Below are 55,956 nucleotides of genomic sequence, written 5' to 3'. Positions count from 1 at the left end.
CCGGGCTGTACCGTCGCATACGCCACCCGAGCTACCTGGGCGCGCTGCTGGGCTTCCTGGGCTTCGCGCTGGCGCTGGGCAACTGGTGGAGCGTGGTCGTGATGATGGGCATCACCACGTTCATCTACCTCTATCGCATCCGCGAGGAGGATGCGGCGCTGGCGGCGGCCTTTGGCGAGTCCTATCGGCAGTACGCCGCGCGCACCAAGCGGCTGATCCCGTGGGTGTACTGAACGGGCCCGCCGCCCCGGGGGCATTGCAAGCGCGGCCGCGGCCAGATGAAATGGGCCCGTCCTGCCCTGTGGCCAACTCCATGACTTCCCGCCGCCGCCGATGAATTCCGCGATGATCACGACGTCCCAACTCAACGCGCCGGCGCTCAGTTTCGTGGGCACGCTGGCGGCCTCGATGACCAGCGCGCGCACGCTGGAAGAGCTGGTGCGGCCATTGCTCGAATTGCTGCAGACCGTCACCGGGCTCGAATCGACCTACCTGACCACCATCGATCAGGCGGCGGGCTTCCAGTACATCCTGTTTGCGCGCAACACGCGCCGCCTGCAGATTCCCGAGGGCCTGTCGGTGCCGTGGGAAGGCACGCTGTGCAAACGCGCGCTGGAGGAAGGCCTGCCCTATACCGATGACGTCGCCCACTGCTGGGCCGACTCGGCGCCGGCTCGCGCACTGGGCATCGCCACCTATGCCAGCACCGCCGTGCGCACCGACGATGGCACGCTCTACGGCACCCTGTGCGCGGCCAGCGACGAACGCCGGCCGCTGGCCGATGGCGCCGAGCAGGTGTTGCAGATGTTTTCGCGCCTGATCGCGCAGCAGGTCGAGCGCGAGCGGCTGGTGCAGGCCTTGCGCCATGCCAACGACACGCTCGCCGTGAGTGCGCTGACCGATGCCACCACGCAACTGCCCAACCGGCGCGCGCTGATGGACGAAATGCACCGGCGCCTGGCCTCGCTGGGGGCCGGTCAGCAGGCGCTGCTGGTGGCGTTCGTCGACCTGGACCAGTTCAAGGCCATCAACGACCAGTACGGGCACGATGCCGGCGACCGTTTCCTGGTCGCCATCGGCAGCCGGCTGCAGGGCGCGCTGCGCGCGGGCGACTTTGCCGCCCGGCTGGGTGGCGACGAGTTCGTGGTGCTGGCCAGCCCGCCGCGTGCCGATGCCGGGGCCACGCTCGCGGCACTGCAGTCCCGCCTGTAGCACGCCACCACCGGCCGCTTCAACCTGGACGGCCAGGTCATCGACTACGCCGGCCCCAGCATTGGCGTGATCACCGCCGCCTACGACGCCCGCGACCCGGAAAGCCTGCTGGCCCAGGCCGATGCCGCGATGTACGCCACCAAGCGTGCGCGCAAGAGCGCTTCTTCACGTCACTGAGCTGGGCTTCCCTGCCACCTACGTGCCAGATCCGGCCCGGCCATGCCGGGTGCATCGCCACGTGGCGCTTTGCAACCGGCGCAGGGAGCGCGATCATGCAGCTTCGCCTTTCCGCCAAGCACCCATGAACTCCTCCGACGACGATTTCGACACCGAGCGCCACTTCGACGAGCACGACGAAGACGATGACTCGCTGGACGCGCATGTCTGGCAGCTGTTGCTGCTGATCAATCCGGGCGACGACGATACGGCGTTCCAGCAGTTCACGGCCTACCGCGAGGCAGTGGGCGATGCCGACGAGGAGGAGATCGAGCCGGTGCGCGTGATCGGGCAGGTCATCGACTGGCGCTCGGGCTTCCAGGTGGAGGCGGACGACACGCGGGCGCTGGTGCAGGCCATCGACGAGCTGGTGTCGCGCTGGAACCTGTCGATCGACTGGGATGGCGATCCGGAAGATGACGAGTTCCATGTCGACGTGGACGCCGCATCACTGTTCGCCACCGCCTACGACAGCCTCGCGCCGCATGGTTATACCTTGTGGGCGCGGGAAACCGACGATGGCAGTTATGCGGGCTGGATTACGCTGACGCGCGACGCCGAGCCGATGCGTGAGCTGGCCACCTTGCTGGGCATCAATCTGCGCCTGGGCAGCGACGTCACCTGAGTGCGCCCGGTTCTGTTGGCCTGAGGAAAGCGAGATGACTGCATTCGTTGCCTTGTTGCGCGCCGTCAATGTCGGTGGCACCGGCAAGCTGCCGATGAGCGAGCTGAAGGCCATGTGCGAGGACGCCGGCTTCGACGACGTGCGCACCTACATTGCCAGCGGCAATGTGGTCTTCAGCAGCAAGAAGTCCGAAGCGCAGGTGCGGGCCGCGATCGAAAAGCGGCTGCATGCCCATGCCGGAAAGCCCGTGGCCGTGCACGTGCGCACCGCGGCCGAGATGTCCGCCGTCGCTGCCGCCAATCCGTTTCCGAAGGCGGCGCCCAATCGCGTCATCGCCATTTTCATCGAAGCCGCGCCGCCGGCGGATGCGCTCGCCAGCATCACCGGGTGCACGGACGAAATCGTCAAGCTCGGCCGGCGCGAAATCTATGTCTGCTACGGTGAAGGCATGGCCCATTCCAAGCTGAAGATCCCTGCCGCCAGCGCGGGAACGGCGCGCAATATGAACACGGTGGCGAAGCTGGCCGAGATGGCTGCCGGTTGAACGGCCCAGGTGCTCCCATGACATCGCCCATGCGTTTTCCCCAGCAGGACTTGCTCGCGTCGCTGGAGCGTCTTGGCGCGTCGGCAGCCACGGAGGCGGATGCGAGTGTGCCTGCGGCACTGGCTCAAGCTGGAGTACCGACAGCAGCGGTGGCTGCATTGGTCGCGCTGCTGACGGCGCGCAAGGCGACGCTGCAGGCGGCGTTCGACACCGCGCTGGCGGCAGACGAACTGCGTCGCTATCAGAAGTTCGCCAAGCCCGGGAGACCGTCGGCCCACATCGTCCAGCTACGCCAGAAGCAGGCGGCGGCACGCCAGGCCACGAGCCTGTCGCGGCAGTCGCTGATCAAGGCGGCTGCCGCCTTCGTTCGCGATGCCGGCATCGAGGTGCCCGAGCGAGTGGCGCTGAATGCCTTCATCATCGAATGGATCGGTGCCAAGCTGCCCGGGGACGATGGCCGGGCCGCGTGACCGCTTGCCACGCGCCGATCAGTGCGACGCTGGCTTCCATGACAGGTCCGCCACCACCGGGAAGTGGTCCGACGGATAGCGTCCGTTCTCTTGCGTGGTGATGGTGGCGAAGCGCGTGGCACGAAAGCCGCGGCTCAGGATGAAGTCGATGCGCTGGTCGGCGTGGCCGGTGAAGTCGTGGAAGGTTTCTGCCGGGCCCTCGACTTGCGGTGCGCTGGCACGCGCGTCCTGCAGGGCGCCGGCGAGCAGTGCATAGGTGGGGCTGCTGGCGTCGGTATTGAGGTCGCCGGTGAGCACGATGGGGACGTCCGGCGGAAGCTGGACCAGGCGCGCGAGGATTTCCTGCGCACCCTTGATCCGCGCCGGTTCGTCTTCGGGCCGGTAGGGCAGGTGGGTGTTGAGGTAGTAGAACGTGCGTCCCGTCGCCTTCACCTCGAACAGCGCCCAGGTGACCATGCGCGGATAGGGATGGCCCCAGGTGATGCTGCCGGGCTGGTCGGGCGTGTCGGACAACCAGTAATTGCCGGAATCCTTCAGGCGCAGAACGTCCTTGCGGTAGAACACGCCCATGTGTTCGTCGGCGTGGCCGCCGAAGCGGTCGATGCCGAACCAGGTGTACTCGGGCAGTTTGCCCACGATGTAGTCGCCCTGTTCCTGGTGCAGTTCCTGCGTGCCCAGCACATCGGGGTGCTGCTCGCGGATGGTGCGTACCATCAGGTCGCGTCGCGCCTCCCAGCGGTTCGGGCCATCGGAGACCACCGGCACGCGCACGTTGAAACTCATCACGCGCAAGTTCGGCGCGGCCGGTGGCGTGCCTGCGAAGGCGGACAGTGCAAGCACGGCGGCAAGCAGCGGCAGGAAGAATCGGGACACTGGCTGGCTCCATGGTCGTGCGGCAGGCGCCCAGACCGTAGCACGCGAGGCCGGCGGCCCGACTGTCCCTTCATGGGCCCCGGCCTTGGCGGGTATCCTGTCCCTGCACCCAGGGGCCGGGAAACTGCCATGACGACGCCACTCACCATTCGCGACATCCGGCACGACGAACACGGCCCGCTCGGGCAGCTGATGGTCGAGGTCTATTCGCAGCTGGAAGGCTTCCCTTCGCCGGTCGAGCAGCCGCGCTATTACGAGATGCTGGCCAACATCGGCGACTTCGCGACCAAGGTCGACACGCGGGTGCTGGTGGCCATGACCGGCGACGGCCTGCTGGTGGGCGGCGTGGTGTATTTCGGTGACATGGCCGCCTATGGGTCTGGCGGCACCGCGACCGCGGTGACCCGTGCCTCGGGCATCCGCCTGCTAGGCGTCAGCCCGCTCGCGCGGGGCATGGGCGTGGGCCGGGCCCTGACCGAGGCCTGCATCCGCCTCGCCCGGGACAAGCGCCACGCCCGCGTGGTGCTGCACACGACCGAGGCGATGCGGGTGGCGTGGAGCATGTACGAGCGGCTCGGCTTCGAGCGCACGCTGGATCTCGACTTCATGCAGGGCGCCTTGCCGGTGTTCGGCTTCAGCCTGTGGCTGGACGGGGCCGGCGCGGGCCTGCACGAAGCTGACGGCGACGGCTGAGGCCACCCGCGGCGCAAACCGTTACGCTTCGCCGCGAAGGCAGACCTTCCACCGGCATCAACGGGCTACCGCATGACCCAGCGCCTTGCCTCCTGCAGTTGTGGGCAGCTTACCGTCGAGACCACCGGCGAGCCGCTGCGCGTCTCCATCTGCCATTGCCATGCCTGCCAGCGACGAACCGGCAGCGTGTTCGGCGTGCAGGCCCGCTTCGCGGCCGAGAACGTCACGCCGCGCGGTCGCTCGTCGCGCTACATGCGCGTGGGCGAATCCGGCGGCAAGGCCCGCTTCTATTTTTGCCCCGCGTGCGGCGCGACCGTGCATTACCAGCTGGACGGGCTCGATCATCTGGTCGGCATTCCGGTGGGCGCGTTTGCTGATGCCTCGTTTCCCCGGCCCAACGTATCGGTGTTCGAAGACTGCATGCATGGCTGGGTCGTCCTGCCCGAGGACATCGAGCACGAGCGCTAGCGCGACTTCACGTGGCGTTTCCCGACGACGGCGCACGCTGCGCGAAGGGCGCGGCGTGGTTCATCCAGGCGGCGATGGTTTTCTGTATGCGCGCTGCACGGCGCCTAAAGACGCGTCGTGCCGAACACGTCAAATTGGCGCGAACTTGACATACCGAGTGGATACTTCCGTGTCGCGACCATCTTGCGACGCCATCGCTGCCGGCGTGCGCGCAAGCGTGGCGCGCATGAGAGGAGATGGGTCATGGCAAGCGTGGGCGGTAGGATCGGTTATGGAATCGTCGGTGTCTTCGTCGTAGCGCTTGGTGGTTGCACGGGCTACGTCAAGCAGACCGATTTCGACAGCGCCATTGCCGAGCTGCGTGGCAACGATCAGAAGCAGCAGCAGGAGATCGATGCCATCAAGCAGGAGATGGAGCAGAAGTTCGCCAAGTACGACACGCAGATCGCCGAGATGGCGGGACGCATCCGTGTCGACACGGTCGCGCATTTCGATACCAACAAGTCCGACGTGCGCGAGGAAGACAAGCCGCTGCTCGACGATTATGCGAAGGTGTTGCGCGAGCATCATTCCCAGGCGGTGGTCACCGCCGAAGGCTTCGCCGATCCATCGGGTTCGCCGGGCTACAACAAGCGCCTTGCGCTCAAGCGCGCCGAAGCGGTGCGCGACTACCTGATCAACACCGGCGGACTGAGCGCCAGCCAGGTGCGCGCGGTGAGCTATGGCGAGGTCAAGAATCGCCAGGTCGTCCCGGGTGAGTCGGGCGAAAAGGGCATGGCCAATCGCCGCGTCTCGCTGGTGACCGACTTCGGGGGCAACGGCTGAGCGGTCGCGCGCCCTGCGCGCATGAACGACAGAGGCCGCAGCAAGGCGGCCTCTGTCGGCTGACGGCAGCTGCGGGCGGCTACTTGCCCGAGGCCTTGTAGCTCAGTTCGGCGTTGTAGCTGTCGACGTGCGAAGCCTGGCTCTGCACGGCGTCGTTGAGCGACTTGCGCATCGCCTGCGCCTCTTCCTTGCCGTAGGCATTCTCGACCATCGTCCACAGCGGCGGGTTGTCGTCCATGCCCAGGTCGGCCCAGCTCTTGGACGGCAGCACGACGACATAGTCCGGTGCGTCGCCACCGCCGCCGCGGACCGATGCGGTCGCGAAGTAGTACGGCCATTTGGACTTCTCGGCGGCCGCGGCGATCTTCTTCACCACGGTGGTGAAGGCTTCGCGGTTTTCGTGGCCGAACTTCAGCTTGAAGTAGATCACCTCGATGTACGGGGCCGAGATGCCCATGCCCTTGGCCATGTGGCTCATGTCGGGCTGGGTCTCCATGAACGCGCTGAATTCGCTCTTGAGGTGCGGATTCACCTCCGAACGGAGCGCGCCGTCGCAGGCCTTGCCCGCGGCCTGCATGGCGTCGAAGCCGCTCCACGGCAGCGGGTCGGTGGTGTAGGAATAGGTGTAGGTATCGCCGGTCTCGTGGGTCCACGCGGTCCAGGTGTATTTGAAACCGTGCTGGCTCAGGCACTCGTTGAAACGCTTGATGCCCGCCTCGTAGGCCAGCTGGTCGGCCGGCGCCACGGTGTCGGTGTAATCGCGGATCACGGTGGCCTTGGCCGCCTCGGCCGCGTGGGTGCCCGCGGCGCAGGCCGTTGCCAGGGCAAGGACAAGCCAGGGTGTCATGCTCTTCATGGAAACCTCCCTCGGGCCATGGGCCCGCATTCGCTGGATGGTGGATTCCTTCGCGGCGCGCGAAGGTGCTTGGTCACGACTGACATTCACCGCATGGAGAGATAAGCGTGCGGAGCCCGGCGCGCGCGTGCGACGAGCAAAGACACAGGCGGGGTGCGCGCAGGCAAGAGGCGACGAGCAAGGGCGAGTGGCGCATGAGGCTTCCCGTTCCGGTCCGCAATGAAGCAGGGGCGATGCGCGACGCCGGGCGTCGTGGCGTACCTGCTTGGAGCAAAGCCGGGCGGCAGCGCCCATTAGGTCGTCGGCCGGAACGGCCGGAAATAGGCCATACAGCCTAGGCCTGGCGCCCCGCGTCGCCGGGGCGGGGGCGGAAAAGCAAAGGCCGCCTTGCGGCGGCCCTTGTCCCGACGTGGCGCTGACGAATCAGCGCTTCATCGAATTGAAGAACTCGTCGTTGGACTTGGTGTTCTTCATCTTGTCGAGCATGAACTCCATCGCGGCCAGCTCGTCCATCGGATGCAGCAACTTGCGCAGGATCCAGATCTTCGAAAGCATGTCCGGCTCGATCAGCAGGTCCTCGCGGCGGGTGCCGGAGCGGTTGATGTCGATGGCCGGGTACACGCGCTTCTCGGAGATGCGGCGGCTCAGGTGCACTTCCATGTTGCCGGTGCCCTTGAACTCTTCGTAGATCACCTCGTCCATCTTGCTGCCGGTGTCGGTCAGCGCGGTGGCGATGATGGTCAGGCTGCCGCCTTCTTCCACGTTGCGCGCGGCACCGAAGAAGCGCTTCGGGCGCTGCAGCGCGTTGGCGTCCACGCCACCGGTGAGCACCTTGCCGGAGCTCGGCACCACGGTGTTGTAGGCGCGGGCCAGGCGGGTGATCGAGTCGAGCAGGATCACCACGTCCTTCTTGTGCTCGACCAGGCGCTTGGCGCGCTCGATCACCATTTCGGCGACCTGCACGTGGCGCACGGCCGGCTCGTCGAAGGTTGAGGAGATCACTTCGGCGCGAACGGTGCGGGCGATTTCCGTCACTTCTTCCGGACGCTCATCGATCAGCAACATGATCAGATGGACGTCGGGATGGTTGTACTGGATGGCCTGGGCGATGTTCTGCAGCATCATGGTCTTGCCGGACTTCGGCTGCGACACGATGAGGCCACGCTGGCCGCGACCGATCGGCGCCACCAGGTCCAGGATGCGGCCGGTGATGTCTTCGGTGGAACCGTTGCCACGCTCGAGCTTGAACGCCTTGCGCGGGAACAGCGGCGTCAGGTTCTCGAACAGCATCTTGTTCTTCGACGCCTCCGGCGGATCGCCGTTGATGTCGTCGACCTTGAGCATCGCGAAGTAACGCTCGCCTTCCTTCGGATGGCGCACGCGTCCGGTGATGTAGTCGCCGGTACGCAGGTTGAAGCGGCGGATCTGGCTGGGCGAGACGTAGATGTCGTCCGGACCGGCCAGGTAGGACTCGTCGGCCGAGCGCAGGAAGCCGAAGCCGTCCTGCAGGATCTCCAGCACGCCCTCGGCCCAGATGCCACCGCCGGAGCGGGCATGCGCCTTGAGGATGTTGAAGACCACGTCCTGCTTGCGGGCACGCGCCACGCCTTCCTGCACGCCCAGCGATTCGGCGAATTCCAGCAACTGGATCGCGTTCTTGCGCTTGAGTTCGGTCAGGTTGATCAGGCGGTCGTTGCTGCCGGCGTCGGCGTAGTCGTCATCGACCGGCAGGCCGTTGCTGCTGCGCTGCTGGCCGCCCTGACCACCACCGCCACCGCCGCCGCCCGGGCCGCGCTGCTGGTTGTTGCGCTCGTGCCGGCGACGACGACCGCGACCATCACGGTCATTGCGGTTGTTGAAGCCCTGGCCCTGGTTGCCGCCACCTTGCTGCTGGCCGCCCTCGCGGGCTTCCTGCGACTGGCGCTGGCCGCCATCGCCCTGGGCAGCAGGCTCGCCGCCACCCTGGTTCGACGGAGCCGGGGTCTGGACGGGTGCCGGAGCCGCAGCGGGCGGCGCGGAGCGCTCGACCGGTGGAGGCGGCGGCATGTCCAGCTGGGCCTGCTTCTCGGCCCTGGCCTCGGCAGCCGCGGCAGCCGCAGCAGCGGTCTTGCGCGGTGCACGGGTGCGGGGCTCGGCCACAGGCTTCGGCTCGGCGCTCTTGGCGTCGTTGGATTCTTTGCTTTCTATATCGGACACGGGCAAACCTCTGCGGGGTGCCGTTGATTACAGGAGGGAGGGTGGACGTTGCGCGGATGGCGCGGGGGACAGAACTGTCCCGGCTGACGGTTTGAATCTAGCACCCGACGCGCGGCGCCGTAAAGCGCCGCGGCAGGAATAATTCAGAAACTTAGATGGCCTTGTCGATCATCTGGGCCAGCTGGCCCTTGCTGACGGCACCGATCTGGGTGGCTTCGACCTTGCCGTTCTTGAACACCATCAGGGTCGGAATGCCGCGGACGCCGTAGTTACGGGGCGTCTTCTGGTTGTGATCGATGTTGATCTTGGCGATGCGCAGCTTGCCCTGGTACTGCTGGGCCAGCTCGTCGAGGATCGGGGCAATGGCCTTGCACGGGCCGCACCACTCGGCCCAGAAGTCCAGCAGCACCGGGGTATCGGACTGGAGCACTTCCTGCTCGAAGGCGTCATCACTTACATGGGTAATCAGGTCGCTCACCGGGTTCTCCGTAGGTAGCGGGAAAGGGTTTGACAACCTCGCGCCCAGCATCGGCTACACTGGGCTGCCCATGAAGCGCGGGGTCGTTCCGTAGAAGAAGGCTGATGCCGTTGCGGCAGGTCTCCATTCCAGCGTAACTCGGGGCGCGATTCAAGCGATTCAAGGGCGGCCACGGACGGTTCCGTTGACATAGGTGAAAGGGTTTCCCTTGGAAACCAGACTCTTGGGATGCAGTCCTTTGACCTATGCCAGCGGAGCTGCCGGTATTTGCCGCCTCCCTCCGGCGCCAGCCACGGAAACGTGTTGCCGGCACGTGCGATCTTCGGATTCCGCCTGCCGCCACGCCCCCGGTCCCGCCGACCTTCCACCCGTTCCCGCGAGCGTCTCACTGCCAGGGAGCCGGGCGCGCCGTCGTGCGACGCCCGCATCAATGTATCCATCATCTAATGTCACAAACCGTACTCACTGATACTTTTTTCACCAACTTCGATCTTCATCCGCTGCTGCAGAAGGGCCTCGACGAGGCCGGCTTCACGCGCTGCACGCCGATCCAGGCGCTGACCCTGCCGGTGGCCCTCACCGGTCGCGACGTCGCCGGGCAGGCCCAGACCGGCACGGGCAAGACCTGCGCCTTCCTGGTCGCGATGATGAATCGCCTGCTGACCACCCCGGCCGTCGCCGAGCGCAAGGACAGCGATCCGCGCGCCCTGGTGATCGCGCCCACCCGCGAGCTGGCGATCCAGATCGAGAAGGACGCCAAGGCCATCGGCCGCCATACCGGCCTGCGCAGCGCGCTCATCTACGGCGGCGTCGATTACGACAAGCAGCGCCAGCAGCTCAAGGACGGCTGCGACATCATCATCGCCACCCCCGGCCGCATGCTCGACTACTACAAGCAGCACGTGTTCAGCCTGGACAGCGTCGAAGTGATGGTGATCGACGAGGCCGACCGCATGTTCGACCTTGGCTTCATCAAGGACGTGCGCTTCATCTTCCGCCGCCTGCCGGCGCGCGAGCAGCGCCAGGTGCTGCTGTTCTCCGCCACGCTGAGCCACCGCGTGCTGGAGCTGGCCTACGAGCACATGCACAACGCCGAGAAGCTCGAGGTGGAGACCGAGAACGTCACCGCCGACCGCGTGCGCCAGCTGGTCTACTTCCCCGCCAAGGAAGAGAAGATGCCGCTGCTGCTGAACCTGCTCGAGCGCACCAGCGCCGAGCGCAGCATCATCTTCGTCAACACCAAGGCCGCCGCCGAGCGCATCACCGATCGCGTCAAGCGCCAGGGCTACCGCGTGGGCGCGCTGTCCGGCGACGTGCCGCAGCTCAAGCGCCAGAAGCTGCTGCAGCGCTTCCAGGAAGGTCAGCTGGACATGCTGGTGTGTACCGACGTGGCCGCGCGCGGCCTGCATATCCCGGCGGTCAGCCACGTGTTCAACTACGACCTGCCGCAGGACGCCGAGGACTACGTGCATCGCATCGGCCGTACCGCCCGCCTGGGCGCCGAGGGCGACGCGATCAGCTTTGCCTGCGACCTGTACGCGATGAGCCTGCCGGACATCGAAACCTATATCGGGCAGCGCATCCCGGTGGCCAGCATCGAGCCGGACCTGCTGGTGATGCCCAAGCCGCGTGAGCAGGACGCCCAGTTCATCGCCGATGCCGCCGCTGACAGCGAAGCGTTCGGCGACAAGGTGGAAGTGCGCGCCAAGGATGGTTCGCCGCACAAGGGCCCGCGCAGCAGCAGCAACGGCCGTGGCCGCGATGGCGCGCGTCCGCCGCGCAGCGACAAGCCGCGTGAACCACGCAAGCCGCGCGTCGAGGAACTGCCGGAAGGCAGCGCTGCCATGGTGGCGATCCCGGCCGAAGCCGTGCCCGCCGCCGCCCCCGCGGGCGAGTCGGCCGAGGCGGCCGAGCGCAAGCGCCGTCGTCGTCGCGGTGGCCGCAACCGTCGTCGTGACGGCGAGGCACCGGTGGCCGCCGAGGCCGGCGCAAGCCGCCACGCCGCCGAAGGTGGCCGTGCGCCGCGCGGCGAGCGTCGTCCTTCGCGCGAGCGTGACGGTGCCGAGACCGGCCACGCGCGTCCTTCGCGCCAGGTGGCGATCACCGCCGGCACCCCGGGCGAAGACAAGGCCAGCAAGAAGGTGGGCTTCTTCCGCCGCCTGAGCCGCCTGTTCACCGGCCGCTGAGTGATATCCGCCCGTCGTTCCGGCTTGCGCCGGAATGACGGGCATGGCGATGTCCGCATCCGCCGCTGCCGCGTGCTGAACCCGCGGCAGCCAACTTGCACAAAGCGACTGACCTTCGCGCGCGCTTCCCTTATCCTTCCGATATCCGGCATCGGGGGCACGCGGTGATCCGCTTCGATCAAGTCAGCAAGCGCTACGAAGGCGGCCATGAGGCCCTGTCGCAGCTTTCCTTTGAGGTGGCGGCCGGCGAGATGGCCTTTGTCACCGGGCACTCCGGCGCGGGCAAGAGCACGCTGCTGAAACTGCTGGGCCTGATCGAACGTCCCTCGCATGGGGTGATCACGCTCGACGGCCAGAACATGGCCAAGATCGGCCGCACCGGCATTCCCAAACTGCGGCGTCGCCTGGGCATGGTGTTCCAGGATCATCGCCTGCTGATGGACCGCACCGTCTTCGCCAACGTCGAACTGCCGCTGATGATCGGCGGCATGGCGCCGAACGAACGCAGCAAGCGCGTGCGCGCCGCCCTGGAGAAAGTGGGCCTGCTGGCTTACGAACGCCAGTTGCCGGCCACGCTTTCCGCCGGCGAGCAGCAGCGCGTGGGCATCGCCCGCGCCATCGTGGCCAAGCCGATGCTGCTGATTGCCGACGAGCCCACCGGCAACCTCGATCCCACCCTCGCCGTGGAAATCATGGGCCTGTTCGCCGAATTCCAGCAGGTGGGCACGACCGTGCTCATCGCCAGCCACGACCTGCCGCTGATCAAGCGCATGCGCAAGCGCGTGGTCGTGCTCGACCACGGTCGTCTGGTCGCCGACGTGGCTGCACAGGAGGTGCTGTGAGCACGCAACCCGAAGTTCCGCTCAACGAGAGCCCGCTGCTGGCCGAAACGCACGCCCGCGGCAGTCGCCATCGCGTGCGCCCGGTGGCGAGCTGGCGCGAGCACCACGGCTGGAGCGCGGCGGCGAGCCTGCGCCGCCTGACCTCGCGCCCGGTCGGCACCTTGCTGACGGTGGCGGTGATGGCCATCGCGCTGGCGCTGCCGCTGACCTTCTACCTGCTGCTGGGCAACCTGCAGAAGATGGGCGAGGCGCTGGGCCAGAACCAGACCATCAGCGCGTTCCTGCAGGTCGGCCAGAGCGGCACCGCGGCCGACCTGATGGCGAAGAAGCTGCGCGATCACGCCGAAGTCGCCAGCGTGACGGTGAAGACGCCGCAGCAGGGCATGGACGAACTGGCCAGGATGCAGGGTTTTTCCGGCGCGCTGCACACGCTGGACGACAACCCGCTGCCCTATGTGCTCGAAGTGCTGCCCAGGCCGGACGCCAGCGCCGACCGCGTCGACCGCCTGGTGGCCGAGCTGCGCGACATGCATGGCGTGGACCAGGTGCAGGACAGCGGCACCTGGCGGCAGCGCCTCGAAGCCCTGCTGGGCGTGGGGCAGCGCGTGGTGATGGTCCTGGCCGGCCTGCTCGCCGTGGCGGTCCTGCTGGTGGTCGGCAATACCGTGCGCGTGGACATCGCCAGCCGCAGCGAGGAGATCGGCGTACTGATGCTGGTGGGCGCCAGCCGCGCCTTCATCCGTCGCCCCTATCTCTACGCCGGCATCTGGTACGGCGTGTTCGCCGGCCTGCTGGCGGTGGGCTTCGCGGTGGTGGTCGAGCTGGCGCTGGCCGAACCGGTCGAGCGCCTGGGCCATGCCTATGCGGGCAAGCTGCACATCGACGTGCTGCCGCTGTGGCTGCTGGCCGCGGTGCCGGTGGCCGCGGCCGTGCTGGGCTGGCTGGGCGCGCGGCTGGTCAGTGCCTGGCAGCTGCGCAAGGCGGCCTGAACCGTGCGCGGGCTCACGGCCGTGCCGGAGGTGGCATGCGAGGGTTGCGTAGCCGGTGCAGGCGGCCGGGCTTGGGAGTGACGGTGCACGGAGGGCGCATCGATCTGACGCCGGCAGGGAAGGCCGGCCAATACGTGGGTGACAGGGGATGAGTGCGAGTTTCAGCAGTCGTGTGGTGGGCACAGCGCCGCGGGTGCTGGTGGTCGACGGCTCCAAGGTCGTGCGCCAGCTGATCGCCCGTGTTCTGAAGGCCGAGCTGCCCGAATCGGAAGTGATCGGCTGCGGCACCGGTGCCGAGGCGCAGGAGTTGCTCGAAGGCGGTGCGTTCGATTTCATCACCATCGCGCTGCGCCTGCCCGACATGGATGGCCTTGAGCTGGCGCGCCACGTGCGCGAATCGGCGGCGCAGGCCTATGTGCCCATCGTGGTGGTCTCGGGCGACGTCGATGGCCGCCTGCACAGCCGCACGCTGGGCGAGCACGTCACCGATTATTTCGACAAGTCGCTGGGCTTCCAGGCGCTGGGTGAATTCATCCGCGGCTACGTGCGCCCGCAGGACTCGGCCCAGGGCGAAGTACTGTACGTGGAAGACAGCCGAGTGGTCGCGCTCGCCACCCGCCGCATCCTGGAGAAGCACGGCCTGACCGTGCATCACGTGATCAGCGCCGAAGACGCGCTGGCGCTGCTGGAAACGGCGCGCGCGCAGGGTGGGGTGGGCGCCGACATCGTGCTCACCGATGTCAGCCTCAAGGGCGAACTCACCGGCGGCGACCTGCTCGAGCGCATTCGCCGCGAATACCACTACAGCAAGGGCCGCTTGCCCGTGCTGGTGATGACCGGCGACGAGAACCCGGCCAACCAGGCGGCGCTGCTGCGCGCCGGCGCCAACGACCTGGTCGAAAAGCCGATCGAGGAAAAGCTGTTGATGACCAAGCTGCTGTTCCAGTTGCGCGTGTCGCAGCACCTGCGCGAACACGACGAGGCGGCGTGAACGAGCATCGCATCCGGCTGGAGCCTTCGTGGAAGGCTCGCATCGGCGACTACCTGGCACGACCGGACATGCAGGCACTGGGCGATTTCCTGCGTGCCCAGAAGCAGGCCGACAAGGTGATTTTCCCGCCGGGCCCGGAGATCTTCGCCGCCTTCGAGCACACCCCGTTCGAGGCCGTGCGCGTGGTGATCCTGGGCCAGGACCCGTACCACGGTCCGGGGCAGGCGCACGGCCTGTGCTTCTCGGTACGCCCTGGCGTGCCGGCCCCGCCGTCGCTGCAGAACATCTTCAAGGAGATCCGGCGCGACCTTGAGCTGCCGGCGCCGGACCACGGCTGCCTCACGCCCTGGGCCGACCGTGGCGTGCTGCTGCTCAACAGCGTGCTCACGGTCGAGCAGGGCCTGGCCGCCTCGCACCAGGGCAAGGGCTGGGAAGGGTTCACAGATGCCGCCATCGATGCCCTCAACCGGGAGCGGGAAGGGCTGGTTTTCATGCTGTGGGGCTCGTATGCCCAGAAAAAGGGCCAGCTGATCGACGCCCGCCGCCATTGCGTTTTGAAGTCGGTGCACCCATCTCCTTTGTCAGCGCACCGCGGTTTCATCGGCTGCGGGCACTTCTCGGCGGCGAACCGGTATCTGGAAAGCCGCGGGGCAGGCGCCATCGACTGGTCCCTGCCGGCACGCGCCGCATTCGGCTGAACTGCCGTTTCACATGCCCTGAACCGGGGGACGGGCAAAGTGCGACCTCCCCGGCTCGTCCTGCTGGACGAGCGCCCCAAGTTCCTGTACTATCCAGTTCAACAAAAGGCCCCTGAACTTGCGGGGCCTTTAGCACTCTCACTACCCGAGTGCTAAGCTGATTCCCTCACAGGAGGTTCCATCCATGTCTCAAGCTTTGGTGACCGCCACCCTTCCGGTGCCGAGTGTCGTCGGCAGCCTGGATGCTTATATTTCGGCGGTCCATCGGATTCCGGTGCTCAGCCAGGACGAGGAGCAGGCGCTGTCGCGCCGCTACAACGATGAAAACGACCTGGAGTCCGCCCGCCAGTTGGTGATGTCGCACCTGCGCTTCGTGGTCCACGTGGCCCGCGGCTACAACGGCTACGGCCTGCAGCTGTCGGACCTGATCCAGGAAGGCAACATCGGCCTGATGAAGGCGGTGAAGCGCTTCAACCCCGACCAGGGCGTGCGCCTGGTCAGTTTTGCCGTGCACTGGATTCGTGCCGAAATGCACGAGTTCATCCTGCGCAACTGGCGCATCGTGAAGGTCGCCACCACCAAGGCGCAGCGCAAGCTGTTCTTCAACCTGCGCAAGAGCAAGAAGCGCCTGGGCTGGATGAACGCCGAGGAAGTGCGCACGGTGGCCAAGGACCTGGGCGTGCCCGAAGCGACGGTGCGCGAGATGGAATCGCGCCTGTCCGGTCGCGACATTGGCTTCGAAGCCCCGGCCGATGCCGAGGAAGACGCCAAGCCGGCGCCGGAAGCGTTCCTGATCGACGAAGGCGCCGACCCGTACGAGAACGTGTCCGACGCCGACCAGGCGGACAACCAGCTCGATACGTTGGCGAGCGCGCTGCAGAAGCTGGACGAGCGCTCGCGCGACATCATCCAGCGCCGCTGGCTCAACGAGGAAAAGGCCACGCTGCAGGATCTGGCCGATGAGTACGGCGTGTCCGCCGAGCGCATCCGCCAGGTCGAGGCCAACGCCATGAAGAAGATGCGCGGGCTGTTCGCCGCGTAAGCCCACCGAACGGCGTAACATGCCAACGGCCCCGCTCGGGGCCGTTTGGCTTTGCGGAGACACGGCCGCTTCCGCGCCCTCAGACCGGATGCCCCTGACCATTCCGCCATGCCACGAGTCCTGGTGATCGAAGACGACGAGACGACCGCGCGCGAAATCGTCGCCGAGCTCAGCGTGCACGGCATGCTGGCCGAGTGGGTCGCCAATGGCCGCGAAGGGCTGGAGCGCGCTTCGCGGCGCGCCTACGACCTGATCACGCTGGACCGCATGCTGCCCGGCATGGACGGCATCGACGTGGTGGCCGAGATCCGCCGCGCCAACGTGGACACGCCGGTGCTGATGATCAGTGCGCTGAGTGATGTCGACGAGCGCGTGCGTGGGCTGCGTGCCGGTGGCGACGATTACCTGACCAAGCCGTTCGCGCCCGACGAAATGGCCGCGCGCGCCGAAGTGCTGCTGCGTCGCCGCCAGCCGCAGGCGGCGCAGCGCCTGCGCGTGGCCGACCTCGAGCTCGACCTGGTAAGCCACGTGGCCTATCGCCACGGCCAGCCACTGACCTTGCTGCCCACCGAATACCGCCTGCTTGAATTCCTGATGCGAAATTCCGGCCAGGTGCTCACCCGCACGATGATCTTCGAGACGGTGTGGGGCTTTCACTTCGATCCCGGCACCAACGTGATCGACGTCCATATCGGCCGGCTGCGCCGCAAGATCGACGGCGCCGGCCAGGTGCCACTCATCCATACCGTGCGGGGCACGGGCTACATGCTCGTGGCGGGCCACGAAAACATTCCGGTGATGTCATGAACGTGCGTCCCAACGCCTGGCATTCGGCCACCTCGCGACTGATCCTGATCTACGGCGCGCTGTTCGCCGCCTGGGGTTTCATCCTCGTCGGGGTGATCCAGTGGGAGACCACGCGCTATCTCAACGGCGTGATCGACCAGGTGCTGCAGCAGCGCATGCACTACATCGCCGCGACCGAACCGGCCCGCCTGGCGGCCACGGTGGACGCGGCCAGCACCATCGACCCCCACGGCATCATGTCGGTGGGTCTGTTCGATCGCGACAACCGCCCGATCGCCGGCAACATCGCCCGCCTGCCGCCCGCGCTGGTGCCCGACGGCAAGGTGTACCTGCTCAAGCACGGCCTGCCGCGGCCCGACCGCGATGCCGACCGCGTGCGCGCACGCGGACTGGCGGCGAAACTGCCCAATGGCCAGACTCTGGTGATCGCCAAGGACACCAGCACCATCGACGGCGTCGGCGCGATCATTCGCCGTGCGCTGCTGTGGGGCATCTCGCTGACCATCATCCCGGGCTTGCTCGGCGGCTTCCTGCTGCGGCGGGGGCCGGAGCAGCGCATCCGTGCCTTGCAGGAAGCGACCGATCCGATCCGCCAGGGCGATTTGTCCCGGCGCCTGCCGGTCAGCCGTCGTGGCGACGAACTGGACCTGCTGGCCGGCATCGTCAACACCATGCTTGGCGAGATCGAGCGCCTGATGAGCGAAGTGAAGGGCGTCTGCGACAACATCGCGCACGACCTGCGCACGCCGCTCACCCGCCTACGCGCGCGCCTGTATCGCACGCAGCAGCAGCTCGACGGGCAAGCCGAGGCGGCCCTGGTGGAGGCGTGCATCGGCGATATCGATGCCGTGCTGACGCGTTTCCGCGCCCTGCTGCGCGTATCGGAGCTGGAAGACCGCCACCGCGCAGCCTGCTTCGATGAGGTCGACCTCGCCGACGTGCTGCGCCAGGTGCACGAGTTCTATGCGCCGGTGGCGGAAGACCGCGGCCAGCCGTTCGCCCTGGACGTGCAGCCGCTGGCGCCGATTCGCGGCGACTCGCACCTGCTGTTCGAGGCCCTTGCCAACCTGGTCGGCAACGCGATCAAGTTCACGCCGCAGGGCGGCAGCGTCAGCCTGCGCGCGAGCATGGACCGCCGCGGTCCGCGCATCGACATCATCGACAGCGGGCCGGGCATTCCCGCCGACGAGCGCGATGCAGTGACGCGTCGCTTCTATCGCGGCGACAACAGCCGCACTACCGCGGGCTCGGGCCTGGGCCTGAGCATCGTCAGCGCCATCGTGCGCCTGCACGGCTACGCGCTGGACATCGGCGATGCGGCCGGCGGGGCGCGTCTCACCCTGTATTGCTATCCGATGGCGGAGGGGGAGAAGCCGGGAACCTGCCTGTCGCGATCCGTGCCGGAAGTCACGCCGCTGCACGCCTGACCGCCTTCCCGGCGCGGCAACATGAAAATATCTTCATCCGCGCGGCGCAGCGCGGATGGAGGTGGCGTGCGAAAATTTGCCGCGACGCATCATTTCGCGCACGGAATCTCCCCGCATGCTTGGCATTGTCCGGATCGCGCTCACGCGGCCCTACACGTTTGTCGTTTTTGCACTGCTGATCATGATCTTCGGCGTGATGTCGGCGCTGCGCACGCCCACCGACATCTTCCCGGACATCAATATTCCGGTGATCGCGGTGTCCTGGCAGTTCACCGGCATGACGCCCGAGCAGATGGCCGGGCGCATGAACACTCCGTTCGAGCGCACGCTCACGACCACGGTCAACGACATCGAGCACATCGAGTCGGAATCGATCAACGGCATGGGCATCACCAAGATCTATTTCCAGCCCGGCGTGAACATCGCGGTGGCCAATGCGCAGGTCACCGCGATCGCGCAGACGCTGCTCAAGCAGATGCCGCCCGGCGCCACGCCGCCGCTGATCGTCAACTACAGCGCGTCGACCGTGCCGATCCTGCAGCTGGCATTGTCGGGCAAGGGCCTGAGCGAACAGCAGCTGGGCGACCTCGGCCTCAACCTGCTGCGTCCGCAGCTGGTGACGGTGCCGGGCGCGGCCATTCCGTACCCGTTCGGCGGCAAGACGCGCCAGGTGCAGCTCGACGTGGATCCCGCCGCGTTGCATGCGCGCGGGCTGTCGGCGCAGGACGTTGCCAATGCACTCGCCGCCCAGCAGCAGATCAGCCCGATCGGCACGCAGAAGATCGGCAAGTACGAATACGTGATGGAGCTCAACAACGCGGCCGACCGCGTGCAGGAGCTCGAGGACCTGCCGGTCAAGAGCGTCAACGGCACGACCATCTACATCCGCGACGTGGCCCATGTGCGCGACGGCAGCCCGCCGCAGACCAACATCGTGCACGTCGACGGCGTGCGCTCGACCCTGCTGTCGGTGCTGAAGAACGGTTCCACCTCGACGCTGGCCATCGTCGCGGGCATCCGCGACCGCGTGCGGCAGATGAAGGACGCGCTGCCGGACGGACTGACCGTCACGCCCATCGGCGACCAGTCGCTGTTCGTGCGCGCGTCGATCGACGGCGTGGTGCGCGAAGGCATCATCGCCGCGGCGCTGACCAGCCTGATGATCCTGCTGTTCCTCGGCAGCTGGCGCTCCACCCTGATCATCACCACCTCGATTCCGCTGGCCGTGCTCGGTTCGGTGTTCACGCTGTCGGCCATCGGCCAGACGCTGAACATCATGACGCTGGGAGGGTTGGCGCTGGCCGTGGGAATCCTGGTCGACGAGGCCACGGTGACCATCGAGAACATCAACTGGCACCTGGAGCAGGGCAAGGACGTCATCACTGCGATCGTCGACGGCTCGGCGCAGATCATCGTGCCGGCGTTCGTATCGTTGTGCTGCATCTGCATCGTGTTCGTGCCGATGTTCTTCCTGCCGGGCGTGGCGCGCTACCTGTTCGTGCCGATGGCCGAAGCGGTGATCTTCGCGATGATCTTCTCGTTCATCCTGTCGCGAACGCTGGTGCTGACCATGGCCAAGTACCTGCTGCTGGCGCATCCGCCGACCGTGGACGAACACGGCCAGCACCTGCCGTTGCCGCCGCCGCGCTCGGCGCTGGGCCGCTTCCAGCGCGGCTTCGTGGATCGCTTCGAGCGCTTCCGCGCCGGCTACAGCGGCCTGCTCGACCTGGCCCTGCAGCACCGCAAGGTGTTCGTGCTCGGCTTCCTCGGTTTCGTGCTGCTGTCGTTTGCGTTGCTGCCGGGACTGGGCAGCAACTTCTTTCCCGACGTGGATGGCGGGCAGATCCTGATCCACGCACGGGCGCCGGTGGGTACGCGCGTGGAAGTGACGGCGGCGGAATTCGCCGATATCGAGAAGGCCGTGCGCCAGGTGATTCCTCCCGATGAACTCGAAGCGATGGTGGACAACATCGGCCAGTACGCCAGCTCGATCAACACCATCTACAACAACACCGGCGAAGTGGGCGAACAGGATGGCGACATCCAGATCTCGCTGAAGGACGGCCACCGTCCGTCCGCCGAATACGTGCGGGCCCTGCGCGAGAAGCTGCCGCGCCTGTTCCCGGGCACGGTGTTCTCGTTCCCGCCGGCCGACATCGTGAGCCAGATCCTGAACTTCGGTTCGCCGGCGCCGATCGACCTGCAGGTGCGCGGGTTCCACCTGTCCGACAATTTCGCCTACGCGAACCTGCTGTTGAACAAGATCCGCCAGGTCCCCGGCGTGGTCGATGCGCGCATCCAGCAGTCGCAGGCGCAGCCTGCGTTCAAGATCAACGTCGACCGCACCCGCGCGCAGTTGCTGGGCCTGACCGAGGCGGACGTCACCAGCAGCCTGGTGGCGGACCTGTCGGGTACGGGGCAGGTGGCGCCGACGTTCTGGCTCAACCCCGACAACGGCGTGACGTATCCGATCTCGGCGCAGGTGCCGCAGTACCGGCTCGACTCGCTGGCTGCGCTGAGCAACCTGCCGATCACCGCCAAAAGCGGCGGCAATCCGCAGGTGCTGGGCGCGCTCGCCGAGGTCGCACGCTCGCACAGCAACATCGTGGTAAGCCAGTACAACATCCAGTCGATGGTGGAAATCTACGCGACCACGCAGGGACGTGACCTCGGCGCGGTATCGGGCGATATCCAGCGCATCATCAAGGACACCGGGAAGTCCAGGCCCAAGGGCGCGAGCATCGCGCTGCTGGGCCAGGTGCAGACCATGAACGATGCCTACTCGGGACTGCTGTTCGGCCTGCTCGGTTCCGGCGTGCTGGTGTACCTGCTCATCGTGGTGAACTTCCAGTCGTGGACCGATCCGTTCGTGATCATCACCGCGCTGCCTGCCGCGCTCGCGGGCATCGTGTGGATGCTGTTCGTCACGCGCACCACGCTGTCGGTGCCGGCACTGACCGGCGCGATCATGTGCATGGGCGTGGCCACCGCCAACTCGGTGCTGGTGGTCAGCTTCTGCCGTGAACGCCTGTCCCACCACGGCGACGCCACGCTGGCGGCGCGCGAGGCCGGCTTCGTGCGCTTCCGTCCGGTGCTGATGACGGCGCTGGCCATGATCATCGGCATGGTGCCGATGGCGCTTGGCCTGGGTGACGGCGGCGAGCAGAACGCGCCGCTGGGGCGCGCGGTGATCGGTGGCCTGCTGTTTGCCACCACCGCCACGCTGATCTTCGTGCCCGTGGTGTTTTCCATTGTCCATGCGCAGCGCGGCCGCGCGTCTGATCAGGCCATTGCTCCTGGGGAGCCCGTCCATGTCTGAGCATCTCTCATCCCTTCCGGAAACGAAGCCCTCGCCGCGTCGCCTGCGCCTCGCGGCCGTCATCGGCGTGGTCTTGCTGGGCTCGATCGTGGTGGTCGGGGTCGCCTCGCGCATCTCCGATGCGCGCAGCCTGCGCCAGTGGACCGACGAACAGGCCATACCTACCGTGGTGGTGACCAGCCCGGAGTCCGGCAACGGCAAGGCGCCGCTGGAGCTGCCCGCGCAGATGGACGCCTATGCCAATGCGCCGATCTACGCGCGCACCAGCGGCTACCTGAAGTCCTGGGACAAGGACATCGGCGCTTCGGTGAAGGCCGGCGACCTGCTCGCCGTGATCGATACGCCCGACCTCGACCAGCAACTGTTGCAGGCGCAGGCGGACCTGGCCAGCGCGCGGGCCAATGCCGCGCTGGCGGCCACCACGGCCAAGCGCTGGCAGGTACTGCACGCGACCGATCCGGATTCGGTGTCGCAGCAGTCGGTGGACCAGTACAACGGCGACTACGCGGCCAAGCAGGCGCAGGCCAGCGCCGCGCAGGCCAACTTCGACCGGCTGAAGGCGCTCAAGTCCTACGCGCGCATCGTTGCGCCGTTCGACGGCCGCGTGACCGCGCGCAACACCGACGTAGGTGCGCTGATCAGCGCCGACAGCAGCGGCATGCCGCTGTTCGCCGTCTCGGACACCAGCAGGCTGCGCGCGTACGTACGCGTGCCGCAGGTTTACGCGCCCAGCATCCATCGCGGCGACGAGGCCACGCTCACCGTGCCGGAGTACCCGGGCAAGAGCTTCACCGCGAAAGTCGAGGCGGACGCGCGCGCGATCTCGCCCACCTCGGGCACCACCCTGGTGCAGCTGCTGGTCGACAATCCGGACGGCAAGCTGTTGCCCAGCAGCTACGCGAGCATCAGTTTCAACATCGCGTCGAACGCGCTGGGCATGCGCGTGCCGGCCGAGGCGCTGATCTTCGACGACCACGGGTTGCGCGTGGCCACGCTCGATGCGCATGACCACGTGCGCTTCAAGGCGGTGACGATCCGCCGCGACTACGGCAAGTCGGTCGAGCTGGGTTCCGGCCTGGAGACCGGCGACCGCGTGATCAGCAACCCGCCCGACGGCCTCGCCGACGGCGACCCCGTGCACATCGCCAGGAACCCGCAGCCGGCGGCGAAGCCCCATGAAAAAGCCTGAGCACATCGCTGCGGCGCTGCTGGCCACGCTCGCGCTCGGCGCGTGCTCGATGGCGCCGGCCTACAAGCCGCCGCAGGCGCCGGTGGACGAGCACTACCAGCCGACCGGCCCGTGGACCACGGCTGCACCCGCCGACCAGTTGCCGCGCGAAGGCTGGTGGACCTTGTACGGCGACGCGCGCCTGGATGACCTCGAAGGCCAGCTGCTCGCGCACAACGCCGACCTGGCCGCGGCGTTCGCCAGCTACCAGCAGTCGCGCGATTTCCTCGCGCAGGTGCGCGCCGACCTGTTTCCGCAGGTATCGGTGGGCGCCGGCGCGGTGCGCAACCGCCAGTCCGACAACTCGGCTTTGCGCGGTCCCACCTCGCCCAGCTGGTACGACACCTATTCGCTGACCGGCCAGGCCAGTTACGAGGTCGACCTGTGGGGGCGCGTGCGTGACAACGTGGCGGCGGGGCGTGCCTCGATGCAGGCATCGGCGGCCGACCTTGCCTCGGTGCGCCTGAGCCTGGAAGCAGAGCTGGCCGACAGTTACCTGGTGCTGGTCGGGCTGGACCGCCAGATCGATCTGCTGCAGAAGAGCGTGGATGCGTATCAGCGCGCGCTGCAGCTGACCAAGGCGCTGCAGAGTGGCGGCGCGGTATCCGGCCTCGACGTTGACCGGGCGCAGACGCAGCTGTCCTCGACGCGCTCGCAGCTGTCGCAGACGCGGGCGCAGCGCGACCTGCTGCAGCATGCGATAGCGGCACTGGTGGGCCAGCCCGCTTCGAGTTTCGTGCTCGACGCCAAGACCGAGCTGCCGGCATTGCCGGTCATTCCCATCGGCTTGCCGTCCACGTTGCTGCAGCGTCGTCCGGATATCGCCGCCGCCGAGCGGCGCACGGCCGAAGCCAATGCACAGATTGGCGTGGCCCGCTCGGCGTTCTTTCCGTCGTTGACGCTGAGTGCGGCAGGTGGCTTCAGCAGCGGCGCCTGGGGCAACCTGCTGACCGCGCCCAGCCAGGTCTGGGCGCTGGGTCCGAGCCTGCTGCTGGATGTGTTCGATGGGGGGCGCCGTCGCGCGCAAGTGGCATCGGCGCATGCGGTATTCGACGAGGCCAGCGCGCGCTATCGCGGTACGGTGCTGGCCGCATTCCAGCAGGTGGAAGACAACCAGTCGCTGCTGACCCGCTTCGGTGACGCCATCGTCGACCAGCAGGACGCGACCACGGCGGCCGACCGCACGTTGAAGATCTCGCTCAGCCTCTACAAGCAGGGCGCCAACAGCTACCTCGACGTGGTCACCGCGCAGGTGGCCGACCTCGATGCGCATACCGGCCTGCTCAGCCTGCAGACCAACCAGTTGCGCGCCAGCGTGCAGCTGGTGCGCGCGCTGGGCGGTGGCTGGTCGAGCGAGGAGATTGCGCCCGGCCAGCTCGCGCAGGAAGCGAAAGACAACGGCATGAAGTGACGGGAAGGAAGCGGGCGACGGCCCGCTGCCCTTGCTGGCGGCGCCTTAGAGGCGGGAGGCCAGCAGCGTCTCGAGCTTGCGCTGGTCCGCGGCGAACTTGCGGATGCCATCGGCGAGCTTGTCGGTGGCCATCGCATCTTCGTTGTGGCCCCAGCGGAAGGCGGCCTCGCTGATTGGCGCAAGGCGCGCCTCGCGCGAACCATCGTCGCCCAGCACGTGCGGCAGCGGCGAGCTGTCCTGTTCGAGCTTTTCCAGCAGGTCCGGGCTGATGGTGAGGCGATCGCAGCCGGCCAGGGCCTGGATCTGCCCGGTATTGCGGAAGCTCGCGCCCATCACCACGGTGCTGAAGCCGTGCTTCTTGTACCAGGCGTAGATGCGGCGCACCGACTGCACGCCCGGATCGTCGTCCGGCGCATAGCTCTTGGTCGCGGTGTTGGCGACGTACCAGTCCATGATGCGACCGACGAACGGCGAGATCAGGAACACGCCGGCCTCGGCGCACGCCACCGCCTGTTCGAACGAGAACAGCAGGGTGAGGTTGCACTGGATGCCGCGCTTCTCCAGCTGCTCGGCGGCGCGGATGCCTTCCCAGGTCGAGGCGATCTTGATCAGGATGCGATCGCGCTTGACGCCGCCCTGTTCGTACAGGTCGATCAGGCGCTCGGCCTTGGCGATGGTGGCGCGCGTGTCGAACGACAGGCGGGCATCCACTTCGGTGGAGACGCGGCCCGGCACCAGTCCGACGATCTTGCGGCCGACGGCGACGGCGAGGTGATCGCTCGCGTCGGTCAACTGCTGCTCGCGCGACTGGCTGTCCGCCTTCGCGCGCTGCACGGCTTCGTCGATCAGCGGCGCATACGCCGGCAGCTCGGCGGCCTTCAGCAGCAGCGACGGATTGGTGGTGGCATCCACGGGCCGGTAACGGGCGATCGCCTCGATGTCACCGGTGTCTGCGACGACGGTGGTGTACTGGCGGAGTTGTTCGAGTTGGGAGGACACGTCAATATCCATGGGGTGGAATGGCTGATTTTACGCATCGTTGGACGTGGGTGTGTGCACGTCGCGGATTTCGTCGCTGCCGGTGACGATGCGGGCGTGGCGTTGGTAGGTCCAGTAGGCCCAGGCCCAGTCCAGCATCACCACCAGCCGGTTGCGGAAGCCGATCAGGAAGGCGATATGCGCCACCAGCCAGACCCACCAGGCCAGCAGGCCGGAGAGTTTCAGACGGCCAAACTGCGCCACCGCCGCCATGCGTCCGATGGTGGCCAGCGCGCCGTCGTCGCGATAGCGGAACGGCGGGCTCGGTACGCCACGCCAACGCTCCTTGAGCACGCTGGCCACGTAGCGCCCCATTTGCTTGGCGGCCGGGGCCACGCCGGGCACGGGCTGGCCATTGGCCTGGGTCACGCTGGCAAGGTCGCCGATGACGAAAACCTCCGGCTGCCCTGGCAGGCTGAGATCAGGCATCACTTGCACGCGACCGGCGCGGTCCACCGGCGCGCCCAGGCACCGGCCCAGCGGTGAGGCGGCCACGCCGGCTGCCCACAGCACGGTGCGCGCCGCGTAGGGCGTATCGCCCAGGATCACGCCATCGCCGTCGATGCCGGTGACTGCCGTGCCCAGGCGCACTTCGACGCCGAGTTTCTCCAGCTGGCGACGTGCCTTGTCGGACAAATCGGTGGCGAACGCCGGCAACAGGCGTGGCCCCGCTTCCACCAGCAGGACATTGGCCTGGCGCGGGTCGGCGCGACGGAATTCGCGGGGCAGCGTGTGCCGGGCGATTTCCGCCAGCGTGCCGGCCAGTTCGACGCCGGTGGCGCCGCCGCCGACCACCACGAAATTCAGCCACGCCTGCCGACGTGCCGGATCCTCCTCGCGCTCGGCGCGCTCGAAGGCGAGCAGCACGCGTCGCCGGATGGTAAAGGCATCGTCCAGCGTCTTCAGCCCCGGGGCGTAGCGCTCCCAGTCGTCGTGTCCGAAATAGGCATGCGTGGCGCCGGTGGCGACCACCAGCGCGTCATAGTCCACGCTGCCGTTGGCGAGCCTGACGCGACGCTGCGACAGGTCCACGTCCAGCGCTTCGTCCATCAACACGGTGACATTGCGTTGCTTGCACAGAATCTGCCGCAACGGCGCGGCGATCGACGGTGCGGAAAGCCCGGCCGTGGCCACCTGGTAGAGCAGAGGCTGGAACAGGTGGTGATTGCGCCGGTCGATCAGTGTGATGCGGGCGCGGGTGTCGGCGAGCCCGCGCGCCACGGCCAGGCCGCCAAAGCCGCCGCCGAGAATGACGACGTGGGGGCGTGCGTCGGGAGTTCGTGCGTCGTTGCCTTCCATGTGATGCTTCCGGTCAAGGTGAGAATCATGGGAAGTGTCGTCGCCGTCCCGTCTCAATAGAGATCGATGGGATCGACGTCGAGCGACCAGCGTACGCGCCGCACCGAAGGCAGCGTCGCGAGCGTGCGGTACCAGGGGCGCAAGGCCGTGTGCAGCTTGCTGCGGCTATCGGCCTCGATCAGCAACTGGCCGCGATGACGACCTGCCCGCAGCGGCATCGGCGCCGGCATCGGGCCGGCGATCTGCAGCGCTGCGTCGGCGAGCGCGGCACAAGCCTCGGCCAGGAAGGCGTCGACGTGTTGGCGCTGGTGCGCTTCCGCACGCAGCAGCACCTGATGGCCATAGGGCGGCAGCTGCACGCTGCGACGTTCCTCGAGCAGCGTGCCGGCGGCAGCGGCATAGCCCTGCGCGAGCAGCTGGCGCAGCAGGGGGTGATCGGGATGATGGGTCTGCAGCAGCACGCGGCCTGGCTTGCTGGCGCGGCCGGCGCGGCCGGCCACCTGCACGACCAGCTGGGCGAGCCGTTCGCTGGCGCGGAAATCCACGCTGAGCAGGCCCTCGTCGACGCCGACGATGGCGACCAGGGTGAGGTTGGGCAGGTCGTGGCCCTTGGCCAGCATCTGTGTGCCGACGAGGATCGCGGGGCGGTCTTCGTGCAGACCTTCCAGCAGCTGCTCGAAGGCATCGCGACGCCGCGTGGTCTCGCGATCGATGCGCATCACCGGCACGTCGGGGAAACGCGCGACCAGCGCTTCTTCCAGTCGTTCGGTGCCCTGGCCTTGCGGCTTGAGATCGCTGGCAGCGCAGGCCGGGCAGGCCTCGGGCACGCGCGAGGAATAGTCGCAGTGATGGCAGATCAGCTGGCGACGGCCGGCGTGCAAGGTCATCGGGTGTTCGCAACGCGGGCACTCGGCATGCCAGCCGCAGGCGTGGCACAACAGCACGGGTGCGTAGCCGCGACGGTTGCGGAACACCAGCACCTGCTCGCCGCGCGCCACCGTGTCGGCGACGGCGGCGAGCAGGGCCGGCGACAGGCCGTGGTCCAGGCGTTGCGCGCGCATGTCCACGATCTGCACCTGCGGTGGCCGGATCGCGCCGGGACGCGCGCGCAGGTGCAGGGCGCGGTAGCGGCCCGACTGCACGTTCGCCAGCGACTCCAGTGATGGCGTGGCCGAGCCCAGCACCACCGGCACGTTCAGAGCGCGGGCACGCAGCAGGGCAAGGTCGCGCGCGTGATAGCGAAAGCCTTCCTGCTGCTTGTAGGCGCCGTCGTGCTCCTCGTCGACGATGATCAGGCCGGCCTGCGGCAACGGCGTGAACACGGCCGAACGCGTGCCCAGGATCACCTTCGCTTCGCCGCTGCGCGCGCGCAGCCAGGCGCGGGCGCGGTCGCCTTCGGCAAGATTGGAATGCAGCACCTGCACGGTGACGCCGAGACGATCGCGCAGGCGGCGCACGGTTTGCGGCGCGAGGCCGATTTCCGGTACCAGCAGCAGCGCCTGCTTGCCCTGCGCGATGACCTGCTCGATCAGGGCGAGATAGACCTCGGTCTTGCCGCTGCCGGTGACGCCATCGAGCAGGAACGGCTGGAAGCGCCCAAGCGCCTCGTGGATGCCGGCCACCGCCTGCTGCTGCTCGGTGCTGAGCGCGGGTGCCGACGACACGATGGCGGGCCCGGCACTGGCGGCGTCGGCGCGGGCGATCAGGCCGGCCTCGTCCAGCCTACGCGCGGCATCGCGCCACCCGGGGAGCATCTCGTGCAGCACGTCGGCGACCTGCGGGCCGCGCGCCAGCACGTCCAGCAGGGCCCGGCTGCGGCCGCGACGGCTGCCGGCGTCGAGCGCGCTGCGGCCGGCCGGCGTCAGCGCCCAGGCCTCTTCGCGCAGGTCGGGCAAGGGGCGGTCTTCGCGCAAGGCCAGCGGCAAGGCATTGGCGTAGGCCTCGCCGGGGGCGCCGAGCCAGTAGTCGGCGGCGCGGGCCAGCGTGGCCATCAGTTCGGGGTCGAGCAGGGGCGCGTCGTCGAGCACCCGCAGGACGCGCTTCAGCCGCGTGGCGCCAACGGCCGTCTCCACCTCGGTCTGCACCACCACGCCCACGGCCTTGCCCTTGCCGAACGGCACCAGCACCCGGCTGCCCACTTCCGCCCGCCCCGCCGTGGCCGGCAGGTAATCGAACAGGGTAGGCAGCGGAACGGGCAGGGCGACGCGGAGGACGGCGGGCATGTAAACCTCGTGGCAACCCAGTGTAACCGGCCCGTCATGGGCGGCGACGGGCGGGCCGGATTCTCTGTACGCGGGCGAATGGTCTGTTGGCGGAGGCTTGCGACGGGTTGCTGTCGTGCCATCTAGGAATCGAGGCTAAGTGACTATCAGGACGAAGCTTTTCTGTTTATCCACAGCAGCTGTGGATAAGTCTGTGGATGTAGCGTTGAAGGACGCCTTCCAGGCGCATGAAAACGGCCTTCATGACGCGCTGTGCAAGTTTTAACCATGAAAAAAGACCGTTGTAATTCATGTAGTTACGAATTTTGCTAGGCTGCCGTTCACACAACTGCCACAGGCACGGGACTTGCCTTGACAGGCTCATGACGCTGTGTAAAACCCTGCCGAGGCTATTTTTCAGTGCGCTGCGCACGGGTTCCACCGCACAAAACGTGTGTGACGAAAGTCACAAAAATGCAGGGACGTCAGTGCGCAAAACCGAACAACATGGCGATCCCCAGCGCGATGCTGAGCAGCCACATGTAGCACCAGCCGACGAACAGGTATTTCACCGTGGTCATGAACCAGCCCTGGCGATAGACCCGCTTCTGCATGACCAGCAGGTAGATCGGCGCCCAGATCAGCAGCGCCCAGCAGGCCAGGGTGATCGGCGGCCCCACCCAGCCGGCGTGCGGCACCAGCCAGCTGCGCAGGGTCAGCAGCAGCATGCCCAGCAGCAGGGCCAGAAACAGGAAGGCGTGGCTGTGCAAGGCCACGATCAGGTGCTCCATATAGAGGCGCCGCCTGAACAGGTAGACCAGCTTGAGCAACAGGGCAAACAGCGGCATGACCAGGAACAGGGTCTGCGGCAGCACGGCAAAGGTGCCGGCCACCACGCGCTCCCTGGCCTCGACGCCCGCCTCGCCTCCTTCCGTGAAGCCCTTGAAGTTCGCCGACGCATGGGCGATCGACCGGTTGAGGCTGGCATTGATACCGTCCGGCAGCCAGGTCACATGCACCTGGTCGGTCGGCCAGTCGATCTTGCTGGTGCCATGAGTCGCCAGCGGCGGGGCGCCGAGCTGGGCCAGGCGGTGGTTGGCGCGGTCGCGCTCGGTGGACAGCGTGTGCTTGAGCGCCTTGTCGCCGAGGTTCGAACCGGTGGTCGCGGTATCGACGCTGGTGCGCATCTGCTCATAGCGGGCGCGCACGGCATCGGGGGTGGTGTCCCTGGCGAAATCGCCGGTCCCCACGGTGGTGGTCGCATCGGTCATGAAGAAGTTGACGTTGTCCATCACCAGGTGGCAGAAGAAAAAGCCCAGCAGGCACAGCACGAACATCAGGCGGAACGGCGCCACGTAGCGCTGCCGGCGGCCGGCAAAATATTCCATGGTGAGAAAGCCGGGCCGGTTCAGCAGCGGCGGCAGCGTGTGCAGCACGCGGCTGTCCACGTGCAACACCATGTCCAGCGTGTCTTCCAGCATGTGGTGCATCGGCCGCAGCACGCTGTGGATCGACTGGCCGCACTCGTGGCAGAACTCGCCCTGCATGGATGCACCGCAGTTGGCGCAGTGCACGCCCTCGAACGACACCAGTTCCTTCTTCATGTGTCTTCCCCTGAGCTCGACAAGCGCGTGATGTTGGCACAAGCAGTGGACGCCGGCAGCTCCCGTCGGCCTCGCCCGCGGGGCGCTGCGCGGGAGCCTGCGGGCCGGTGCGTTAGAATGCCCGGCCCAGGAGTCTTGTCATGCAGTCTTTCCGCCCCGATCGCGCCAGGGTGGCGCACGAGGTTGGCGCCACGGTACGCCTGGCCCTGCCACTCATTGCCGCCCAGCTCGCCGCCGTCGGGCCCAACTTCGTGGACGCGGTGCTGGCCGGCCACCTCAGTGCGCATGTGCAGGCGGCCGTCACGACGGCGGTGAGCATCTGGGCCCTGGCCCTGGTCAGTGGTCTGGGCATGATGATGGCGGTGCCCCCGTCGGTGGCGCAGCTCGACGGCGCCGGTCGTCGCCATGAGGTAGGTGCCGTCTTCGTGCAGGCGCTGTGGCTGGCATGGGGTATGGGCATCGTGCTGTGGTTCTTCGTGCGCCACGCCACGCCGTTGCTGGACTGGATCGGCGTGGTGCCGACGCTGCGCACCGACGTGACGCACTTCCTGCACGCGATCAGCTGGGCAGCGCCCGCGCTCACCAGCTACTTCGCGCTGCGCGGCCTGTCCGAGGGCCTGTCGATGACGCGGCCCTCGATGTATTTCAGCTTCGGCGGCCTGCTGGTGCTGGCGCCGCTGGGCTACGTGATGATGTACGGCCGCCTGGGCCTGCCCGCGCTGGGTGCGCTGGGCAGCGGCATCGCCACCGCCATCGTGTTGTGGCTGGAAATGATCGGCTTCGCGCTCTACGTTGCCTTGCATCCGGCCTATCGCGATCTCGGCCTGAGTGCAGGCTTCGCCTGGCCCCGGCCACGCGTCCTGCTGGAACTGCTGAAGATCGGCGCTCCGATGGCCGTGACGCTGCTGGCCGAAGGCGGCCTGTTCGTGGCCGTGGCGCTGGTCATCGCCACGCTCGGCGAAACCGTGGTGGCCAGTCATCAGGTGGCGCTGAGCGTGGCCACCGTTGCCTTCATGATTCCGTTGGGCCTGTCGATGGCGATCACCGTGCGCGTGGGCAATGCAGTGGGACGCAACGACGCGCGCGGCGTGCGTTATGCGGGCTTCTGCGGCATTGCACTGGCGCTGTGCGTGCAGACGGTGTCGTCGGGCGTGATGCTGACCATGCCGCAGTGGCTGGCCCGCATGTACACCCATGACGCGGCGGTGATTGCGCTGGCCGCCCAGCTGATGCTGCTGGCGGGCTTCTTCCAGTTTTCCGATGGCATCCAGGTCAGCTCCAACGGCGCGCTGCGCGGACTGAAGGACACCCGGGTGCCGATGGTCATCACCCTGTTCGCCTACTGGGTCGTCGGCATGCCGGTGGGCTGGTGGCTGGCGTTCCGCCACGGCCTGGGCGCACGCGGCATGTGGATGGGGCTGATCGCCGGCCTCACCGTGGCGGCGCTGTTGCTGTTCACGCGGTTCTGGCGCAATGCCTTCCGGGAAAAATGGCGGCGGCCGGCCTGAACCTGCGGGTTCGCAAGCTCACGCCGGCGTGCGACGCGCGGGCGCGCAGCCGTGCCGTCGGCGCTACATGACCTTCGACGCGCGAACGGCTACGCTGTTGCGCAGATCCTGAGGAATCCTCGCATGACGGAACGTCGCCCCAACGGTTTCTGGGCCTTTCTCTGCGCCTTCGGGCGCGGCATCAACGTGGTCAGGCTGGTCATCCTCAACCTGATTTTCTTCTTCTTCCTGTTCCTGTTCGCGCTGGTGCTGCTGGGTGGCTACCTGGGCAGCCGCAGCACGCATGTCGTCCAGAATGACAGCGTGCTGGTGATCAAGCCCAAGGGCGAACTGGTCGAGCAGTACAGCATCAGCGCGATGGATCGTGCGCTGGCCGGCCTGTCGGGCAACCCGCCCAGGCAGATCCAGCTGCGCGACCTGATCGGTGCCATCGACGCGGCCGCGAAGGACAGCCGCATCACGCGCATCCTGCTGGAACCCGGCGAACTGCAGGGCGGCGGTTTCGCCGCGTTGCATGAAGTGGGCGCCGCGCTGGATCGCTTCCGTGCCGCCGGCAAGCCGGTCGTGGTGTGGGCGCCCAGCCTGGACCAGGGGCAGTACTACCTCGCCGCGCATGCCGACCGTGTGCTGGTCGATCCGCAGGGCGGCGTGATGATCACCGGCCTGGCCAATTACCGCCTGTTCTACAAGGATCTGCTCGACAAGCTCGGCGTGGACGTGCACCTGTTCCGCGTGGGCCAGTTCAAGAGCGCGGCCGAGCCGTACATCCTCGACCACGCCTCGCCCGAATCGAAGGAAGCGGACAGCTTCTGGATGGGCGGCCTGTGGGACACCTATGTCAACGAGGTGGCCAAGCTGCGCAAGCTCGATGCCGCCACCCTGCGCAGCGACATCGACACCCTGCCGGAACAGATCGGCCGCATGCGTGGCGACCTCGGCCAGCTTTCGCTGGAACAGCACCTGGTCGATGGCGTGGCCACGCCCGCCGAGCTCGTCACCATGATGCGCAAGGAAGGCGTGCCCGCCGGCAAGAAGGGCGAAGGCTTCCGCCAGGTGTCGCTGCAGGGTTACGTCGCCGACCTTCCGGACAACGACGGCATGCTGTCACCCGGCGTCGCGGTGGTCGTGGCCGAGGGCGAGATCTCCGGCGGCAAGCAGCCGCAGGGTTCGGTGGGTGGCGATTCCACCGCCGCGCTCGTGCGTGCCGCGCGCACCGACAAGCGCACCAAGGCACTCGTGCTGCGCGTCAACTCGCCGGGTGGCGAAGTGTATGCGGCCGAGCAGATCCGCCGCGAAGTGGCGCTGACCCGCGAGGCGGGCATCCCGGTGATCGTGTCGATGGGCAACGTGGCCGCCAGTGGCGGCTACTGGATCTCGATGAATGCCGACCGCATCTACGCCGATCCCAATACCATCACCGGCTCGATCGGCATCTTCGGCATGGTGCTTACCGTGCCGGGCACGCTCGACAAGCTGGGCGTGAAGAGCGACGGCGTGGGCACCAGCCCGCTGGCCGGTGCGTTCGACATCACGCGCCCGCTCGATCCCAAGATGGGATTGGTCATCCAGGCCACCATCGAAAAGGGCTACCGCGATTTCGTCGGCCAGGTGGCCAAGGCGCGCGGCAAGCCTTATGACGCCATCGACACCATTGCCCAGGGCCGCGTGTGGACCGGCCAGCAGGCGCTGGATCGCGGCCTGGTCGACCAGCTCGGTGGCCTGGGCGACGCGGTGAGCGAGGCCGCCTCGCGCGCCAAGCTCGGCAAGCAGTATCCGGTGCGTTACGTCGAGGAATCGCAGGGCAGCTTCGAGCAGTTCCTGATCAGCCTCAACGAGAACGCGATGGTGCAGACGGCACAGGCCTATGGCCTGCACCTGCCCGCGTGGGCCGGCCGCCTCGACACGCTGGCGCCGGAGCTCAAGCTCCTGCGCACCGCACCGGCGGGTCGCCCGAATATCTACGCCTATTGCTTCTGCTCGCCGCGCTGAAGCCCGGCGACGTCGCTGAAAACGCACAAGGCCCCGGCGTGAACCGGGGCCTTGTGCCGTCTTGCGAAGCCATCACTCGATGGCAGCGCTGTAGTAATCGCCGTGCCGATGCACGCGCACCGGCATGCCGAAGGTTTCGGACAAGGCATCGTCGGTAAGCACGCTGGCCTTGTCGCCATGGCGCAACACGCGGCCTTCCCGAAGCAGCGCGACCTGCGTGATCTCCGGCAGGATCTCTTCGATGTGATGGGTCACCAGCAGCAGCGTGGTGCCGTGGCGGGCGAGCCGGCGCAGGCTTTCCATGAAACGCCGGCGACTGGCGATGTCCAGCCCCGCGAAGGGCTCGTCCAGCAGCAGGGCGCGCGGCCGGTGCACCAGCGCCCGGGCGATCAGCACGCGGCGCGCTTCGCCGGTGGAGAGGCTTGCCATCGTGCGGCCCAGCAGGTGGGTGGCGCCGGCATGCTCCAGGGCCTCGTCGGCACGCATGCGCATGGGCGCGGTCACGCGATGGTCAAGGCCAAGCCGACGCGAAGCGAAGAAGCTGGACAGCACGGCCTCGGCCACTTCAAGCGTGGCGTCGCCGGTGCAGTCGGCCTGCAGGGAAGGGGAGACGATGCCCAGCAGGCTGCGCAGCTCGGATACCTGCCACTGCTCGCGCTCGAACACGCGCATCGAGGCACGGCCGTCGTCGCGCGCGAGGGGATAAAGCTCGCGGGTGATCAGCCGCACCAGGGTCGACTTGCCGGCCCCGTTGGCACCCAGGATGGCCGTGTGCTCGCCCAGGCCGATGCGCAGGTTGAAGCGGTCGAGCACGAGGCGGTTGCCGCGCATCACGCTGGCATCGTCGATCTCCAGCAGGGGCGCGGCGTCGAGGCTGTCGGTGCGGGTCGCGTTCATGGCCGACACGATGCCCGTTTGGACGTCGATTTGCCAAGTCCCCATGCAGCCATCGGCGTGGCTATTGTTCGGCGGCCTCGATCTGCTTGCGCTGCTTCTCGGCCTGCTCGTCGACGGTCTTCTGCACGTCGCGGGCACGCTGTTCGTCCTTCTTGAGGTCGTCCCATGGCGTGGCCACGCGCGCCGTGCTGGCCGCCGCGGGCTGGGACACCGGCGTGGGTGGCTTGCCGGAGCAGGCGGCGAGGGCGCACAGGCACAACATCGGGGCCAACCATTTCATGGGCGTTCCTGGCGAAGGTTTGCGCCAGTGTCCCGCGCAGCGCGGCAGGCGGCAACCGCGGTCCGCACTAGGCGTGACGTGGGGAGTGGTTTTAAGCTCGGCGCATGAATACGCGCACCGACGCCTGGCAGCTGCAAGGCCATACCGCTTTGATCACCGGCGCCAGCAAGGGCATTGGCTATGCGGCCGCGCGCGAACTGGCCGGCCTGGGCGCCAACCTGCTGCTGGTCGCGCGCGACGGCGATTACCTCGAGCAGGTGCGGGTGGAACTCGTCGACGATTTCCCGGGTATCGAGGTGCTGGCCTTCGGCGCGGACCTGGGCGAGCAGGAGGAGCGACTGGCCGTGTTCGACTGGGTCGCCGATCTGGGCGCACCGCTGTCGCTGCTGGTCAACAACGCAGGCGGCAACCAGCCGGGGCCCACGCTGGGCTACGAGGAAGGCGCCTACCGTGCGATCTTCGAGCAGAACCTGTTCTCCGCCTTCGAGATGTGCCGGCTGGCGCATCCCCAGCTGGTGCAGCACGCCAACGCGGCGATCGTGAATGTCGGCTCCGTCTCCGGCATGACGCACGTCCGCACGGGGGCACCCTACGGCATGAGCAAGGCGGCGCTGCACCAGCTCACGCGCAACCTGGCGGCGGAATGGGCCACCGACGGCATCCGCGTCAACGCGGTGGCGCCCTGGTATATCCGCACGCAGCGCTCGGAGCCCGCGCTGGCCGATGACGAATACCTGGACGAGGTGCTTGATCGCACGCCGCTGCGCCGCATCGGCGAGCCGGAGGAGGTCGCGGCGGCGATCGCCTTCCTGTGCCTGCCCGCGGCCAGCTACATCACCGGCCAGGTGCTGGCGGTGGACGGCGGCTTCCTCAACTACGGATTCTGATCGCAGGCCTTGTCCACAGCAGGTGTGGACGATGGCGGGACAAGCCTGTGGATAGGTAGTCCAAGTGCCCGCCAGGGCGACGTTTTCACCATCGTGGTCAGTTTTGCATCAGCGCTGCCGCGGGTTTTCCACAGCGGTTGGGGAAAGCCTGGTGGCAAGCCTGTGGACAACTGCCTCGCCGCGTTGCGCGGCGGGCACTTGCGACGCATTGCTCAAAAAGTGCCCAGGGCGTGCCACTCAACAGTTGCGCAATTGCTCGCGCAGTTGCTCCTCGCGCTTTTCCAGTGGCGGCTGGTCGCTCTTGAATGCGCGCCTCAACTTGGTCGCGTTCTCGTCGAAGGCATCGCGCAGTGCATGGCAGGTTTCGTCGCGCGTCAGTTCGCGGCACTGGTCCTGCACCCAGACGTAGTAGTTGGCGATCATGCCTGGCCTCACGCGACCGCGGTTGAGCTCGGGCGCCGACGCACCGGCACCGTTGGGCGGGCCGTAAGCCTGTGACAGCGGCAGGGACCCCGCGCCCAGGATGCCGTACGGCACCTGGTGCGGCTGCGGATCGCCGTGCTCGCTGAGGTAGGTCTTGCCATCGGTGGCGCGCTGGCATGCATACATCACCGGCAGCGGCACCGGCGGCTCGAACGGCACGGGTGGAGGCGGAGGCTCGGCTGGCGTAATGACCGGCGGTGGTGCTGGCGGGGGCGGTGGCGTCACCGGTACCGACTCGTCGAGCTGCAGCGCTTCCTGGTGCTGGCCGGCGGGACAGGGTCGGTCCTGGTAGACGACCTTGCCGTTCGTCGCGGTGCACTTGTAGGTGGTGCCAGCCACGGCCGGCACGCTGAGGCATGCGATCAAGACCAAGGTGCACAGACGAAGCAACATGCGAGCCTGCCCTGCCGTGACTGCGCCCGTCGCCGTCGGGCCCTAGAACTCGGCGAGATGTTCCTCGGCGGCGAAGCCGAGCGTGACCGCGCCTTCGCCCACGTTGACCATGCCGGTGATGCTCATGGGCGCTTCCATCAGTTCCACGCCGCATTCCTCGCAGGCCGTGCGCAGGCCGGCGTAACCCGGCAGGTTGGCCAGTTCCGACAATTCACCGCCATAGCTTACGCAGACCGCAGGCACCAGCAGGCCGGCATGCACGCGTTCGGCGGCGTAGTTGAACAAGGTTTCCGCGCCCTGCTCGAAGCCGCGCACCTTGCCCACCGGGCCGGTGTCGCCGCGGTAGCCACGCAGCAGCGGCTTGATGTCCAGGGCGGTGCCGAGCATCGCGCTCAACAGGCCCACGCTGCGGTCGCCTTTCTTCTTGGCGCGCGCACGCAGGTAGTAGAGGTCGCGCGGCAGCATGTAGCCGTACGAATTGTTGGCGATGTAGGTGAGGCGTTCGCGGATCGCCGCGGGGGTTTCGCCGGCGTCGATCAGGCGGGCGGCCTCGATGATGCTGGGGGCGGCGCCGGCGAACAGGTTGCGCGTGTCGATGACGCGCATCAGGAAGGGGCCGGTGATGCCGTTCTTCTCGCGCACCTGGCGGTAGTTCTTCAATACCGCGAAGCTCGCCTTGATCACGTGCTCGTTGATGGGGCTGCGCGTGGCGGTGATGGTGAGGCAGAACACGCAGTCCTGCTCCAGCACCAGCTTGTCGAGGAACAGGTTCTGCACATCCTCGATGGAGCACGGCTCGGTCTCCGCCGAATGGCTGCGGCTGCCGAGGTTGCGATCCAGGAAGCGATGGAGTTCGACCTGGCTGCGATTGTCGAGGAATACTTCGTCATCGACGCGAACGGTGATCGGCATCACCGCGATGTTGTGCTTCTGCAGAAACGCCTGCGGCAAGTCGCAGGACGCATCGATGGCCAAACCCATCCGCATCATCTCACCCCCCAGTGATTGGCGCGGTCAACATAGCATGGGCCGTCATGGCTGCCGACCCCGACCTATGGGCCATGTACCAGGCTGCTTTCCCTCGCCCCGCAGCCATGCAACTGAAGCTGCGCGCGTGCATCGGACGCATCCACCACGGCTAGCGCACGGCACGCGCGGTTCCGGCGGCGTCCGGAAGCGGGCGGCGCGCGGTGGCATCGGGGCGAGCGAACAGGCTGCGACGAGGCGACGCGAAACCAGTTGCAGGCGCAACCAACGCGCAGACGGATAGCAGTCCATATATAAGGAGTGGCGATTCCGGCGCCCGCCAGCCGGTGCGCGGCCCGCGACGGCCACTCCGGCCAGGCGATCAAGGCAGCGCGCAGGCCGCCAGCCAGCTGGCGTGCTCCCGCGGGTTCCCGCCATGCTGGCCTGCTGCACCTCGGGGAAGTGCCGGCACGTTGCCTGCGTCACGGCCCGGACGGCGCCCGATGATCCGCTTGGTGCCTGCCAGCAGGTAAGATGCGCGCACTGATCTGGCATCTTGCCGGCGTGGCGTCGCCGGTAACGCGCAGCGGGAAAGGCTGCGCTGACCTCGAAGGGTCTTATGAAGGACAAACAGGAAATCGTCTCCAACTGGCTGCCGCGCTATACCGGCACCGCGCTGGAGCAGTTCGGACAGCACATCTTGCTGACCAATTTCGGCCATTACGTGGAACTGTTCGCGGAGTGGCATGGCGTGGAAGTGCAGGGCCGCGACCGGCCGATGCCCAATGCCACCGCCGACGGCATCACCCTGATCAACTTCGGCATGGGCAGTCCCAACGCGGCGACGGTGATGGACCTGCTCAGCGCCATCCAGCCCAGGGCGGCGTTGTTCCTCGGCAAGTGCGGCGGCCTGAAGAAGAAGAACGCCATCGGCGACCTGGTGCTGCCGATCGCCGCCATCCGCGGCGAAGGCACCTCCAATGACTATCTGCTGCCGGAAGTGCCGGCGCTGCCGGCGTTCCAGCTGCAGCGCGGTGTCTCCACCATGATCCGCGACCTGGGTTACGACTACTGGACCGGCACCGTGTACACCACCAACCGCCGGGTCTGGGAGCACGACGAGGCGTTCAAGGACTACCTGCGCCGCACCCGCTGCATGGCCGTGGACATGGAGACCGCAACCATCTTCGCGGCCGGCTTTGCCAACAAGATCCCCTGCGGCGCCCTGCTGCTGGTGTCCGATCAGCCCATGATTCCCGAGGGTGTTAAGACGGAATTAAGCGACCGCAGCGTGACCGCGCAATTCGTCGAACGCCACATACGCATAGGTATAGAAGCCCTCAAGCTGGTGCGGCGCAAGGGACGCAGCGTCAAGCACCTGCGATTCGAAGACGATAGCGGTGCGGAATAATTCCAAGTGAAATCAGCGGCATGGGTTTTTCCCGCCCGGCCAGGCCGGGCCCGCTTCACCTGGGTTTCACCGCTTTCCCCGGATGGTCGTCGCGCCGCACCATGGAAACATGGGTCAGGACCGGTGCGGACCATCGCCGTCTGACGTAACATTTTGCGATGGCCGTAGGGGGCTCGGCAAATTCTTGCTGTATAGATTTTATTGACTATCTGTAAGTAAAGCGTGATAAATGCGCAGCGCTGTATTCCACGGTCTATCCCTAAAGTTTGGGTGACTCGGGCGCGGGTTTGAGGCGGGGATCTCTGTCAAACCCAGTCATAAATAAATAATTTCGGGAGGGTGTCTCATGAAGTTCGGGGAAAATAAACTGTGCACGTCGGTGCGCCTGGCATTGTCGGTAGGCATGCTCGCAGCGAGCGCCTACGGCACCGCAGCTTTCGCGCAGGACGCGCAGTCCAGTGCCACGCCGCCGGATCAGACCAAGAGCAAGACGCTCGAAACGGTCACCGTGACCGGTTCGCTGATTCGCCGCGTGGACGTCGAGACCGCCAGCCCGGTCGTGACGATTGATCGCGCTCAGATCCAGGCCACCGGCAAGCAGACGCTTGGCGACCTGGTGCAGCAGCTGCCGTCCATGACGGGTGGCAACGTCAACCCGCAGACCAACAACGGTGGCGGTACCGGTGGCTCGTCCATCAACCTGCGCGGTCTGGGTTCGCGTCGTACGTTGATCCTGATCGACGGCCAGCGCCTGCTCAGCAAGGATCCGAACGCCATCCCGGCGGATCTGATCGAGCGCATCGAAGTGCTGCCGACCGGTGCTTCGGCAACCTACGGTTCGGACGCCATCGGCGGCGTGGTGAACTTCATCACCCGCAAGAACTACCAGGGTGCGACCTTCACCGCCAACGTCGGCCAGTCCGACCATCAAGACGGTGACCAGAGCGGCTATACCTTCACTTTCGGACAGACGTCCGACAAGGGAAGCATCATGGCCGGCCTGAACTACAACAAGCAGGACGGCGTCCTGTCGGCCAACCGCGACTTCTCGAAGAACGCGCTGAGCCTTTCGGGCACCACGGTCTCGGTCGGTGGTTCGTCCTCCACGCCGGTCGGCCGCATCCAGATCTCGCCCGCCCTCGCGGCGTCGTCGGGTCTGAACTGCACGCGCATCTCGCTCAACCACGGCGGTAACAGCCAGGTCGTCACCCCGGCCAACTACCACTGCTACGGCAACGCCGACAAGTACAACTACGCGGCGGTCAACCTGATCATGACCCCGCAGGAGCGTACTGGCGGCTTCATCAACGGCGAATACCACCTCGCCGATCACGTGACGGCCTACGTCGACGCCATCTACCAGAAGACCTCGGCCAACTTCCAGTTGGCTCCGGCGGTCTATGGTTCGACCTCGACCGGCGCGGTCATCGATCCGAACAACGCCTTCAACCCGTTCGGCAACGGTTACGGCACGGCCAACGGCCGGGCCTTCACCTCGCGTCTGACCTCCAACGGCTTCCGTATGGCCGGCGTGGGTCGCAGCGATGCCCAGATCAACACGGGCTTCAAGGGTGACTTCACCGTATTCGACAAGAACTGGAACTGGGACCTCGGCTACAACTACGGTCACCAGAGCATCGTGACCACGACGGCTGGCCTGGTCGACCAGACCAAGCTGTACACCGGTCCGTCCACCAAGAACCCGGACGGTACGGCTTCGTGCCCGGCCGGCGTCGACCCGGTGGCCTGCCAGTTCAACCCGTTTGACATCAACCAGCCGGGCAGCGTGGCAGCCATCAAGGCCGCCAACGTCACCGCGCCGTCGAACAGCTACCTGCTCGAGAAGACTTGGCACGCTGGCCTCAGCGGCGAAGTGTTCAGCCTGCCGGCCGGCGCCGTGCAGCTGGCTGCTGGCCTTGAATACCGCAAGGACTACCAGCACACGATTCCTGCTCCGCAGCTCGTGATCGACCCGACCACCGGCAGCTGTATCCTCGGCAGCCAGTGCCTCAGCGCCGTCCAGGGTGGCTACAACACCAAGGACGTCTACGCCGAAACGTTCATCCCGATCCTCGCCGGCCTGCCGGGCGTGCAGTCGCTGAACCTGACCATCGGTGACCGCTACTCGAAGATCCAGACCTTCGGCAGCACGAACAACTTCAAGTTCGCGCTGGAGTGGAAGCCGATCGACGACCTGCTGCTGCGCGGCACGATGGAAGACGTGTTCCGTGCCCCGAACCTGACCGAGCTGTATTTCTCGGGTTCGGACGCGCCGCTGATCCACACCGATCCTTGCACCAACTACGCCGGCGCCCCGGCTGGTTCGCCGCTGGCCATCGCCTGCGCGAACGTGCCGCCCACCGGTAACTTCCAGAACAACTACGTTGTCTCGCAGACCCAGGCGGGCGCAGTTGTCCAGGGTTCGCGCGTGGCCGGCTTCCCGGTCAAGCCCGAGCATGGCAAGTCGTATGACTTCGGCTTCGTGTACAGCCCCTCGTATGTCCCGGGCCTGTCCACCACCGTTGATCTGTGGCGCGTCAACCTGAGCAACACCATCACCACCGTTGGTCTGCAGAGCCTGCTGAACCTCTGCGCCGCCGGTTCGACGGTGTACTGCCAGTACATCCAGCGCCAGCCGACCGGCCCGAACGCTGGCCAGCTGCTGCAGTCGACGGTTGAGCCGACCGGTAACCTGGGTGCGCTGAACACCTCGGGTATCGACTTCTCGGCCAACTACAAGCTGCCGCAGTTCGACATCGGCCAGTTCAACGTTGGCGTGAACGCGACCTACCTGAAGTACTACGACCAGGTGACGGCTCCGGGCGTTGCTGGCAGCGTGACCTATAAGAACGCTGGTCACTTCCTGCCGTACGGCTCGGCCCCTTCGGCCGCATGTCCGGATAACGTGGGCGTCTGCTTGTTCCCGCGCTGGCGTGCAAACGGCTTCGTCAACTGGCAGTCGGGCGGTTGGAGTGCCGAGTGGCGCATGCGCTACATCGGTCGCTTCCAGAACGGCGCAGCGACGGGTTCGCCGCAGGACAGCTTCCCGAACGGCGAGAGCGGCACGATCCTGAAGTACGGTGCCACGGTGTACAACGACGCGTCGGTTGGTTACAACATCGCGCCGATCAACACCCGCGTCGACTTCGGTATCAACAACCTGTTCGACAAGCAGCCGCCTATGCTGTACGCGAACAACACGCTCAATGCCAACACCGACCCGAGCGACTTCGACCTGATGGGCCGCTACTTCTGGGCTCGCGTGACGGTCAAGTTCTAAGTCGTTGACTTAAGCGTTAACCTTGAGGGCCGCGTGATTGTTCACGCGGCCCTTTTTTTTGTGATGCCATGGCCTCCTACGACATTTCCCGCATAGCCGAAGCGATCAACGCCGGCCAACACCTTCATGCCGAGCAGCTCAGCCGTGCTGCGCTGCTCGAGTCCCCTCGCGATGAAAACCTGCTGCTGTTCCTGGCCCTGAGCCTGCAATTTCAGGGCCGGTCGCAGGAGGCCTTGCCGGTCTACGCCGAACTGACCCAGCTGCAGCCGGCGAGCAGCGTCCACTGGAACAACTACGCGACGGTCCTGGCCGAGCTGGGCGCGCGCAGGGAAGCGGTAACGGCGTATGCCAGGGCGGTCGAGTTGGACCCGGGCAATACCACGGCCAAGAGCCAGCTCGGGCTGCAGCTGATCGAGCTGCGTGACTATCTGCCCGCCCGCAGCGTCTTGCTCGATGTGGTGAACCTGGAGCCCAACTCGGTGCAGGCACGGATCGACGCGGCGCGTGCCTGTTGCCATTGCCAGGACGTCGAGGGTGCGGCGGAGTTGCTGCGGCACTGGCGCCATTGGGCGCCGTTCGACAGCGACCAGCAGCAACTGGAGCTGGCCCAGGTGCTTACCCTCAAGCACGAGATTCCCGGTGCGGCCGAATTGCTGGAAGACCTGCTGGCCCGCTGGCCAGGCCACCATGACGTACGCCTGTTGCTGGCCACCCTCTATGAGCGCCTCAACCGCCTGGATGACGCCGACGCCGTACTGGCGGAGGTGATTCGTGCGGACGCGAACACCTCGGGCGTCCAGCGCAACGAAGCCAACCACATCCTGGCGACGCTGGCTTCGCGCCGAAAGGATCCGGCCACGGCCAGGGACCTGCTCGAACGAACGGGGCCGGCGTCCGCAACCAACTACAGCCACTATTTCCAGCTGGCTTCTGTCTGCGACCAGCTCGGCGACACCAAGGCGAGCATGAATGCGCTGCGTGTCGGCCACCAGCTGGAAGCCAGCGAGCGCCGCTTCGACTCGCCCGAGTATTTCAGGTCCGATGCCCCGGCCATGCCGGTGGATGCGCCGCGCGTATCGGCCGAGCAGTATGCCCGCTGGCCGGCATATACCGCGCCCGCCATGCAGGACTCGCCAGTGTTCGTGGTGGGGTTCCCGCGTTCCGGCACCACCTTGCTGGAGCAGATGCTGGACGCGCATCCTGGCCTGCAGTCGATGGACGAGAATCCGTTCTTCAATTGCCTGGCCGGCATCCTGGGCAACCATGACCGCCGCATCCTGGACGATCTCAGCGTGCTGCGGCAGTACGATTGCGACGAGTTGCGCAAGCGCTACGACGTGATGGTGGGCGAGCGCATCCAGCGCAACGCGGGCACGCGGCTGGTCGACAAGAATCCACTGAACATGCAGTGGTTGCCGATGATTCACCGGCTGTTTCCCAACGCGAAGATCATCCTCGCCGTGCGCCATCCCTGCGATGTCGTGCTGAGCTGCTACATGCAAAGCTTCCAGTCCAGCGGCCTGGCGGCGGCCTGCAGCACGCTGGAACGGTTGTCGCGCGCCTATGTGCAGACGATGGCGTGCTGGCTGGAAGACGTGGAAACCTTCAAGCCGTCGGTGCTGGTGTCGCGCTACGAGGACCTGGTGGGCGAATTTCCCGCGCAGGCAACGCGCATCGCGCAGTTCCTCGAGCTGGAGGATGCCTCGCCGATGCTGCAGTTCGACCAGCACGCGCGCAACAAGACCTACATCGCCACGCCGAGCTATTCACAGGTGATCGAGCCGGTGAACCGCAAGGGCCTGGGGCGCTGGCACAAGTATCGCGACGAGTTCGAGCCGCTGTTGCCGATCCTCGACCCGATGCTGCGCCACTGGGGCTATGCCGTCGACGCGGAAGACTGAGCGCGGGGCCGCCTCGCACGCGGCCCTCGCCGGTGATCGAGCGTAAGCGGGTGCGCTCAGCGCTCGGGGATCTTCAGCAGCTCGGGCTCGTACGGCGCGTAATCGCGCCAGCGGCCGGCGGAGCGTGTATAGACCGGCTGGCGCGCCTGCCAGGCGCTGGCGGTGGCGATGCCGTGGTTCGCCGACGTGTGACCGCCAACCGTGGCTGCCGGCATGCCCAGCCACATGGCCAGGTCCGCGATGCTGTCGTCGGGCGCGCCCACCAGGTCTTCGTAACGGATCGTGCGGATCGATGCCGCGTAGCGCTCGTTCCAGTGCGCCATCAGGCGCCGGCAACCCTGGATGACGGCCGCGATGTGCTGGAAGTCGTACGCGTAATCGTGGGCGCGGTCGTGGAATGACTGCGACCACAGCGAGAGCGCGGTGTCGCGCGCATCGCGCTGGCAATGAATGATGCGTGCATGCGGCCACAGCGCCATGATCAGGTCGACGTGCAGCAGGTTCAGCGGCTGCTTGTCGATGAACCAGCTGGCTTCCGTGTCGTCCTGGTGCAGCTGCGCGGTGTAAAGCGCGGCGGCCTGCTCGTAGGCGGCGTGGTCATGCGAGGGCGCCAGCGAGAGGCGTTGCGCGATGGACTGCAGCCAGCCCAGTTCGCCGCGATTGACGACCCCGGGTTGGCGGGCGAGCAGCTCCGCCAGCAGCGTAGTGCCCGAGCGTGGCACGCCAACGACGAAAATCGGCGTCCAGTCGGAAGCGGGCGCCAGGGCCAGCGGATAAGGCCCGGCCGCCAGGCGGGCCTCGATCGACCGCTGCCACAGCTTGCGCGACCACGAACTGTCGGCGCTGGCGCGGCCGTTGGCCTCGCGCCAATACGCGGCGGCCTGCGCGTAGTCGCCCAGGTCGTCGTGGGCCTTGCCGAGGGCAAACAGCAGCTGGGTACGGGCCTTGTCGCTCAGGCCGGGGCGCTGCAGCACCTCGCGGAACAGGGCGAAATCCGGGTGCTCGCCGTCGCGATAGCGCTGCAGGCCCGACAGCCCGATGGGGATGTTCCACTCGACCGCCTGCGGTTCGTGGTCCAGCACGTAGCGATAGTGCTCGCGCACGCGCTCGAACTGGCCGAGCTGGATGCCGAGCATGCCGGCATAGGCGTGCAGGCGTGCATCCTGGGGGCCCGCTGCCAGGGCGGCCTCGCAGATCTGCAGGGCTTCCTGTGGCCGGCTGTAGTCATCGAGCAACTCCACGGCCTGGATGACCGTGTCCACGTCGTGCGGACCATGCTCGAACAGGCGCAGCATCAGCCGCGCCGCGGCGTTCATGCGACCCTGCTCGCGCAGCAGGCGCACCAGCAGGAAGGTCGCGGCCGTGTCCGCCGGATGGCCCTGCAGCCATTCGCGCAGCAACGACTCGGCTTGCGCCGGCTGTTGCATCTGCCAGTAAAGCCCGGCCAGCCCTAGCTGCAGTTCGGCTGCGTCGGGATGGCGCATGGCGGCTGCCGCGAATACGGCGCGCGCCGTTTCCAGGTCGCCACGTAGCACCAGGGCCCGCGCGCATTCCAGCGAGTCCTGCTCGCTGGCCAGCGACAGCGCGGTGAGCAGGCCGTCACGCGCGGCCGGGGCCGCGCCGGCCGCGAGGCGCTGCGCGTAGCTGGCGAGGAACTCCTCGGCGCGACCAAAAGCCTGCGAGAGTGGACTCATGCTTGCCAGAGGGGCAGGTCGAGCGCCTTGCGCAGGGGATCGAGCAGGCTGCCATAGCGGGCGGTGCGCGCCGTGTCCCGCCGCAGCGGTTGCCGCACCTGGGTGGCGCTGGGCGAGCGCACTTCGCGGCGGTTCTCGTGGAACTGCAGGCAGGCTGCTTCAAACGGCAGGCCACAGAATGCCAGCAGACTGCGGATGCCTGCCTCGGGATCCTCGAGCAAGGTCTCGTAACTGTGCTCGCGCACATGCGACGGATGCCGCGCTGCGCCGAGCGTGGCGCTGCGGTCGAAATCGCGCCAGAAGCTGGAGATATCCTCGAACGTACGCGTATAGCCGTTGCTGCCATCGAGCTGCTGGCGATAGCAGGCGAAGCAGGTCTCCAGTGGGTCGCGGCGGCACAGCACGATGTGCGCGCCTGGCAACATCGCGCGGATCGCATCGATGTAGAGCCAGTTGTTGGGCAGCTTGTCGGTGAACATCGGCCGTTCCTGCCGCCAGCGCGCGGTGCGCTCCAGGTAGCGCCGCCCCAGTCGCTCCCAGTCGGCTGCCTGCATCTCGCTGACCCACTGCGGAAAGGGCTTGCCGCGGCGACGCGATTCTTCGCCCAGCACCAGCGGCAGGTCGGCCAGTTCGCCGGCGCCTTCGATCGACGAGTGCGAGGCGAGGATCTGCTCGACCAGGGTCGAGCCCGAGCGGGGCAGGCTGGCGATGAAAATGACTTCCTGCCCCAGCGGAGCCGGGGCGCTGGCCTGGGCACCCTCGAAGGCCGCATGGATGCCGCCGACGCTGGCGGAAAACGCCGCGGCATTCCACGGCTGCAGGCGTCGGCCGATGGTGTTGGCCTGCGCCAGCGCATCCAGCGACTCGGCGTACTGCCCGGCATCGTCGAGTGCCTTGGCGAGGGCAAAGCCGATGGAAATGCGGTCGCGCTCGGTGGCATCCGGACGCAGCTGCGCGGCGCGCATCTGCGCCACGTCGGCCTCGCTGAAGCGCTGGTTCTTGAGGTCGGCGAGCCCCCACCAGGCCAGGCCCTCGCAGGGACGCTCGGCGATCAGCTTGCGGTATTCGGCCGCCGCCTCATCGACCAGCCCGCGCGTGCGCAGCAAGTCGGCGAGCAGGGCACGGGCGCCCATGTGGTTCGGCGCCAGCGCAATGGCGCGCTGCAACGCCGCGGTTGCTTCCTCGTTGCGCACGCACTTGGTCAGCATGACGCCGAGGTTGTACCAGGCCAGCGGCAGGCCCGGCTGCAGTTCGCAGGTGCGGTGCAGGGCCTCGATGGCCGCCTCGTACATGCCGGCCGTGCCCAGCAGCGACCCGAGCGTGTTGTGGTAGAGCGCGTCCTGGGGGCGCTGCGCCAGCGCGCGCTGCATCGTGCGCAGCGCTTCCGGGTGCTGGCCCCGCATGCTGAAGATGCCCGCTTTCATGCGCAGCACCTCGGGATGATCCGGGTAGGCCGCCAGCACCTGCGTGAGCTGCTGGTCGGCCTCGTCCACCCGGCCGGCGTCCAGCGCCTGGCCGGCGATCATCACTTGTTGGGTGGCGGCCGGTGCCAGCCCCTGCAGTCGCGGATTCATCGCTTTCCCGATCAGGATGTCATTGCGCGACGCTGCCCCGGTGAACGCCGATGGTGCGCGCGGCCTGTTGAAACGGGTCTATTATGCCTGCTCGCGCCGCGGCCCAGCCGCGGCATTCTCATGAGGTGAGCGACGGGGCATGGCAGTAGATCAGGCGATGAATGGCGGAATGCCTTTGGGTTCCGCGGCGCTGCGCGAGATGGCGCACAACGGGTTGAAGCAGGGCAATGCAATGCTGGCGGAGCAGTGCTTCCTGCGGCTGCTGGAGCTGGTCCCGGCGGACGTGGAGGCGCTGCAGTTCGTGGCCAGCCGCCACGTCATGCGCGGCGACACGGTGCGTGCCGTGGCCATGCTGCTGACCGCCGACACGGCGCGGCCGCGCGATGTCAGCGTGCTGCACCAGCTGGGCATGGCGCAGATGATGTCCGGTGACTTGCGGGGCGCCGCACAGACCTTCCGTCGCGCGCTGGAGGTGGCTCCGGACCAGTTCGTCGTGCGCCTGCGCCTGGGCCTTGCGCTCGAACAACTGGGCGATACGCATGCTGCGCTGCTGGCGTATTTCGGTGCGGTCAACACCGCCCAGTCGCAGGGGCGCTGGATGAACGATGCCAGCACCGCGCCCGGCCTGCAGGATGCGGTGAAGCATGCCATCCGCTTCATCGACGCCGGCCGTCCGCAGGTCTTCAATGCCGTGCTCGAGCCGCTGCGCCAGCGTTACGGGCAGTCCGAACTGGCGCGCGTGGAGCATTGCCTCTCGATCTATCTGGGCGAGCAGCCGGCACCGTTGCCGGATCCGCGCCAGAAGCCGAAATTCCTCTATTTCCCGGGCGTGCCGAGCCAGGCCTATTACCCCACGGCGCGTTTCCCGTGGCAGGCCGAACTCGAAGCCGCCACCGGGATGATCCGCGAAGAACTGCGCGCCGTGCTGGCGGAAAACCGGCCGCTGCTGCCCTTCCTGGGCGAACAGTCGCCGGAGGATCTCAAGGGCCACCTGAGTTCGTCCGGCACCGAGGCGGCCGCGTGGGACGGCTACTTCTTCTACCGCCATGGCGAACGCTTCGAGGCGGAATGTGCCGGTTGCCCGCGCACTTCGGCCCTGCTCGACTCGCTGCCGCTGGTGCGCATCCGCGACCACGCGCCCGAAACGCTGTTCTCGGTGCTCAAGCCGGGCACGCACATCCTTCCGCATCGCGGCGTCACCAACACGCGCCTGGTCACGCACCTGCCGCTGATCGTGCCAGCCGCCTGCGCCATCAACGTGGGCGGGGAAATCCACGAGTGGAAGGAAGGTCGCTGCGTCACCTTCGACGACACCTTCGAGCACGAGGCATGGAACCGCAGCGGCGAGACCCGCGTGGTGCTGATCCTCGACAGCTGGAACCCGGACCTCACCGAGGTCGAGCGCCTGGCGGTCACTGACCTGGTCGAGGCGATCGGCGACTTCAACCGCGCCAGCGAGGTGCCGGTGCCGATGGGCTGAGGCCGTCGGGCACGGCAGCGCCAGACGGACGGCCCTTCGGCGACGAGGGGCCGTTCGCGTTTCGGGGCGCCTAGCCGACGCCCATGCGCACCGCCGCTGCTTCATGGGCCAGGTGCCGCGGCGCCGCGGCGCGGGCGAGGTCGGCGCGGCACTGGGCGCGAAGGTCGTCGTAGGAGGCGAGGTGGGTCTGCAGCCACCGCTGCATCTTGGGGCCGAACAGGCTGTCGACCTTGCGATCGGCCTCGCGCAACTGCCCGTGGATGGCCGAGTGCTTCCAGGGCTCGTGGTTGAGGTCGGCGATGGTCTGCTGGCAGGCGTCGTCCAGCGGAACGTCGACCGGCAGGTCGAGGAAGGCGCAGAGCCGTTCCCATTCCAGCTCGGGCTGGCGCACCAGGTCCTCGAGGAACACGAAATGATGGTGCCCGCGGCCCACGTGCTGGCCATGGATGTGCACCGCGCGGTTCCAGCGTCGCGCCCAGTGCACGGTGCCCCCGCCGAACACGAGGTCGTTTTCGAAGCGCAGGTAGACGTCGATCAGCGAGGCCAGCACATCGGCCCCGCGCCGGACCACGTGGACGAAGCGCGCATCAGGCGCCACCGCTTCGATCTCCGGGATGTAGAGCAGGTGGTTGGGGGTCTTTTCCAACCACATGCCGCGCCCGTCGGCCGCGGCCGAGCGGTCCAGCAGGTGCATGAAGCGCCGCGACAGCGTCCCCACCCGCAGCGGCGTGCGCATCGAAGCCGGCTGGCCGGTCAGCTGCTGGTGCAGGGCGGCGAAGGACTCCCGCGCGTGGCGCCGGGTGAACCCTAGGCGCTGGCGCCACCGGCGCCGGCTGGGCTGGGCCAGGGAGTCGCCCCAGCGCCACTCCAGCTCGCCATGCATCTGCTCGAAGAAGGCGGTTTCCGGCAGCGTGTAGACGGCAGGATGGCGCGCCAGCAGGGCCTGGACGATGGTCGTGCCTGATCGTGGGCATCCCACGACGAAGGTGCGCCGCATGGCGTGTCTCCCTGTGCATACGCCGCGAACGTCACGGCCAGTGGGCGTGAACAACGCGTGATATTGCGACGGGTTGACGAAAAAATACAGCTTCGCGAAAGGAAGCGCCCCCGGGCAGCCCGCGGCTAGGCCAGGCCGGTGCCCACAGGCCACCCGGCAAAGCTGTCATGCTTTGCAGCTATCGACTATCCCTGCCCAGGACCTGAGCCCATGCACGCACTGACTTTCGACCGCTTCGGGCCGGCTGGCGTGTTGCGCTGGACCGAGCGCGCCGATCCCGTGCCGGGCCCCGGGCAGGTGCTGGTGCGCATGCACAGCGTCGGCCTCAATTTCGCCGACGTGTACCGTCGCAACGGCACCTATCACCTGAGCGGCACGGCACCGTGGACCCTGGGCTACGAGGGCGCCGGCGTGGTGGAGACGGCCATCGCGGGCGACACGCTGTTCCCGGCCGGCACCCGGGTCGGTTTCGCCGACATGCCTTACGCCAACGCCGAGCTGGTGTCGGTGGATCGCGACCGCCTGATCCCGCTGCCCGACGACATCGGCTTCGATACCGCCGCCGCCGTGCTGCTGCAGGGCCTCACCGCCCAGTACCTGGTGTCGGACAGTTTCATGGTGCGTCCCGATGACGTGGCCGTGGTCCACGCAGCGGCTGGCGGCGTGGGCCTGCTGCTGGTGCAGATGCTCAAGACGCTGGGCGCGGTGGTGCTTGGCATCGCCTCCAGCGAGGCCAAGCGCGATGCCGTGATCGCGGCCGGTGCCGATGTGGCCGTGGGCTATGACGACTGGGTCGCCGCAGCGCGCGACCTGAGCGGCGGGCATGGCGCGGACGTCGTCTACGACTCGGTCGGGCGCACGCTGTCCGACAGCCTGGCGGCGGCACGGATCGGCGGCACCGTGGTGTTCTACGGCATGGCGGCGGGCGACCCCGACCCGGTCGATCCGCGCCTGCTGATGGATCGCTCGCTCACCCTCACCGGCGGCGACCTGTGGAACGTGCTGACCGGCGCCGAGGCGCGGCGCGAACGGGCGACGGCCCTGTTCGAGCAGATCCGCCTTGGTAACCTCAAGCCGCACATCGCCGCCCGCTTCCCGCTGCGCGATGGCGCGCAGGCGCATGCCTTCCTGGAAAGCCGCGCGTCCATCGGCAAGGTGCTGCTGACCCTGTGAGGCGCCGCCCGGAGGCGGGCGCCATTCAGAAGCGGTCCGAGTCCTCGTCCTCATCCACCGGCAGCACGTCGTGGAACACGCTGTAGTCGATGTGGCTGACGCCGGTCCCGTCGTCCTGCACCAGGTCGACGTAACGATGGTTCCAGCGCCAGTCCTGGTGACGCCACTGCTGGCGGGCCAGGATCGATTGCGAGGTGGTCTCGTCGATGCCGGTGATGGAGAGCATCAGCACCGCCTCGAGCGAGGCTAGCTCTTCCCGCGTGAGCCCGTGCAGCGGGCTGCTCTCGTCGATCACATGCATCACGCTCCAGCTGAGCATGAACATCGGATGCTCGCTGCGCATCAGCTTGAGGTCGTGGATGCGCCGGAGGCGAAAACCTTCGGGCGTGGACTCGCGCACCAGCAGGTGCAGTTTGGCCGACGCCGCGGCAATCACGTTCTGCCGCGCATTGGCGGCGCGGATCATCAAGGTTTGCTGGCCATGGATGCGCCGGATCACGGGATGGTCCGCGAAGATCATCTTGGCGCGCGGCCGCGAAAACCGCGCGAACACCAGCCCGGTCACCAGGGCCAGGTTCAGCATGCCGACGAAAATTTCCACCGTGGCCACCACATGCCCATAGACCGACTGCGGGTGCATGTCGCCATAGCCGACGGTTGCCAGGGTTTCCACGCTGAAGAAGAAGGCCCCGGCAAAATTGTCCGGGTATCGGTTGGCGATCGCCTGCGCGCCCAGTTGGTACAGGGAGGCGAACAGCACGTTCACCAGCACGAAGATGGTGGCGGCCAGCGCGAAGAAGGTGGGCCAGCGAATGGTCAGCGCATAGTGGTAGATGTCGTCCGCGATGCGCCGCGTCAGGCCGCGGCTCACGAACGGCCGGCCCCCGATGGAGATCATGCGCGGGCGCTGATGGAACAGCTGCGACGGCCTCAGGTCCATGGAACGTCAGTACTCCCTCGGATGGCACGCCGCGTCCCGGCGTGATCGCCGCATTCTAGCGGCGCGATGCATTCACGCGTTGCGCGCGGCCAGTACGTCGCGCCAGGTCAGGTGCAGCCGCAGGTCCAGTTCCTGCTGGTGATAGTCGGGCTGCATGTATTCGCACAGTTGGTAAAACGCCTTGTTGTGTTCGGGTTCCTTCAGGTGCGCCAGTTCGTGCACCACGATCATCTGCAGGAACTCGGGTGCGGTCTCGCGGAACAGCGAGGCAATGCGGATTTCCTTGCGCGCCTTGAGGCGTCCGCCGTGCACGTGCGAGATCGCCGTGTGCAGGCCCAGCGCACGCTGGATCACGTCGAGCTTGCTGTCGTACCAGACGCGATCGATGCCGGGCGAATGACGCAGGTGCTCCTGCCGCAACGCATTGGCGTAGGCATACAGGGCCTTGTCGCTCTGCACGTCGTGGCGCGTGGGATGGCGCCGCTGCAGATAGTCACCCAGTTCGTCGCGCTCGATCAGCTGCCGCACCTTGTCGAGCAAGGCGGGCGGATAGCCGCCGAGGTACTTCAGCGAGGTCATTCGGCCGGGCTTCCCGCCGGCTCGTCGTCGAAGCCGGTATAGCCGTCCGGAAACACCGGCGTGCCATCGCCTTCGAGCGCGAGTACGGCGGCCAGCGTGCTCGCGGCCGCCAGCTCGGCCTTCGCCTGTTCGCGAAAGCTGCGGTTTTCGCACACCGCGTAATAGACCGGATAACCGTTGTGGTCGCGCGGTGTCACCACCAGGCAAGCGGTGAAGCGGGAGCCCTCGGCGACCGCCGTCGAACGCACCACGTAGTCGTCGAAAAGGCGCTCAGTCATGACGATGGTCCAGGATGGGGAAGGGCCACCATTTTACCTGCGGATGGCCGCCAGGCTGTGCCACCATGCGCGCCATGCCCGCCAGCCCGCCCCGCCTCGTCCTCGATACCAATGTCGCGCTGGACCTGTTCGTGTTCAGGGACGCAGCATGCGCCCGGCTGTGGTCCGCGCTGCAGGCCGGTGCGGTGCAGGCCGTGGTGGACGATGCCTGCCGCGACGAATGGCTGGAGGTGCTGGGCTATCCAGCGCTGGCGCTGGAAGAGGACGCGCGGGCCGGCGCCGCCGATGCCTTCGATCGCTGGACGCAGCGCTTGCCCGCGGCGGCGCTGGCGCCGCGCCACGAAGTGAAGCTGCCACGCTGCGCCGATCCGGACGACCAGAAATTCCTCGAGCTGGCGCTGGCGTCGGGTGCGCGCTGGCTGCTCAGCAAGGACAAGGCCGTGCTCAAGCTGGCGCGGCGCACCGCGCGCGAGGGATGGTTCGAGATCCTGCCGCCATCGGCCTGGACGCCGCCAGCCTGAGGGCGATTCACGCGGGTTTGATCGCCGGCCCGCGATGCTCCGGCCGATCCCTCGGCAAGCCGGAGACTGTCCATGAAAGCGATGTTGTGCGTGGTGGGAGCGATGATGCTGGCTGGCTGCGGCACGGCGAACAACCACGACACCGCGATTCGCGATGCGGTGGCCAATCGTGTGTTCCTCTACCAGGCCCCCGGGGCCGGCGATGCCACCTTGCTGGTCGTGCGCGAGAACGGCTGGTTCGGCGGCGGCTGTTCCAGCCAGATCCATATCGACGACAAGTACGCCGCACAGCTGGAGATCGGCGAGCAGGTGGCCTTCCACCTGCCCAGCGGTACGCATGCAGTGACGCTGGACAATTCCGGCGCCTGTCGCAAGCCCGGCGATGCACGGGTGGACGCCACGGTGGGTGCAGGCGAGAGCGTCACCATCGACATCAATGCCCACGGCTCGTCGCTGTCGCTGGCGAAGCGCTGAGCCCGGCCAGGCAGCGAGCGCGTCCGTCATGCCCGAGCCTGTCCTGATCCACTGCCCGTATTGTGGCGAGCCCATCGACATCCTGGTGGACGACTCGGTGGACAGCCAGCGCTATGTCGAGGATTGCCAGGTCTGCTGCCGGCCCATCGAGATCGCCGTGACCCTCGACGAGGATGGCGTGCCGCACCTCAGCGTCGCCACCGAGAACGACGGCTGAGCGTTTATCCGGCCAGCGCCGCCGAATCGAGGAGGTCGACGCCGAGCTGGTCGTAACGTATGCGCGTGGCTAAGTCGCTGTCCGGCGATACCGGGCGGGTGAGATCCCACAGCACATGGGTGCGGTAACCCAGCTCGACCGCGTCCTGCGCGGTCCACAGCACGCAGACGTCGCGCGCCAGCCCGCACACGTAGACCTCATCCACGCCGCGCGCGCTCAGCCAGTCGGCGAGACCCGTGGCGGGGCGCCGGCCGCCGGGGCCGTGGTTCTCGCGAAAACCGCTGTACGAGTCCACCGCGGGGTCTTCGCCCTTCCGGATGACCGTGTCTACACCGGACCAGTCGATCGCCGGGTGCAACGCCGCCCCGGCGGATTCCTGCACGCAGTGCGGCGGCCACAGGGTCTGGGCGTGGCCATACAGCGGGATACGCTCGAACGGTGCCCGGCCCGGGTGCGAGCTGGCGAAGGAAATGTGACCGGCCGGGTGCCAGTCCTGCGTGGCCACCACCGTCTGGAAGACCCGCCGTTTCAGCAGATCGCCGATGCCTGCGACGATGGCATCGCCTTCGTGGCAGGCCAGCGCGCCACCGGGCATGAAATCCGGCTGCACATCGACCACGATCAGGGCGGCGTGTCGGCTGATGGGGTGGCTCATGGACGCGTCGAGGCTCGTAAAAGGTTGCGGCCCGAGAGTCTAGTGGGCTGGCTGCTTAGGGCGATGTGACGGGTTCGACGAGTGCCATGTCCGCGATGTTCGGAGTTCACGGTAGGAGATGTCCTACGTGAAAACCCCGCTAAAGGCATAATGCCGGCAAACAACAACAACGAGGACAGGGGCATGCCTTACGACCAATCCTGGATGGGCGACGGCCTGATCGGCGGCCTGGAAGCCGGTGGCATCGCCGTCGTCGCGGGGTTCGTCCTGCTGGCGGTGTTTCGCCTGGTGGGCCGGGCACAGGGCTGGAGCGTCGGCCTGGAAATCGGCTGGGCCTACCTGCTGGGCGTCGTGCTGGCGGGCGGCGGCGATCTGTGGAACCTGTTCTATTTCAATTACGGACGGCTGCAGTCGCTGCAGCTGCTCAAGGTCAAGCTGGCCCAGGTGCACGATCCTGAAAACCTCGGCCTGCGCGTGCTGTGCGAATTCATCGGCGCGGCACTGGGGGTTTTCCTGGGCTGGCTGCTGTTCGCGCGTCGACGCCCGGCCTGATGTTTTCGCCGTGGCGCGTGCGCATGGCACGCGCCGCGGTTCGCGCGTCCCACTTTCCACCCAGCATTCCCCATGACAACCGCTGTTGAAGACCCTGCAGGCGGCTTGCCGCTGACGCTGCGCATCGTCCAGGTCGTGTGCTTCACGTTCCTGGCCTACCTGGTGGTCGGCATGCAACTGGCCGTGTTGCCGCCGTTCGTGCACGACGACCTGGGCCTGGGGGCCGTGCTCGCCGGCCTGGTGATCAGTACCCAGTACGTGGCCACCCTGCTCAGCCGGGGTTTCGCCG

At 67.2% G+C, this 55,956-nt stretch carries 51 protein-coding genes (2 of these 51 only partly in view); 32 read left to right on the top strand and 19 right to left on the bottom strand.

What is annotated here, in order from left to right; translation table 11 throughout:
- From ACXU4B_RS10145 to ACXU4B_RS10125, 5 genes are all read left to right on the top strand, one after another.
- Window positions 1–233 carry the end of a methyltransferase family protein gene (locus ACXU4B_RS10145; RefSeq protein WP_458910865.1) on the top strand. 328 nt of this gene lie to the left of the window's left edge, so only the last 233 of its 561 coding nucleotides appear in the window; its start codon lies beyond the left edge, outside the window; it ends in the stop codon at window positions 231–233.
- A gap of 112 nt (window positions 234–345) precedes the next feature.
- The gene (locus ACXU4B_RS10140) at window positions 346–1,212 is read left to right on the top strand and encodes a GGDEF domain-containing protein (protein WP_205746548.1); all 867 of its coding nucleotides are present in this window, start codon (window positions 346–348) and stop codon (window positions 1,210–1,212) included.
- A 301-nt stretch (window positions 1,213–1,513) separates the two neighbouring features.
- Entirely contained in the window at window positions 1,514–2,053 is a 540-nt protein-coding gene (locus tag ACXU4B_RS10135) for a DUF6630 family protein (RefSeq protein ID WP_131410138.1), read from the top strand.
- Window positions 2,054–2,087: 34 nt separating this feature from the next.
- Entirely contained in the window at window positions 2,088–2,597 is a 510-nt protein-coding gene (locus ACXU4B_RS10130; RefSeq protein ID WP_131410136.1) for a DUF1697 domain-containing protein, read from the top strand.
- Between the two features lie 29 nt (window positions 2,598–2,626).
- Complete coding sequence (locus ACXU4B_RS10125; RefSeq protein ID WP_458910864.1) at window positions 2,627–3,067, top strand: hypothetical protein; 441 nt, start codon at window positions 2,627–2,629, stop codon at window positions 3,065–3,067.
- An 18-nt stretch (window positions 3,068–3,085) separates the two neighbouring features.
- On the opposite strand, the gene ACXU4B_RS10120 is transcribed toward ACXU4B_RS10125, so the two are convergent.
- On the bottom strand, window positions 3,086–3,940 hold the full coding sequence (locus ACXU4B_RS10120) for an endonuclease/exonuclease/phosphatase family protein (protein WP_131410132.1): 855 nt from the start codon (window positions 3,938–3,940) through the stop codon (window positions 3,086–3,088).
- A gap of 129 nt (window positions 3,941–4,069) precedes the next feature.
- Here ACXU4B_RS10120 and ACXU4B_RS10115 point away from each other — a divergent pair, with 129 nt between their 5' ends.
- From ACXU4B_RS10115 to ACXU4B_RS10105, 3 genes are all read left to right on the top strand, one after another.
- On the top strand, window positions 4,070–4,633 hold the full coding sequence (locus tag ACXU4B_RS10115) for a GNAT family N-acetyltransferase (protein WP_131410130.1): 564 nt from the start codon (window positions 4,070–4,072) through the stop codon (window positions 4,631–4,633).
- A 72-nt stretch (window positions 4,634–4,705) separates the two neighbouring features.
- Window positions 4,706–5,101 (top strand): GFA family protein, encoded by a 396-nt coding sequence (locus ACXU4B_RS10110; RefSeq protein WP_131410128.1) that lies wholly within the window; start codon window positions 4,706–4,708, stop codon window positions 5,099–5,101.
- Between the two features lie 243 nt (window positions 5,102–5,344).
- Window positions 5,345–5,926: an OmpA family protein gene (locus tag ACXU4B_RS10105; protein ID WP_131410126.1), complete on the top strand. Its 582-nt coding sequence runs from the start codon at window positions 5,345–5,347 to the stop codon at window positions 5,924–5,926.
- Window positions 5,927–6,005: 79 nt separating this feature from the next.
- Here ACXU4B_RS10105 and ACXU4B_RS10100 read toward each other — a convergent pair whose 3' ends face one another.
- From ACXU4B_RS10100 to trxA, 3 genes are all read right to left on the bottom strand, one after another.
- Entirely contained in the window at window positions 6,006–6,782 is a 777-nt protein-coding gene (locus ACXU4B_RS10100; protein ID WP_131410124.1) for a hypothetical protein, read from the bottom strand.
- Window positions 6,783–7,205: 423 nt separating this feature from the next.
- Window positions 7,206–8,978, bottom strand: coding sequence for a transcription termination factor Rho (rho, locus tag ACXU4B_RS10095; protein WP_131410122.1), 1,773 nt, complete (start codon window positions 8,976–8,978; stop codon window positions 7,206–7,208).
- A 151-nt stretch (window positions 8,979–9,129) separates the two neighbouring features.
- Window positions 9,130–9,456, bottom strand: a complete 327-nt coding sequence (gene trxA, locus ACXU4B_RS10090; protein ID WP_131410120.1) for a thioredoxin TrxA — start codon at window positions 9,454–9,456, stop codon at window positions 9,130–9,132.
- A 446-nt stretch (window positions 9,457–9,902) separates the two neighbouring features.
- Between trxA and ACXU4B_RS10085 the strand changes: the two genes are divergently transcribed.
- The 11 genes from ACXU4B_RS10085 to ACXU4B_RS10035 all read left to right on the top strand — a co-directional run bounded on the left by ACXU4B_RS10085 (window position 9,903) and on the right by ACXU4B_RS10035 (window position 24,396).
- The gene (locus ACXU4B_RS10085; RefSeq protein ID WP_131410118.1) at window positions 9,903–11,642 is read left to right on the top strand and encodes a DEAD/DEAH box helicase; all 1,740 of its coding nucleotides are present in this window, start codon (window positions 9,903–9,905) and stop codon (window positions 11,640–11,642) included.
- A gap of 164 nt (window positions 11,643–11,806) precedes the next feature.
- The gene (ftsE, locus tag ACXU4B_RS10080) at window positions 11,807–12,484 is read left to right on the top strand and encodes a cell division ATP-binding protein FtsE (protein WP_131410116.1); all 678 of its coding nucleotides are present in this window, start codon (window positions 11,807–11,809) and stop codon (window positions 12,482–12,484) included.
- Window positions 12,481–13,473, top strand: a complete 993-nt coding sequence (gene ftsX, locus ACXU4B_RS10075; protein ID WP_131410114.1) for a permease-like cell division protein FtsX — start codon at window positions 12,481–12,483, stop codon at window positions 13,471–13,473. Before ftsE ends, ftsX begins: the two co-directional genes overlap by 4 nt.
- Window positions 13,474–13,621: 148 nt before the next feature.
- The gene (locus ACXU4B_RS10070) at window positions 13,622–14,464 is read left to right on the top strand and encodes a response regulator (RefSeq protein ID WP_131410112.1); all 843 of its coding nucleotides are present in this window, start codon (window positions 13,622–13,624) and stop codon (window positions 14,462–14,464) included.
- The gene (gene ung, locus ACXU4B_RS10065; RefSeq protein ID WP_131410110.1) at window positions 14,461–15,162 is read left to right on the top strand and encodes a uracil-DNA glycosylase; all 702 of its coding nucleotides are present in this window, start codon (window positions 14,461–14,463) and stop codon (window positions 15,160–15,162) included. Before ACXU4B_RS10070 ends, ung begins: the two co-directional genes overlap by 4 nt.
- Window positions 15,163–15,346: 184 nt before the next feature.
- A complete protein-coding gene (rpoH, locus tag ACXU4B_RS10060) occupies window positions 15,347–16,204 on the top strand; it encodes an RNA polymerase sigma factor RpoH (RefSeq protein WP_131410108.1) in 858 nt (285 codons plus the stop codon).
- A gap of 108 nt (window positions 16,205–16,312) precedes the next feature.
- The gene (locus tag ACXU4B_RS10055) at window positions 16,313–17,011 is read left to right on the top strand and encodes a response regulator transcription factor (RefSeq protein WP_131410106.1); all 699 of its coding nucleotides are present in this window, start codon (window positions 16,313–16,315) and stop codon (window positions 17,009–17,011) included.
- Window positions 17,008–18,438 carry a sensor histidine kinase gene (locus ACXU4B_RS10050; protein ID WP_131410104.1) on the top strand — a complete coding sequence of 477 codons (1,431 nt, stop codon included), beginning with the start codon at window positions 17,008–17,010 and terminating at the stop codon, window positions 18,436–18,438. Before ACXU4B_RS10055 ends, ACXU4B_RS10050 begins: the two co-directional genes overlap by 4 nt.
- 115 nt (window positions 18,439–18,553) lie before the next feature.
- A complete protein-coding gene (locus ACXU4B_RS10045; RefSeq protein ID WP_131410102.1) occupies window positions 18,554–21,757 on the top strand; it encodes an efflux RND transporter permease subunit in 3,204 nt (1,067 codons plus the stop codon).
- On the top strand, window positions 21,750–22,946 hold the full coding sequence (locus ACXU4B_RS10040; protein WP_131410100.1) for an efflux RND transporter periplasmic adaptor subunit: 1,197 nt from the start codon (window positions 21,750–21,752) through the stop codon (window positions 22,944–22,946). The genes ACXU4B_RS10045 and ACXU4B_RS10040 overlap by 8 nt, the downstream gene beginning before the upstream one ends.
- The gene (locus tag ACXU4B_RS10035) at window positions 22,933–24,396 is read left to right on the top strand and encodes an efflux transporter outer membrane subunit (protein WP_131410098.1); all 1,464 of its coding nucleotides are present in this window, start codon (window positions 22,933–22,935) and stop codon (window positions 24,394–24,396) included. The genes ACXU4B_RS10040 and ACXU4B_RS10035 overlap by 14 nt, the downstream gene beginning before the upstream one ends.
- Before the next feature lie 45 nt (window positions 24,397–24,441).
- On the opposite strand, the gene tal is transcribed toward ACXU4B_RS10035, so the two are convergent.
- From tal to ACXU4B_RS10015, 4 genes are all read right to left on the bottom strand, one after another.
- Window positions 24,442–25,407, bottom strand: coding sequence for a transaldolase (tal, locus tag ACXU4B_RS10030; RefSeq protein ID WP_425481398.1), 966 nt, complete (start codon window positions 25,405–25,407; stop codon window positions 24,442–24,444).
- Window positions 25,408–25,425: 18 nt separating this feature from the next.
- Window positions 25,426–26,733: an NAD(P)/FAD-dependent oxidoreductase gene (locus ACXU4B_RS10025; protein ID WP_131410094.1), complete on the bottom strand. Its 1,308-nt coding sequence runs from the start codon at window positions 26,731–26,733 to the stop codon at window positions 25,426–25,428.
- Window positions 26,734–26,786: 53 nt separating this feature from the next.
- The gene (locus ACXU4B_RS10020; protein ID WP_131410092.1) at window positions 26,787–28,955 is read right to left on the bottom strand and encodes a primosomal protein N'; all 2,169 of its coding nucleotides are present in this window, start codon (window positions 28,953–28,955) and stop codon (window positions 26,787–26,789) included.
- 464 nt (window positions 28,956–29,419) lie between these two features.
- Window positions 29,420–30,538 (bottom strand): DUF3667 domain-containing protein, encoded by a 1,119-nt coding sequence (locus ACXU4B_RS10015; RefSeq protein ID WP_131410090.1) that lies wholly within the window; start codon window positions 30,536–30,538, stop codon window positions 29,420–29,422.
- Between the two features lie 140 nt (window positions 30,539–30,678).
- On the opposite strand from ACXU4B_RS10015, the gene ACXU4B_RS10010 reads away from it, so the two are divergent.
- Both ACXU4B_RS10010 and sppA read left to right on the top strand, forming a co-directional pair.
- Window positions 30,679–32,046, top strand: coding sequence for an MATE family efflux transporter (locus tag ACXU4B_RS10010; RefSeq protein WP_131410088.1), 1,368 nt, complete (start codon window positions 30,679–30,681; stop codon window positions 32,044–32,046).
- Between the two features lie 123 nt (window positions 32,047–32,169).
- On the top strand, window positions 32,170–34,035 hold the full coding sequence (gene sppA / locus ACXU4B_RS10005) for a signal peptide peptidase SppA (RefSeq protein WP_131410086.1): 1,866 nt from the start codon (window positions 32,170–32,172) through the stop codon (window positions 34,033–34,035).
- A gap of 72 nt (window positions 34,036–34,107) precedes the next feature.
- Here the strand turns inward: sppA and ACXU4B_RS10000 are convergent, their stop codons facing one another.
- Together ACXU4B_RS10000 and ACXU4B_RS09995 are read right to left on the bottom strand one after the other, a co-directional pair.
- On the bottom strand, window positions 34,108–34,932 hold the full coding sequence (locus tag ACXU4B_RS10000; RefSeq protein WP_131410084.1) for an ABC transporter ATP-binding protein: 825 nt from the start codon (window positions 34,930–34,932) through the stop codon (window positions 34,108–34,110).
- Between the two features lie 61 nt (window positions 34,933–34,993).
- The gene (locus tag ACXU4B_RS09995) at window positions 34,994–35,212 is read right to left on the bottom strand and encodes a hypothetical protein (RefSeq protein WP_131410082.1); all 219 of its coding nucleotides are present in this window, start codon (window positions 35,210–35,212) and stop codon (window positions 34,994–34,996) included.
- 104 nt (window positions 35,213–35,316) lie between these two features.
- Here ACXU4B_RS09995 and ACXU4B_RS09990 point away from each other — a divergent pair, with 104 nt between their 5' ends.
- Window positions 35,317–36,099, top strand: coding sequence for an SDR family oxidoreductase (locus ACXU4B_RS09990; RefSeq protein WP_131410080.1), 783 nt, complete (start codon window positions 35,317–35,319; stop codon window positions 36,097–36,099).
- Between the two features lie 237 nt (window positions 36,100–36,336).
- Here ACXU4B_RS09990 and ACXU4B_RS09985 read toward each other — a convergent pair whose 3' ends face one another.
- Both ACXU4B_RS09985 and ACXU4B_RS09980 read right to left on the bottom strand, forming a co-directional pair.
- Window positions 36,337–36,975, bottom strand: coding sequence for a DUF4124 domain-containing protein (locus tag ACXU4B_RS09985; protein ID WP_131410078.1), 639 nt, complete (start codon window positions 36,973–36,975; stop codon window positions 36,337–36,339).
- A 42-nt stretch (window positions 36,976–37,017) separates the two neighbouring features.
- Window positions 37,018–37,962: a DegV family protein gene (locus tag ACXU4B_RS09980; protein ID WP_205746573.1), complete on the bottom strand. Its 945-nt coding sequence runs from the start codon at window positions 37,960–37,962 to the stop codon at window positions 37,018–37,020.
- A gap of 598 nt (window positions 37,963–38,560) precedes the next feature.
- Between ACXU4B_RS09980 and ACXU4B_RS09975 the strand changes: the two genes are divergently transcribed.
- From ACXU4B_RS09975 to ACXU4B_RS09965, 3 genes are all read left to right on the top strand, one after another.
- Window positions 38,561–39,352 carry an AMP nucleosidase gene (locus tag ACXU4B_RS09975; RefSeq protein WP_131410074.1) on the top strand — a complete coding sequence of 264 codons (792 nt, stop codon included), beginning with the start codon at window positions 38,561–38,563 and terminating at the stop codon, window positions 39,350–39,352.
- 346 nt (window positions 39,353–39,698) lie between these two features.
- A complete protein-coding gene (locus ACXU4B_RS09970; protein ID WP_131410072.1) occupies window positions 39,699–42,632 on the top strand; it encodes a TonB-dependent receptor domain-containing protein in 2,934 nt (977 codons plus the stop codon).
- A gap of 68 nt (window positions 42,633–42,700) precedes the next feature.
- A complete protein-coding gene (locus ACXU4B_RS09965) occupies window positions 42,701–44,533 on the top strand; it encodes a tetratricopeptide repeat-containing sulfotransferase family protein (RefSeq protein ID WP_131410069.1) in 1,833 nt (610 codons plus the stop codon).
- A 56-nt stretch (window positions 44,534–44,589) separates the two neighbouring features.
- Here the strand turns inward: ACXU4B_RS09965 and ACXU4B_RS09960 are convergent, their stop codons facing one another.
- The gene (locus ACXU4B_RS09960; RefSeq protein WP_131410067.1) at window positions 44,590–46,227 is read right to left on the bottom strand and encodes a tetratricopeptide repeat-containing sulfotransferase family protein; all 1,638 of its coding nucleotides are present in this window, start codon (window positions 46,225–46,227) and stop codon (window positions 44,590–44,592) included.
- Window positions 46,224–47,801 carry a tetratricopeptide repeat-containing sulfotransferase family protein gene (locus ACXU4B_RS09955; RefSeq protein ID WP_165583179.1) on the bottom strand — a complete coding sequence of 526 codons (1,578 nt, stop codon included), beginning with the start codon at window positions 47,799–47,801 and terminating at the stop codon, window positions 46,224–46,226. Before ACXU4B_RS09955 ends, ACXU4B_RS09960 begins: the two co-directional genes overlap by 4 nt.
- A 169-nt stretch (window positions 47,802–47,970) precedes the next feature.
- Here ACXU4B_RS09955 and ACXU4B_RS09950 point away from each other — a divergent pair, with 169 nt between their 5' ends.
- Window positions 47,971–49,281, top strand: a complete 1,311-nt coding sequence (locus tag ACXU4B_RS09950) for an aspartyl/asparaginyl beta-hydroxylase domain-containing protein (RefSeq protein ID WP_240734068.1) — start codon at window positions 47,971–47,973, stop codon at window positions 49,279–49,281.
- 70 nt (window positions 49,282–49,351) lie between these two features.
- On the opposite strand, the gene ACXU4B_RS09945 is transcribed toward ACXU4B_RS09950, so the two are convergent.
- Window positions 49,352–50,278 (bottom strand): sulfotransferase family protein, encoded by a 927-nt coding sequence (locus tag ACXU4B_RS09945; protein ID WP_131410065.1) that lies wholly within the window; start codon window positions 50,276–50,278, stop codon window positions 49,352–49,354.
- 210 nt (window positions 50,279–50,488) lie between these two features.
- Here ACXU4B_RS09945 and ACXU4B_RS09940 point away from each other — a divergent pair, with 210 nt between their 5' ends.
- A complete protein-coding gene (locus tag ACXU4B_RS09940) occupies window positions 50,489–51,451 on the top strand; it encodes a quinone oxidoreductase family protein (protein ID WP_131410063.1) in 963 nt (320 codons plus the stop codon).
- A 25-nt stretch (window positions 51,452–51,476) separates the two neighbouring features.
- Here the strand turns inward: ACXU4B_RS09940 and ACXU4B_RS09935 are convergent, their stop codons facing one another.
- The 3 genes from ACXU4B_RS09935 to ACXU4B_RS09925 all read right to left on the bottom strand — a co-directional run bounded on the left by ACXU4B_RS09935 (window position 51,477) and on the right by ACXU4B_RS09925 (window position 53,248).
- The gene (locus ACXU4B_RS09935) at window positions 51,477–52,391 is read right to left on the bottom strand and encodes an ion channel (RefSeq protein WP_131410060.1); all 915 of its coding nucleotides are present in this window, start codon (window positions 52,389–52,391) and stop codon (window positions 51,477–51,479) included.
- A 72-nt stretch (window positions 52,392–52,463) separates the two neighbouring features.
- The gene (locus tag ACXU4B_RS09930; protein ID WP_131410058.1) at window positions 52,464–52,970 is read right to left on the bottom strand and encodes a M48 metallopeptidase family protein; all 507 of its coding nucleotides are present in this window, start codon (window positions 52,968–52,970) and stop codon (window positions 52,464–52,466) included.
- Entirely contained in the window at window positions 52,967–53,248 is a 282-nt protein-coding gene (locus ACXU4B_RS09925; protein ID WP_131410056.1) for a hypothetical protein, read from the bottom strand. The genes ACXU4B_RS09930 and ACXU4B_RS09925 overlap by 4 nt, the downstream gene beginning before the upstream one ends.
- A gap of 65 nt (window positions 53,249–53,313) precedes the next feature.
- Between ACXU4B_RS09925 and ACXU4B_RS09920 the strand changes: the two genes are divergently transcribed.
- The 3 genes from ACXU4B_RS09920 (at window position 53,314) to ACXU4B_RS09910 (ending at window position 54,460) form a co-directional block, all read left to right on the top strand.
- The gene (locus tag ACXU4B_RS09920) at window positions 53,314–53,769 is read left to right on the top strand and encodes a PIN domain-containing protein (protein WP_131410054.1); all 456 of its coding nucleotides are present in this window, start codon (window positions 53,314–53,316) and stop codon (window positions 53,767–53,769) included.
- A gap of 72 nt (window positions 53,770–53,841) precedes the next feature.
- Window positions 53,842–54,243: a hypothetical protein gene (locus tag ACXU4B_RS09915; RefSeq protein WP_131410052.1), complete on the top strand. Its 402-nt coding sequence runs from the start codon at window positions 53,842–53,844 to the stop codon at window positions 54,241–54,243.
- A 28-nt stretch (window positions 54,244–54,271) separates the two neighbouring features.
- Window positions 54,272–54,460 carry a CPXCG motif-containing cysteine-rich protein gene (locus tag ACXU4B_RS09910; RefSeq protein WP_131410050.1) on the top strand — a complete coding sequence of 63 codons (189 nt, stop codon included), beginning with the start codon at window positions 54,272–54,274 and terminating at the stop codon, window positions 54,458–54,460.
- Between the two features lie 4 nt (window positions 54,461–54,464).
- Here ACXU4B_RS09910 and pncA read toward each other — a convergent pair whose 3' ends face one another.
- Window positions 54,465–55,115, bottom strand: a complete 651-nt coding sequence (gene pncA / locus ACXU4B_RS09905) for a bifunctional nicotinamidase/pyrazinamidase (RefSeq protein WP_131410048.1) — start codon at window positions 55,113–55,115, stop codon at window positions 54,465–54,467.
- A 183-nt stretch (window positions 55,116–55,298) separates the two neighbouring features.
- Here pncA and ACXU4B_RS09900 point away from each other — a divergent pair, with 183 nt between their 5' ends.
- Window positions 55,299–55,667, top strand: a complete 369-nt coding sequence (locus ACXU4B_RS09900; protein WP_131410046.1) for a hypothetical protein — start codon at window positions 55,299–55,301, stop codon at window positions 55,665–55,667.
- Window positions 55,668–55,739: 72 nt separating this feature from the next.
- A protein-coding gene (locus tag ACXU4B_RS09895) for an MFS transporter (protein WP_131410044.1) crosses the window boundary here: on the top strand, window positions 55,740–55,956 show its beginning. It continues 983 nt past the right edge of the window; 217 of the gene's 1,200 nt are visible here — the first part of the coding sequence; the start codon lies at window positions 55,740–55,742; its stop codon lies off the right edge, out of view.

Source organism: Dyella soli, assembly GCF_054482295.1.
Note: the sequence above shows the minus strand (reverse complement) of the source record. Positions and strands in the feature narration are given on the sequence as shown.

Coding starts and splice junctions, on each gene's coding strand:
- ACXU4B_RS10140 (WP_205746548.1), top strand. CDS start 346: ATGATCACGACGTCCCAACTCAACGCGCCGGCGCTCAGTTTCGTGGGC.
- ACXU4B_RS10135 (WP_131410138.1), top strand. CDS start 1,514: ATGAACTCCTCCGACGACGATTTCGACACCGAGCGCCACTTCGACGAG.
- ACXU4B_RS10130 (WP_131410136.1), top strand. CDS start 2,088: ATGACTGCATTCGTTGCCTTGTTGCGCGCCGTCAATGTCGGTGGCACC.
- ACXU4B_RS10125 (WP_458910864.1), top strand. CDS start 2,627: ATGCGTTTTCCCCAGCAGGACTTGCTCGCGTCGCTGGAGCGTCTTGGC.
- ACXU4B_RS10115 (WP_131410130.1), top strand. CDS start 4,070: ATGACGACGCCACTCACCATTCGCGACATCCGGCACGACGAACACGGC.
- ACXU4B_RS10110 (WP_131410128.1), top strand. CDS start 4,706: ATGACCCAGCGCCTTGCCTCCTGCAGTTGTGGGCAGCTTACCGTCGAG.
- ACXU4B_RS10105 (WP_131410126.1), top strand. CDS start 5,345: ATGGCAAGCGTGGGCGGTAGGATCGGTTATGGAATCGTCGGTGTCTTC.
- ACXU4B_RS10100 (WP_131410124.1), bottom strand. CDS start 6,782: ATGAAGAGCATGACACCCTGGCTTGTCCTTGCCCTGGCAACGGCCTGC.
- ACXU4B_RS10085 (WP_131410118.1), top strand. CDS start 9,903: ATGTCACAAACCGTACTCACTGATACTTTTTTCACCAACTTCGATCTT.
- ACXU4B_RS10070 (WP_131410112.1), top strand. CDS start 13,622: ATGAGTGCGAGTTTCAGCAGTCGTGTGGTGGGCACAGCGCCGCGGGTG.
- rpoH (WP_131410108.1), top strand. CDS start 15,347: ATGTCTCAAGCTTTGGTGACCGCCACCCTTCCGGTGCCGAGTGTCGTC.
- ACXU4B_RS10055 (WP_131410106.1), top strand. CDS start 16,313: ATGCCACGAGTCCTGGTGATCGAAGACGACGAGACGACCGCGCGCGAA.
- ACXU4B_RS10050 (WP_131410104.1), top strand. CDS start 17,008: ATGAACGTGCGTCCCAACGCCTGGCATTCGGCCACCTCGCGACTGATC.
- ACXU4B_RS10045 (WP_131410102.1), top strand. CDS start 18,554: ATGCTTGGCATTGTCCGGATCGCGCTCACGCGGCCCTACACGTTTGTC.
- ACXU4B_RS10040 (WP_131410100.1), top strand. CDS start 21,750: ATGTCTGAGCATCTCTCATCCCTTCCGGAAACGAAGCCCTCGCCGCGT.
- ACXU4B_RS10035 (WP_131410098.1), top strand. CDS start 22,933: ATGAAAAAGCCTGAGCACATCGCTGCGGCGCTGCTGGCCACGCTCGCG.
- tal (WP_425481398.1), bottom strand. CDS start 25,407: ATGGATATTGACGTGTCCTCCCAACTCGAACAACTCCGCCAGTACACC.
- ACXU4B_RS10025 (WP_131410094.1), bottom strand. CDS start 26,733: ATGGAAGGCAACGACGCACGAACTCCCGACGCACGCCCCCACGTCGTC.
- ACXU4B_RS10020 (WP_131410092.1), bottom strand. CDS start 28,955: ATGCCCGCCGTCCTCCGCGTCGCCCTGCCCGTTCCGCTGCCTACCCTG.
- ACXU4B_RS10015 (WP_131410090.1), bottom strand. CDS start 30,538: ATGAAGAAGGAACTGGTGTCGTTCGAGGGCGTGCACTGCGCCAACTGC.
- ACXU4B_RS10010 (WP_131410088.1), top strand. CDS start 30,679: ATGCAGTCTTTCCGCCCCGATCGCGCCAGGGTGGCGCACGAGGTTGGC.
- sppA (WP_131410086.1), top strand. CDS start 32,170: ATGACGGAACGTCGCCCCAACGGTTTCTGGGCCTTTCTCTGCGCCTTC.
- ACXU4B_RS10000 (WP_131410084.1), bottom strand. CDS start 34,932: ATGAACGCGACCCGCACCGACAGCCTCGACGCCGCGCCCCTGCTGGAG.
- ACXU4B_RS09995 (WP_131410082.1), bottom strand. CDS start 35,212: ATGAAATGGTTGGCCCCGATGTTGTGCCTGTGCGCCCTCGCCGCCTGC.
- ACXU4B_RS09990 (WP_131410080.1), top strand. CDS start 35,317: ATGAATACGCGCACCGACGCCTGGCAGCTGCAAGGCCATACCGCTTTG.
- ACXU4B_RS09985 (WP_131410078.1), bottom strand. CDS start 36,975: ATGTTGCTTCGTCTGTGCACCTTGGTCTTGATCGCATGCCTCAGCGTG.
- ACXU4B_RS09980 (WP_205746573.1), bottom strand. CDS start 37,962: ATGCGGATGGGTTTGGCCATCGATGCGTCCTGCGACTTGCCGCAGGCG.
- ACXU4B_RS09975 (WP_131410074.1), top strand. CDS start 38,561: ATGAAGGACAAACAGGAAATCGTCTCCAACTGGCTGCCGCGCTATACC.
- ACXU4B_RS09970 (WP_131410072.1), top strand. CDS start 39,699: ATGAAGTTCGGGGAAAATAAACTGTGCACGTCGGTGCGCCTGGCATTG.
- ACXU4B_RS09965 (WP_131410069.1), top strand. CDS start 42,701: ATGGCCTCCTACGACATTTCCCGCATAGCCGAAGCGATCAACGCCGGC.
- ACXU4B_RS09960 (WP_131410067.1), bottom strand. CDS start 46,227: ATGAGTCCACTCTCGCAGGCTTTTGGTCGCGCCGAGGAGTTCCTCGCC.
- ACXU4B_RS09955 (WP_165583179.1), bottom strand. CDS start 47,801: ATGAATCCGCGACTGCAGGGGCTGGCACCGGCCGCCACCCAACAAGTG.
- ACXU4B_RS09950 (WP_240734068.1), top strand. CDS start 47,971: ATGCCTTTGGGTTCCGCGGCGCTGCGCGAGATGGCGCACAACGGGTTG.
- ACXU4B_RS09945 (WP_131410065.1), bottom strand. CDS start 50,278: ATGCGGCGCACCTTCGTCGTGGGATGCCCACGATCAGGCACGACCATC.
- ACXU4B_RS09940 (WP_131410063.1), top strand. CDS start 50,489: ATGCACGCACTGACTTTCGACCGCTTCGGGCCGGCTGGCGTGTTGCGC.
- ACXU4B_RS09935 (WP_131410060.1), bottom strand. CDS start 52,391: ATGGACCTGAGGCCGTCGCAGCTGTTCCATCAGCGCCCGCGCATGATC.
- ACXU4B_RS09930 (WP_131410058.1), bottom strand. CDS start 52,970: ATGACCTCGCTGAAGTACCTCGGCGGCTATCCGCCCGCCTTGCTCGAC.
- ACXU4B_RS09925 (WP_131410056.1), bottom strand. CDS start 53,248: ATGACTGAGCGCCTTTTCGACGACTACGTGGTGCGTTCGACGGCGGTC.
- ACXU4B_RS09920 (WP_131410054.1), top strand. CDS start 53,314: ATGCGCGCCATGCCCGCCAGCCCGCCCCGCCTCGTCCTCGATACCAAT.
- ACXU4B_RS09915 (WP_131410052.1), top strand. CDS start 53,842: ATGAAAGCGATGTTGTGCGTGGTGGGAGCGATGATGCTGGCTGGCTGC.
- ACXU4B_RS09910 (WP_131410050.1), top strand. CDS start 54,272: ATGCCCGAGCCTGTCCTGATCCACTGCCCGTATTGTGGCGAGCCCATC.
- pncA (WP_131410048.1), bottom strand. CDS start 55,115: ATGAGCCACCCCATCAGCCGACACGCCGCCCTGATCGTGGTCGATGTG.
- ACXU4B_RS09900 (WP_131410046.1), top strand. CDS start 55,299: ATGCCTTACGACCAATCCTGGATGGGCGACGGCCTGATCGGCGGCCTG.